The sequence below is a fragment of the Algibacter sp. TI.3.09 genome, from assembly GCF_038154905.1.
Lineage (GTDB): Bacteria > Bacteroidota > Bacteroidia > Flavobacteriales > Flavobacteriaceae > Algibacter.
In genome coordinates, this window is record NZ_JBAKAN010000007.1 from 1 (window position 1) to 57,671 (window position 57,671).

Annotated in this window: 58 protein-coding genes and 1 pseudogene (1 of these 59 running past the window's edge); 27 read left to right on the forward strand and 32 right to left on the reverse strand. The window is 33.4% G+C overall.

What is annotated here, in order from left to right:
* Positions 1 to 102: pseudogene (locus tag V6246_RS18475) on the reverse strand (IS110 family transposase); the annotation flags it as partial.
* Between the two features lie 703 nt (positions 103 to 805).
* On the opposite strand from V6246_RS18475, the gene V6246_RS16565 reads away from it, so the two are divergent.
* The 5 genes from V6246_RS16565 to V6246_RS16585 all read left to right on the forward strand — a co-directional run bounded on the left by V6246_RS16565 (position 806) and on the right by V6246_RS16585 (position 5,601).
* A complete protein-coding gene (locus V6246_RS16565; RefSeq protein WP_341561601.1) occupies positions 806 to 1,591 on the forward strand; it encodes a tetratricopeptide repeat protein in 786 nt (261 codons plus the stop codon).
* 164 nt (positions 1,592 to 1,755) lie between these two features.
* Entirely contained in the window at positions 1,756 to 3,246 is a 1,491-nt protein-coding gene (locus tag V6246_RS16570; protein ID WP_341561602.1) for an SMI1/KNR4 family protein, read from the forward strand.
* A gap of 224 nt (positions 3,247 to 3,470) precedes the next feature.
* On the forward strand, positions 3,471 to 3,971 hold the full coding sequence (locus V6246_RS16575) for a hypothetical protein (RefSeq protein ID WP_341561603.1): 501 nt from the start codon (positions 3,471 to 3,473) through the stop codon (positions 3,969 to 3,971).
* A gap of 664 nt (positions 3,972 to 4,635) precedes the next feature.
* Entirely contained in the window at positions 4,636 to 4,860 is a 225-nt protein-coding gene (locus V6246_RS16580; RefSeq protein WP_133965327.1) for a hypothetical protein, read from the forward strand.
* A 177-nt stretch (positions 4,861 to 5,037) separates the two neighbouring features.
* Complete coding sequence (locus V6246_RS16585; RefSeq protein WP_341561604.1) at positions 5,038 to 5,601, forward strand: porin family protein; 564 nt, start codon at positions 5,038 to 5,040, stop codon at positions 5,599 to 5,601.
* Positions 5,602 to 5,660: 59 nt separating this feature from the next.
* Here V6246_RS16585 and V6246_RS16590 read toward each other — a convergent pair whose 3' ends face one another.
* From V6246_RS16590 to V6246_RS16600, 3 genes are read right to left on the reverse strand one after another with little or no spacing between them, the layout of a single operon-like run.
* Entirely contained in the window at positions 5,661 to 6,326 is a 666-nt protein-coding gene (locus tag V6246_RS16590; protein WP_341561605.1) for a 3'-5' exonuclease, read from the reverse strand.
* A 1-nt stretch (position 6,327) separates the two neighbouring features.
* The gene (locus tag V6246_RS16595; protein WP_341561606.1) at positions 6,328 to 8,241 is read right to left on the reverse strand and encodes a DUF294 nucleotidyltransferase-like domain-containing protein; all 1,914 of its coding nucleotides are present in this window, start codon (positions 8,239 to 8,241) and stop codon (positions 6,328 to 6,330) included.
* A 22-nt stretch (positions 8,242 to 8,263) separates the two neighbouring features.
* Positions 8,264 to 8,878, reverse strand: coding sequence for a fumarylacetoacetate hydrolase family protein (locus V6246_RS16600; protein WP_341561607.1), 615 nt, complete (start codon positions 8,876 to 8,878; stop codon positions 8,264 to 8,266).
* A 338-nt stretch (positions 8,879 to 9,216) separates the two neighbouring features.
* Between V6246_RS16600 and V6246_RS16605 the strand changes: the two genes are divergently transcribed.
* The 3 genes from V6246_RS16605 (at position 9,217) to gyrB (ending at position 13,804) form a co-directional block, all read left to right on the forward strand.
* Positions 9,217 to 10,989 carry an ABC transporter ATP-binding protein gene (locus tag V6246_RS16605; protein WP_341561608.1) on the forward strand — a complete coding sequence of 591 codons (1,773 nt, stop codon included), beginning with the start codon at positions 9,217 to 9,219 and terminating at the stop codon, positions 10,987 to 10,989.
* Between the two features lie 3 nt (positions 10,990 to 10,992).
* Positions 10,993 to 11,511 carry a DinB family protein gene (locus V6246_RS16610; protein ID WP_341561609.1) on the forward strand — a complete coding sequence of 173 codons (519 nt, stop codon included), beginning with the start codon at positions 10,993 to 10,995 and terminating at the stop codon, positions 11,509 to 11,511.
* A 343-nt stretch (positions 11,512 to 11,854) separates the two neighbouring features.
* On the forward strand, positions 11,855 to 13,804 hold the full coding sequence (gyrB, locus tag V6246_RS16615) for a DNA topoisomerase (ATP-hydrolyzing) subunit B (protein WP_341561610.1): 1,950 nt from the start codon (positions 11,855 to 11,857) through the stop codon (positions 13,802 to 13,804).
* 109 nt (positions 13,805 to 13,913) lie between these two features.
* Here gyrB and V6246_RS16620 read toward each other — a convergent pair whose 3' ends face one another.
* The 4 genes from V6246_RS16620 to V6246_RS16635 form a co-directional block, all read right to left on the reverse strand.
* A complete protein-coding gene (locus tag V6246_RS16620; protein WP_341561611.1) occupies positions 13,914 to 14,378 on the reverse strand; it encodes a hypothetical protein in 465 nt (154 codons plus the stop codon).
* 171 nt (positions 14,379 to 14,549) lie between these two features.
* Complete coding sequence (locus V6246_RS16625) at positions 14,550 to 15,587, reverse strand: hypothetical protein (RefSeq protein WP_341561612.1); 1,038 nt, start codon at positions 15,585 to 15,587, stop codon at positions 14,550 to 14,552.
* Positions 15,588 to 15,740: 153 nt separating this feature from the next.
* The gene (locus V6246_RS16630) at positions 15,741 to 16,526 is read right to left on the reverse strand and encodes a membrane metalloprotease (RefSeq protein WP_341561613.1); all 786 of its coding nucleotides are present in this window, start codon (positions 16,524 to 16,526) and stop codon (positions 15,741 to 15,743) included.
* Positions 16,527 to 16,614: 88 nt separating this feature from the next.
* Positions 16,615 to 17,673, reverse strand: a complete 1,059-nt coding sequence (locus V6246_RS16635) for a hypothetical protein (RefSeq protein ID WP_341561614.1) — start codon at positions 17,671 to 17,673, stop codon at positions 16,615 to 16,617.
* Between the two features lie 201 nt (positions 17,674 to 17,874).
* On the opposite strand from V6246_RS16635, the gene V6246_RS16640 reads away from it, so the two are divergent.
* From V6246_RS16640 to V6246_RS16675, 8 genes are all read left to right on the forward strand, one after another.
* Complete coding sequence (locus tag V6246_RS16640; protein WP_341561615.1) at positions 17,875 to 18,396, forward strand: RNA polymerase sigma factor; 522 nt, start codon at positions 17,875 to 17,877, stop codon at positions 18,394 to 18,396.
* A gap of 55 nt (positions 18,397 to 18,451) precedes the next feature.
* Positions 18,452 to 19,366 carry a FecR family protein gene (locus V6246_RS16645; RefSeq protein ID WP_341561616.1) on the forward strand — a complete coding sequence of 305 codons (915 nt, stop codon included), beginning with the start codon at positions 18,452 to 18,454 and terminating at the stop codon, positions 19,364 to 19,366.
* Positions 19,353 to 21,899, forward strand: a complete 2,547-nt coding sequence (locus V6246_RS16650; protein ID WP_341561617.1) for a TonB-dependent receptor plug domain-containing protein — start codon at positions 19,353 to 19,355, stop codon at positions 21,897 to 21,899. Before V6246_RS16645 ends, V6246_RS16650 begins: the two co-directional genes overlap by 14 nt.
* A 528-nt stretch (positions 21,900 to 22,427) precedes the next feature.
* Positions 22,428 to 23,354, forward strand: coding sequence for a malate dehydrogenase (mdh, locus tag V6246_RS16655; RefSeq protein ID WP_341561618.1), 927 nt, complete (start codon positions 22,428 to 22,430; stop codon positions 23,352 to 23,354).
* A 73-nt stretch (positions 23,355 to 23,427) separates the two neighbouring features.
* Positions 23,428 to 24,036 carry a hypothetical protein gene (locus V6246_RS16660; RefSeq protein WP_341561619.1) on the forward strand — a complete coding sequence of 203 codons (609 nt, stop codon included), beginning with the start codon at positions 23,428 to 23,430 and terminating at the stop codon, positions 24,034 to 24,036.
* Positions 24,037 to 24,204: 168 nt separating this feature from the next.
* The gene (secDF, locus tag V6246_RS16665; protein ID WP_341561620.1) at positions 24,205 to 27,198 is read left to right on the forward strand and encodes a protein translocase subunit SecDF; all 2,994 of its coding nucleotides are present in this window, start codon (positions 24,205 to 24,207) and stop codon (positions 27,196 to 27,198) included.
* A 380-nt stretch (positions 27,199 to 27,578) separates the two neighbouring features.
* Positions 27,579 to 28,883, forward strand: a complete 1,305-nt coding sequence (locus V6246_RS16670) for a voltage-gated chloride channel family protein (protein WP_341561621.1) — start codon at positions 27,579 to 27,581, stop codon at positions 28,881 to 28,883.
* Positions 28,880 to 29,221, forward strand: coding sequence for a DUF190 domain-containing protein (locus V6246_RS16675; RefSeq protein WP_341561622.1), 342 nt, complete (start codon positions 28,880 to 28,882; stop codon positions 29,219 to 29,221). Before V6246_RS16670 ends, V6246_RS16675 begins: the two co-directional genes overlap by 4 nt.
* Positions 29,222 to 29,263: 42 nt before the next feature.
* On the opposite strand, the gene V6246_RS16680 is transcribed toward V6246_RS16675, so the two are convergent.
* The 7 genes from V6246_RS16680 to V6246_RS16710 form a co-directional block, all read right to left on the reverse strand.
* Positions 29,264 to 30,223: a tRNA dihydrouridine synthase gene (locus V6246_RS16680; RefSeq protein WP_341561623.1), complete on the reverse strand. Its 960-nt coding sequence runs from the start codon at positions 30,221 to 30,223 to the stop codon at positions 29,264 to 29,266.
* 178 nt (positions 30,224 to 30,401) lie between these two features.
* Complete coding sequence (locus V6246_RS16685) at positions 30,402 to 31,067, reverse strand: DsbA family oxidoreductase (protein ID WP_341561624.1); 666 nt, start codon at positions 31,065 to 31,067, stop codon at positions 30,402 to 30,404.
* 56 nt (positions 31,068 to 31,123) lie between these two features.
* Positions 31,124 to 31,813, reverse strand: a complete 690-nt coding sequence (locus tag V6246_RS16690; RefSeq protein ID WP_341561625.1) for a haloacid dehalogenase type II — start codon at positions 31,811 to 31,813, stop codon at positions 31,124 to 31,126.
* A gap of 49 nt (positions 31,814 to 31,862) precedes the next feature.
* Entirely contained in the window at positions 31,863 to 32,528 is a 666-nt protein-coding gene (locus V6246_RS16695) for a peroxiredoxin-like family protein (protein WP_341561626.1), read from the reverse strand.
* 50 nt (positions 32,529 to 32,578) lie between these two features.
* Positions 32,579 to 32,887, reverse strand: coding sequence for an EthD family reductase (locus tag V6246_RS16700; protein WP_341561627.1), 309 nt, complete (start codon positions 32,885 to 32,887; stop codon positions 32,579 to 32,581).
* A gap of 84 nt (positions 32,888 to 32,971) precedes the next feature.
* The gene (locus V6246_RS16705) at positions 32,972 to 33,520 is read right to left on the reverse strand and encodes a carboxymuconolactone decarboxylase family protein (protein ID WP_042499949.1); all 549 of its coding nucleotides are present in this window, start codon (positions 33,518 to 33,520) and stop codon (positions 32,972 to 32,974) included.
* Between the two features lie 77 nt (positions 33,521 to 33,597).
* Positions 33,598 to 34,161, reverse strand: coding sequence for a TetR/AcrR family transcriptional regulator (locus V6246_RS16710; protein WP_341561628.1), 564 nt, complete (start codon positions 34,159 to 34,161; stop codon positions 33,598 to 33,600).
* Between the two features lie 235 nt (positions 34,162 to 34,396).
* Here V6246_RS16710 and V6246_RS16715 point away from each other — a divergent pair, with 235 nt between their 5' ends.
* Positions 34,397 to 34,762, forward strand: coding sequence for a hypothetical protein (locus V6246_RS16715; protein ID WP_341561629.1), 366 nt, complete (start codon positions 34,397 to 34,399; stop codon positions 34,760 to 34,762).
* A gap of 106 nt (positions 34,763 to 34,868) precedes the next feature.
* Entirely contained in the window at positions 34,869 to 36,764 is a 1,896-nt protein-coding gene (locus V6246_RS16720; RefSeq protein ID WP_341561630.1) for a SulP family inorganic anion transporter, read from the forward strand.
* A gap of 112 nt (positions 36,765 to 36,876) precedes the next feature.
* Here V6246_RS16720 and V6246_RS16725 read toward each other — a convergent pair whose 3' ends face one another.
* The 3 genes from V6246_RS16725 to V6246_RS16735 form a co-directional block, all read right to left on the reverse strand.
* Positions 36,877 to 38,403, reverse strand: coding sequence for a phospholipase D family protein (locus tag V6246_RS16725; RefSeq protein WP_341561631.1), 1,527 nt, complete (start codon positions 38,401 to 38,403; stop codon positions 36,877 to 36,879).
* Positions 38,404 to 38,425: 22 nt separating this feature from the next.
* Positions 38,426 to 38,881, reverse strand: a complete 456-nt coding sequence (coaD, locus tag V6246_RS16730; RefSeq protein WP_042499954.1) for a pantetheine-phosphate adenylyltransferase — start codon at positions 38,879 to 38,881, stop codon at positions 38,426 to 38,428.
* Positions 38,882 to 39,013: 132 nt separating this feature from the next.
* Entirely contained in the window at positions 39,014 to 39,988 is a 975-nt protein-coding gene (locus V6246_RS16735) for a D-alanine--D-alanine ligase (protein ID WP_341561632.1), read from the reverse strand.
* A gap of 170 nt (positions 39,989 to 40,158) precedes the next feature.
* Between V6246_RS16735 and V6246_RS16740 the strand changes: the two genes are divergently transcribed.
* Entirely contained in the window at positions 40,159 to 40,713 is a 555-nt protein-coding gene (locus V6246_RS16740) for a PASTA domain-containing protein (RefSeq protein WP_042499956.1), read from the forward strand.
* Positions 40,714 to 40,715: 2 nt separating this feature from the next.
* On the forward strand, positions 40,716 to 41,750 hold the full coding sequence (locus V6246_RS16745; RefSeq protein ID WP_341561633.1) for an RluA family pseudouridine synthase: 1,035 nt from the start codon (positions 40,716 to 40,718) through the stop codon (positions 41,748 to 41,750).
* A gap of 196 nt (positions 41,751 to 41,946) precedes the next feature.
* Here the strand turns inward: V6246_RS16745 and V6246_RS16750 are convergent, their stop codons facing one another.
* The 9 genes from V6246_RS16750 to V6246_RS16790 all read right to left on the reverse strand — a co-directional run bounded on the left by V6246_RS16750 (position 41,947) and on the right by V6246_RS16790 (position 48,628).
* On the reverse strand, positions 41,947 to 42,789 hold the full coding sequence (locus tag V6246_RS16750) for a zinc metalloprotease (RefSeq protein WP_341561634.1): 843 nt from the start codon (positions 42,787 to 42,789) through the stop codon (positions 41,947 to 41,949).
* A 127-nt stretch (positions 42,790 to 42,916) separates the two neighbouring features.
* Positions 42,917 to 43,195: a putative quinol monooxygenase gene (locus V6246_RS16755; protein WP_341561635.1), complete on the reverse strand. Its 279-nt coding sequence runs from the start codon at positions 43,193 to 43,195 to the stop codon at positions 42,917 to 42,919.
* Positions 43,196 to 43,273: 78 nt separating this feature from the next.
* On the reverse strand, positions 43,274 to 43,984 hold the full coding sequence (locus V6246_RS16760; RefSeq protein WP_341561636.1) for a 3-ketoacyl-ACP reductase: 711 nt from the start codon (positions 43,982 to 43,984) through the stop codon (positions 43,274 to 43,276).
* Between the two features lie 175 nt (positions 43,985 to 44,159).
* Positions 44,160 to 45,209, reverse strand: coding sequence for an ACR3 family arsenite efflux transporter (gene arsB, locus V6246_RS16765; RefSeq protein ID WP_341561637.1), 1,050 nt, complete (start codon positions 45,207 to 45,209; stop codon positions 44,160 to 44,162).
* 3 nt (positions 45,210 to 45,212) lie between these two features.
* A complete protein-coding gene (locus V6246_RS16770) occupies positions 45,213 to 45,830 on the reverse strand; it encodes an arsenate-mycothiol transferase ArsC (RefSeq protein ID WP_042506310.1) in 618 nt (205 codons plus the stop codon).
* Between the two features lie 21 nt (positions 45,831 to 45,851).
* Positions 45,852 to 46,319: a DUF6428 family protein gene (locus tag V6246_RS16775; protein ID WP_341561638.1), complete on the reverse strand. Its 468-nt coding sequence runs from the start codon at positions 46,317 to 46,319 to the stop codon at positions 45,852 to 45,854.
* Positions 46,320 to 46,350: 31 nt separating this feature from the next.
* Complete coding sequence (locus tag V6246_RS16780) at positions 46,351 to 46,680, reverse strand: ArsR/SmtB family transcription factor (RefSeq protein WP_341561697.1); 330 nt, start codon at positions 46,678 to 46,680, stop codon at positions 46,351 to 46,353.
* 120 nt (positions 46,681 to 46,800) lie between these two features.
* A complete protein-coding gene (locus V6246_RS16785; RefSeq protein ID WP_074940092.1) occupies positions 46,801 to 47,415 on the reverse strand; it encodes a hypothetical protein in 615 nt (204 codons plus the stop codon).
* A 79-nt stretch (positions 47,416 to 47,494) separates the two neighbouring features.
* Entirely contained in the window at positions 47,495 to 48,628 is a 1,134-nt protein-coding gene (locus tag V6246_RS16790) for a histidine decarboxylase (protein ID WP_341561639.1), read from the reverse strand.
* Positions 48,629 to 48,804: 176 nt separating this feature from the next.
* On the opposite strand from V6246_RS16790, the gene V6246_RS16795 reads away from it, so the two are divergent.
* From V6246_RS16795 to V6246_RS16810, 4 genes are all read left to right on the forward strand, one after another.
* On the forward strand, positions 48,805 to 49,257 hold the full coding sequence (locus tag V6246_RS16795) for an Lrp/AsnC family transcriptional regulator (protein ID WP_159019443.1): 453 nt from the start codon (positions 48,805 to 48,807) through the stop codon (positions 49,255 to 49,257).
* Between the two features lie 114 nt (positions 49,258 to 49,371).
* A complete protein-coding gene (locus tag V6246_RS16800; RefSeq protein WP_341561640.1) occupies positions 49,372 to 50,022 on the forward strand; it encodes a VOC family protein in 651 nt (216 codons plus the stop codon).
* 81 nt (positions 50,023 to 50,103) lie between these two features.
* Entirely contained in the window at positions 50,104 to 50,862 is a 759-nt protein-coding gene (gene yaaA / locus V6246_RS16805; RefSeq protein WP_341561641.1) for a peroxide stress protein YaaA, read from the forward strand.
* A 122-nt stretch (positions 50,863 to 50,984) separates the two neighbouring features.
* On the forward strand, positions 50,985 to 51,662 hold the full coding sequence (locus V6246_RS16810; protein ID WP_341561642.1) for a hypothetical protein: 678 nt from the start codon (positions 50,985 to 50,987) through the stop codon (positions 51,660 to 51,662).
* A gap of 2 nt (positions 51,663 to 51,664) precedes the next feature.
* On the opposite strand, the gene V6246_RS16815 is transcribed toward V6246_RS16810, so the two are convergent.
* Positions 51,665 to 51,799: a 30S ribosomal protein THX gene (locus tag V6246_RS16815; protein WP_074940106.1), complete on the reverse strand. Its 135-nt coding sequence runs from the start codon at positions 51,797 to 51,799 to the stop codon at positions 51,665 to 51,667.
* A gap of 64 nt (positions 51,800 to 51,863) precedes the next feature.
* Between V6246_RS16815 and V6246_RS16820 the strand changes: the two genes are divergently transcribed.
* Together V6246_RS16820 and V6246_RS16825 are read left to right on the forward strand one after the other, a co-directional pair.
* Entirely contained in the window at positions 51,864 to 52,535 is a 672-nt protein-coding gene (locus V6246_RS16820) for a uracil-DNA glycosylase family protein (protein WP_341561643.1), read from the forward strand.
* Positions 52,536 to 52,571: 36 nt separating this feature from the next.
* Complete coding sequence (locus tag V6246_RS16825) at positions 52,572 to 53,165, forward strand: pseudouridine synthase (protein WP_159019449.1); 594 nt, start codon at positions 52,572 to 52,574, stop codon at positions 53,163 to 53,165.
* Between the two features lie 154 nt (positions 53,166 to 53,319).
* On the opposite strand, the gene V6246_RS16830 is transcribed toward V6246_RS16825, so the two are convergent.
* The 4 genes from V6246_RS16830 to htpG all read right to left on the reverse strand — a co-directional run bounded on the left by V6246_RS16830 (position 53,320) and on the right by htpG (position 57,218).
* Positions 53,320 to 53,955: a hypothetical protein gene (locus tag V6246_RS16830; protein ID WP_341561644.1), complete on the reverse strand. Its 636-nt coding sequence runs from the start codon at positions 53,953 to 53,955 to the stop codon at positions 53,320 to 53,322.
* A gap of 4 nt (positions 53,956 to 53,959) precedes the next feature.
* Positions 53,960 to 54,454 carry an RNA polymerase sigma factor gene (locus V6246_RS16835; protein WP_042506320.1) on the reverse strand — a complete coding sequence of 165 codons (495 nt, stop codon included), beginning with the start codon at positions 54,452 to 54,454 and terminating at the stop codon, positions 53,960 to 53,962.
* Between the two features lie 216 nt (positions 54,455 to 54,670).
* Positions 54,671 to 55,138: an FKBP-type peptidyl-prolyl cis-trans isomerase gene (locus V6246_RS16840; protein WP_341561645.1), complete on the reverse strand. Its 468-nt coding sequence runs from the start codon at positions 55,136 to 55,138 to the stop codon at positions 54,671 to 54,673.
* 166 nt (positions 55,139 to 55,304) lie between these two features.
* Positions 55,305 to 57,218, reverse strand: coding sequence for a molecular chaperone HtpG (gene htpG, locus V6246_RS16845; RefSeq protein ID WP_341561646.1), 1,914 nt, complete (start codon positions 57,216 to 57,218; stop codon positions 55,305 to 55,307).
* Between the two features lie 251 nt (positions 57,219 to 57,469).
* Between htpG and V6246_RS16850 the strand changes: the two genes are divergently transcribed.
* Positions 57,470 to 57,671, forward strand: the 5' portion of a protein-coding gene (locus tag V6246_RS16850) for a 3-oxoacyl-ACP synthase III family protein (protein WP_042506324.1). The gene runs 803 nt beyond the window's last position; the window shows 202 of its 1,005 coding nt (coding positions 1–202); its start codon is at positions 57,470 to 57,472; the stop codon falls past the right edge of the window.

Consider the following 57,671-nt stretch of genomic DNA (forward strand, 5'->3'; position numbering starts at 1 on the left):
TGAAACCTTGTTTTTAAACTGATAATAATTACCATCTGAATCTGTGACATCAAAAACTAAATAACTAATGTCAATACCAAAATATTTAATATCTTTATTCATAACAAATTATTTTTTTGAAAGGACAACTACGCGAGTTTCAACGACTTAAAATCGAGGTCTTAAAGCCTCACAGAACTGTTCGAAATCTGTGTAGAAAAGAGAGGGGATTTACAATGTTGACGAGATCTGTAGTCTCTCCGTATAAATTAACCTTATTCCTCTCTTTTGTGCTTTCTGTTTTATATGTTTAAATTAGTCTTTTTTATTTAAATGCTAACTTAAGCCGTATAAAAATAATTGCGGTTTAGTGCTTAAACAAAGGTCGTTGCGTGTTTGTAACGTCTGATTTTCCTTCGGAAAATCCTCGCATACAAACCCGCAACTATTCTTATACATAAACGTTGCCATTCATGGTTCACTCAGCTCTAAAAAAATATAAAAACGAGACTCAAAGTGGTTTAAAAACATATTCCTAAAAACCTTACTCAACCGACTTTTGACAATTCAAAACGCAACTGTTGCGTGCGACTGACTTTACTCGTGCTCGAAAAACTCTCAGTTTTCTAAATTTAATCGCATATTTTCCGTAAAATAAGTCCGACAAAAAAAAACACGCATGGCAACATTGTATAAAAATAATGCTTAGTTTAGTACCTAATCAAGAGTAAATGCAAGTTTGCTTGCTTATGATTTTCCTTCGGAAAATCCACGCACACAAACATCGCACTATTCTTACACGTAAGCGTTAGGCAACATTAGAAAAATGAAACAAACATTAATGCTTCTTATTGGAATTTTAGTTTCCACAACAGCTTTTTCACAGAATAAAGCGACTGAATTATATACTTCTGGAAACTCGAATTTCAAATCGGGAAATTTTCAAGAAGCCATTTCAAATTATACTGAATTGATGGAAATAGTCGACGAAAAAAGTGTCCGAAAAACTTGTTTCATAAATCGTGGACTTTCGTACGATCGCATTAAAAAATATGATTTAGCAATTTCTGACTTTACAGAAGCAATTAAACTAGACAGTACTGATATGGCTTCATTCATTGACAGAGGACTTTCTTTAATGCACGCTGGAAAATTAGAAAGAGCAAAAGAGGATTATAATTATGTTGTTCTAAAGAACAATAACAATGGAATGATGGAAGCATCTCTTTATTGGCTCTCGCGAATTAATTACTCTCAAGGAAAATTTGAAGATGTAATTAAGAATTGTGATAAATATTTTACCATAAATCCAAAAGACCCAGAATTGTATTTCATTCGCGGAACTGCAAATGATATGTTGCGGAATTTTGAGCAATCAATAATTGATTATTCAAAAGCAATTGAATTGAAACCAAATTATGTGGAATCTATCGCGAATCGTGGAACTGCCAAAGTAAATCTTCTGACTGAAAACGGAAATTTGCAACCGAGTAAAAAAGAAACAAAAAGTGCGTGTAAAGATTTAAAGAAAGCGAAAGAATTAGGAGATAATGCTGTCGAGGATTTGATTTACATTTATTGTGGTAGAAAAGAAAAAAAGAAACAGAATTAATAACGTAGCCTAACACCGCGTATAATTAATTGCTTGTTTTAAGACTACTTACGAACATTCCTGCGGAATATTCTATCTGTGATTTATTTGCTAACTTAGTTCCTTAAATCACGCAACTAACCATACAAAATCACGTTGTATGTCATTAACAAAAAAAAGATATAATGGATAGAAAAGAAATGTTGACTTTCCATTCTGGAATACCTTCAAATGATGGCAACATTACAACACCTGAGAGCGAAAAATTTACTAGAAAATTCGTTAGTGATTTGGGCTTAAAAGTCTTTAGTGGATGTTGGAGTACAATTGATTTATCTTCTCCCAAAGTTGAAGAGTTTATTGATAAAGTAAAACTCCATCAAAAAAACGGTGAAGCTGATTTTGTTACAACTTGTTTTTTGAACCAAAGTATTACTGAACCTTCTGAATGGTATCAATTAGCATCAAGAAATAGTGATTTTGATTCAATATCATATACAAGATATAATAATATTCAAGGATTTTCTATAAAGGCTTATAAAATCCCTTCAAACCTAAATGTATTTAATTTCGGACATCATCAATTTGTATCTGAAAAGTTTGTAAACCTTGTTTATAAAAATAATTTAAAAGGTATAGATTTTATTTGGGTAAAAGATACCGGAAAATATAAAGCAAAACAATGGTATATACCAGTGCCAAGTGCCACTTTAGGTAGAGGTATTGATCACTCTTGGTTTGATTCTTCTAAATTAAAAGGTTCTGATGCTTGGCAATCTAAAGATAAAAATTGGAGAACAGGAGTATTTAATTTTTATGATAAACAGATTCATAAAAATATTGATTTAGGCACTACTCATAATAAGATATTAAATATATTTAGTACTTCTGAATTAATTATTCATGCTAATCATCAATATCTTAGAGAGTTTCTTCCAAATACAGACTTTGCATTTAATTGGAAGTCTGAAGATGTTATCACTAAAGAAGGTCATATATATAAAAGTAGAGGTCTTTGTCTAAACGATAAAACAGTATCTTTTTTAATTGAAAATGACATTATTACTAAAGATGATATTACCCCAATTCAAATAGTCGACTCTATTACAGATAAAAGAGCAATACTTGATGTAAATAAAAATTATCCATCAGCATTTTATACAAAGGATGATCTTACTGCTTTAAAAGGTCCTATTGGAAAAGAGTTTGAGGAGTTTAAAAAACAAGAAAGACCAAAAAAAATTATTAAATTTAGAGAATCCATTTCATTATTAAGAAAAGTAAAAAAAGACAGACCTGAAGATTTTGAAAAAGGCACAAAGGGTTTAGAAGAAATTCTAAAAGAAAAATTTATACCTAATGAATACCGTGAAGTTTTAAAAATAACTAATGGTTGTCATCTTGATGCAGAATGTTCGCTTATAACAAAAGAAGAATATTATTCATTTAATGAAGAGAAAGCATTAATTATGGAAGACTTAAACCCTTCTTTCGAGAAAAAACTATCTTATATTGGGTATAGTATTAATGGAGACTGGTATGCAATTAATAATAATCAAAATTCAGAAGAATGGGGTAGTGTGTATAGAATAAGTCACGAAGACCTTAGTATTGAATATAAATGGTCTAACCTAGGTGAATTAATATATGACATCATAGATGGGTTTTATGATTAGAAAATAACGCCATACAGCAAAACCTATAATTAATGCGGGGTTTGGTGCTTGATATAAAGGTTAGTGTGTTTTTACTAAGTCCGCCAAAGCTTTTGATTTAGCTTTAGATTGAAAAAGGTAAAACAAAATAAAAAGTTTTGGCTAAGTGCGTAACTATAAAGGTTAGTATTTTTAATTCCCGCACTAACCATAGCTCAAACGTTGTACCTAATTTGATAAAAATCTTGAAAAGAACAATTTACATACTGATTTTTGGAGTTTTATTTGGTTGTTCTGACAAACCGAAAAAACTACAAATCGACCGAATGAAAATGGACATAGAAATCTATTTGGAGTTTGAACCTGGTGGATATTTCATTTCTTGGAATGACACTTTAGGCTCTGAATTTAACTCTGAGTGGAATTATTTACAAAAAAGACCTTACGAACTTTACTGTCATGTTTTTAATAAGGAAAAAGACACTCTAGGGTACTATAGAGGATTAAGTAGTCCTAGACAATTCACTTATTTTCAAACTAAAGAAAATACAGATTCAATAATTGACTTGGAATTTTCAGTCGGAATTAATCACTTTTCGGAATTTCTCGCAGAACAATCTGAAGATTATATAAATAATTTTAATAAAAAAAATGAGGAAAGAATCGAATTTAAACCAATTCGTGTTGATTTAAAAACTGACTTGAAAAAGAAACTGGAAATCGAATTAGTAAATGAAAAAAACTAGGCACAACATTGTATATAAAAAAATGCTATTTTGTGCTTAACCAATGTTAGTTGCTAGCATCTGATTTTCCTTCGGAAAATCCAAGCACACAAACATCGCACTATTCTTATGTGTAACCGTTGGTATCCATGGCTCATTCGGCTCCCTGCATTGTAACATATTAATGTTTTGCTCTACTAATACCTTGAACAATTACTTATAAGAAATGAAAAAGAATAATGGAACGACCTTTATGGTAATAGGATTGATGTTTACAACTCTTGGATTAACAATTTTGAACGAATGTAAAACTTTACAATATAGTGCTGTAATTCTTGGAGTTACATTAACAATATATAGTGTATTCATATCAGATAAATGGAAGAAAAACCAAAAAAACATGAAAAATAAAAATTGTTCAAAATAATAAAATAAATACATCAAAACGATTAATAATAACTGAAATGAATTTCCTCTAACTGTGAGGAAAACCCCAGAGTCACCGCATTCCGTTAAGAATGTAAACGAAACGAAAAGCCTTTGCCTGATTAGTGTAGAAATGAGACAATAATTTTAAAAAAGCGTTCTAATTATGTACTCAATCATAAAATAAAAGTAGGAGTAACCCAAATTATCCAACCCAACCAAGCTCAACTTTAGTATCTTGCCTTAATAAAATATTATTATGAAAATAAACTTATTGTCTTGTGATGCTCAAAGACCAGATAGAAGAGCGATAGCTAAATGCATTGTAGAGATTTCAACAGGGATAGATAATGGTTTGGCAAATGAACTTACGGACATCCTTTTGGAAGGTGATCCTGTAGATATTGAGCTGGACGATAAAAACACAGGTTCTGCTTTACGTGCTTTGCGAAAGCTTGATATTGACTACGAAATTGTAGAATAATTTTAATAGGTTTTCTAGAGCTAGAAATCTAATGTTTTTTGTTTAATTTTGGTGTTAATTATTTGTTAATCAGGGTTTTGTTAAATTTGGTTAAAAAGGTTAAAACCATTTTAAATAGCATTTCAATCATGAAAAAAAAAGTTTGCTTTGTTTTAAATAACAAATAAATTTTTAATTATGAAAAAAGTATTACTCGTTGCTGCGATGGCAGTTTTTGGGTTAACACAAGTTACCGCTCAAGATGTTCAATTTGGTGCTAAATTAGGATTGAATTTTGCTTCAATCACCGGAGATAATACCGATGGGTTTGACACGGTAACGTCTTTTAATTACGGACTTGTGGCTGAGGTGCCACTTTCGGAAAAATTCTCCTTTCAACCTGAGGTTTTATATTCTGGTCAGGGTTTTTCTTTGGGATCTGATGAATCTGATACGGTTCAGTTAGATTATCTAACCGTGCCGTTAATGGGGAAGTATTACTTAACTAAAGGCTTAAGTTTAGAAGCCGGACCGCAAGTAGGTTTTTTAGTTTCTGCTAAGCAAGACGATACTAATCTAAAAGATAGTTACAAAGGTTTAGATTTAGGTGTCAACTTTGGATTGGGCTATAAATTAGACAACGGACTTAATTTTTCAGCACGCTATAATTTAGGCTTATCAGATGTTAATGATATCGATAGCTTTAATGACAAATATAAAAACGGAGTTATGCAAGTGTCTATTGGTTACTTCTTTTTCTAAAACAACAGCATAAATTAAGATATTTAAAACCGAGGCCTAGTGTTTCGGTTTTTTTAGTTTTAGCCGTGTAGTAAATAGCCCCATTTTAAATGCTTGCGCTTGTCTAATCGGGAAAGGGTTTTTAAAAATATCATAGCCGTTATTAAGGCATCGCCACTAGCAGTATGTCTATCCACTTTAGGTACGTTAAGTTCCTTACATAAATCGTCTAACGAATAATGTTTTTGCAAGGTATCTTGATATATTTTATGTTTAGATTTTTTGAAGAGCACGCCGGTATCAATAAACTTATTTTTTAGTTTTCCTAAACCGTTACGTAGCATCATTTCATTCATCATGTTTTTATCAAAACCAGCATGGTGAGCCACAAGTACACTATTTTGAATGTATTCTAAAAATGCTTTAATAGCTTCTAGCTCGGTTACTTTTTCATAATCTCCGTTTTTCATGAGACCATGAATTTTTACAGTTTCAGATTTAAAAATATCCTGATGTATATAAAGCTCAAAACTATTACTTACAGGTATAGTTTTGTGAACAATAGATACCGCACCAATAGATAGTACGCGATCTTCCTTTTTATCAAAACCTGTAGTTTCTGTATCAAAAGCCACAAAGCGCGTATCCTCAATTAGACCTTTAGCTTTCTTTTTAAAACGCTCTAAATAGGCCAAATAAAATTCGGGATAATTGTCTTGTTTCTTATTAAACCAATTAAATTCCATTTTAGATAAAGTTTTTTAAATCGAAACGTAATTTTAAAGTCTCTTGTATATCGTGTATGGGTTTAAAACAGCGCTTTAATTTTAGTTTTTCTTCCTTAGTTAAAGTTTCTAGTTTTATAAACTTCCCGGAGTTGTTGTGCAGTAAACCTTGTTTGGTTTTAAATTTAGATAAAGCCTTAAAAGCATAAGCGCAAGACTCGTAAAGTTCTTTGTTGTTCGGGTCTATTTCTGCCATTTTTTCGTAGCGCTCGTAAGTGTTGTTTACGTTTTTAATTTGATTGCTTAGCACCAGTAAACGTGCAGCATCAATTAAAGGCATTAAACCGCGACTTTTAATGTTAAACAAATCTTTTTGATCACCATTTTGTTCAACCAAAAATTGTTTAAAAATACCAAGAGGCGTAGGGCTTTTAATAGCTTCGCTACCCAAGAATTTATAGAAAAGACTCGATCCGCCTAAGGCTTCAAAAATACTTTCCGATAAGGTGTCTACTAATTTTTCATTACCATAAACACGAGAGTAATCAAAGAAAATAGAGGATAATAAAATGGCTTTATCATCTGGACTTAAAATCCAATTCTGAAATTGTGTTTTCCATTTAGAAATCGATTTACACCATTCCGGGTTAACCGCCATCATATCTGCTTCGCAATATTCAAAACCAATTTTATTAAGCGATTTGGTTACGTATTTAGCCAGTTGTAAAAAGTAAGCCTGAGTTTCTTCATACTTATCTTCAGGAACATCTTCAAACACCAAAGCATTGTCTTGATCTGTAAACAGTAGCTGTTCTCTTCTGCCTTGGCTACCTAAGGCTAGCCAAGAAAAAGCAACTGGAGGCTCGGTTGGCATTTTCTTTAAAGCAATTTCAATAGCACGAATGGTTACGGCATCATTAATTTCCGAAATAACATTGATAATATGTGTTAACGGAATATTTTGTTCTAAATAACTTTTAAGTAAAGTGTTTGCTTTTAAGCGCGCTATGCGTAGTTTTTTGGTACGGTTGGCGCGTTTTATTTCTTTTAAAATTACCGAAGGTGTGTTTCCTAAAGTCACTAAAACATCATGGTGGGTAAGTACACCAATTAGGCGCGAGTTTACCGTACCATCTTTGGTGATACATAAATGCCCAATGCTGTTTTTAATCATTTTTAGTTGGCCATCGGCAACCGTTAAATCTTTTTTAGCTGTAATTACCGGCGAACTCATAATATTAGTAACCGCTGTGGTAATCGGGAATTTACCCGTTGCAATTTTATTTTTTATATCGCTATTGGTAATAATACCAACAGGTTTTTTATTGTCTACAACAATAATACAGCCAATTTTATGGGTACACATTAGGCTAGCAGCCTCCTGCAACGTAGATGTTTTTGGGCAGGTAATTGGTGTTTTTGTATAGTTTGCGGTTTGGAAATTTACAATGTCTTGCGAGGTGTTTGGCAAGTAATCTTTGAAAATAGCATTGTTTTCCTCGGTAGTGTAAGAATCGTACGCATTTGTTGCAAAAGCCGTAATAAGGTATTTGTAAACCTTAGCATTATTTTCTGTGGCACTTTTGAAATTTTTAATAGGCAAGGCGTAAATAATAGTTTCCTCGTTTGCCGTAGCCGTTAATTTGTAATTTTCGCGCGCAATAAGTGGGCGCACGCCAAAAATATCGCCAGTATCATTAATAGTAACCAACTCTTGCGTGTCGTTTTCTGTATGAAACAAGCTAATAGCACCCGCACGCACAATATAGAAATACTCGTTTGCTGGTTGGTCTGCCTTAAACAAAGTGTCACCTTTTTCCAGATACACAATAACAACCTCCTCTGCAATTTCTAAAAGCTTTTTAAACTTTATTAAATCGAAGGGCGGATAAATTTTTAAGAAATCGCAAACACGTTCAGCAATCGAGTTTTTCATAAGTTTGTTTTCGGTGTAAAAATTATATTAATTTAAAATCTAAAAGTAATTCACCTTCAATCGATGCTTGTAAATGGTCACCTTTTACATTAAGTCCAACACCAGCTGCAGGTGTGCCAGTAAAAATAATATCACCTTCTTTTAAGGTCATAAAACTCGATACGTACGCTATAATTTCAGCAAAATTATAAATCATAAAATCGGTGTTTCCAACCTGTTTTTGTTCACCATTAATAACTAAATCGAAATTAATATCGTTTAAATCCGGGAAGTTAGCAACAGGCTTAAAACCCGAAATAGGTGATGCGCCATCAAAACCTTTAGCTAAAGCCCAAGGCCCTTTATTTTCGCGGCTTGCAGCAAGTACATCTTTGGCTGTGTAATCAATACCAACAGCAATTTCCGAAATGTAACCGTTAGCATCTTCCAAGCTAATATCTTTACCCGTTTTTCCAATTTTTATTACCAACTCTAGCTCGTAAGCCAATTGGTTTGTAATTGCCGGGAAAACAACATCCGCATTACCCGTTACAACGCTACTATCTGGCTTTGTGAAAATAACCTGTTTACCCGTTTTAATGGCGCTAATTTCAGACTTATCGTTCACATAATTTTTTCCAATTCCAATAACTTTCATCTACTTAGTTTTATAGTTTATAATCAAATTTTAAGAGAAAATAAAAGTAGTAAATAAGCTATTTAAAAAAGTGCTTTTCCTCGAAAATAATTTGGGCGTTACCACAAGGGTCGGGCTTTCAGCAGTCGCTTTTTTGTGTTGCATAGGTACAACCACACAAAAAGAGCTCCAACAAATGCTTCAATCCCTAACGCGGGCTAGTCTGTTAAAGTAAAACTTAGAACCCGATGTAAAGTAAATATGTTAGGTTGTTGTTAAAAAAAGCAAATGAAAATATGTCATAATCTCTACATGTGGTATCTTTATTGACTTGTATTCTCAATATACTAAAAATTCTCATGCAACACCTTAAAGAATCCGCATCACCCAAAGATAAAACAAAACAAAAAGTCACGATGGCTCAAGCCTTTAAAACCATTATTTGGCCACGTCGGAAATTGGTTTTATTAGGGTTATTATTAATAGTAATTCGCAGTTTGGCGGGTTTAGTATTGCCATGGCAAAGTAAAGTATTGCTAGACGATGTTGTACCAAGCAAAGATATCTCGATGTTGTACAATTTAATAGGTATTGTTATTGCGGCCATTACAGTACAGGCGGTAACCTCGTTTTTACTAACACAAATTTTAAGCGTACAAGCCCAATATTTAATAAGCGAATTACGAGCTCAAGTACAGAAAAAAGTACTTTCTCTACCTATTAGCTTTTTCGATAACACCAAATCTGGTGCTTTAGTATCTCGAATAATGAGCGATGTAGAAGGTGTGCGTAATTTAATCGGGACTGGTTTAGTGCAGCTTGTTGGCGGATCGTTTACGGCTATTGTTTCTTTAGTGATATTAATAGATTTAAACCCATGGATGACGCTTTTTGTGTTTGTTCCTTTATCCATTTTTGGATATATCGCGCTTAGAGCCTTTAAATATATTCGTCCTATTTTTAGAAAACGCGGAAAAATTAACGCTGAGGTAAAAGGTAGACTTACCGAAACACTTGCTGGTGTGCGCGTAATAAAAGCCTTTAATGCCGAAGAGCAAGAAAATATTGTTTTTGAAGAAGGCGTTGATAAATTATTTCAGAATGTAAAAAAGAGTTTAACCGCAACCGCTTTAATGACGAGTTCTTCTACTTTTTTAATAGGTGTAGCCACTACAGGTATTATGGGGATTGGTGGTTATTATATGATTTTAGGAGAAATGACTACTGGGGAGTTTCTTTTCTTCACCTTAGTCCTTGGTTTTATGATTGCCCCAATTGTGCAAATGAGTAATATTGGTAGCCAACTTACCGAAGCTCTGGCTGGTTTAGATCGAACAGAAGAGCTTATGAATATGACGGCCGAAGAAGATAACGAAGCCCGAACCATAGAGCTTAACACATTAAAAGGTGATATAGAATTTAAAGATGTAACATTCTCTTACGAGGAAGGAAAAGATGTCTTGCATAATATTAATTTTAAAGCGCCGGCAGGTTCGGTAACGGCTTTAGTAGGGAGTTCTGGTTCGGGTAAATCGACTATAGCAGGACTTTCAGCAACGTTTTTAACGCCTCAAAAAGGTAAAGTTACTATTGATAATCAAGATTTATCTAAAGTAAGGTTAAGTAGTTATCGCCAGCATTTAGGTGTGGTTCTGCAAGATGAATTTTTGTTTGAAGGTAGCATAAGGCAAAACATTATGTTCCCGAGACCAAACGCTACAGAAGCCGAATTACAAAATGCTGTAAAAGCAGCTTATGTTAATGAGTTTACGGATAGATTTGACGACGGATTAGAAACATTAATAGGGGAGCGTGGTGTAAAACTTTCTGGCGGACAACGTCAACGTTTGGCTATTGCGCGTGCTATCCTTGCAAACCCGAAGGTTATTATTTTGGACGAAGCGACCTCGAGTTTAGATACTGAAAGTGAAGCTTTAATTCAGAAGAGTTTATCAGAATTAATAAAAGATAGAACCACTATAGTTATTGCACACCGTTTAAGTACAATTCGTAAAGCCGATCAAATTTTGGTTATCGAAGCTGGCCATGTTGTAGAACGCGGCACGCACGATGAACTGATTGCTTTAGGTGCACGTTATTATGATTTATACACATATCAAGCAAAAATTTAATACATGAAAGTAACCGATTTAAGAACAACCGAGTATAACGAGTTTTACGCAGGCTACATAGGTAAGGTGCCAAAAACCTGGACTTTAAAAAAAGGTTTTGATTTAGGGAAAACCGAAGTCGTTGAGTTTTTTAAGACTGTCCCAAGTGATAAGTTAGAGTATCGTTATGCCGAAAATAAATGGACTGTAAAAGAAGTGTTTCAGCATATTATAGATACCGAGCGTGTTATGGGGTATCGTTGTTTTAGAATGGCTCGTCACGATGCTACGGCTATGGCAGGTTTTGAGCAGGACGATTATATTAAGCCTTCTAAAGCTAATCAAAAATCTATGGATATCTTGGTTGATGAGTATTTAAGCGTTCGCCAAAGTACAAATGCTTTAATACAGAGTTTAAGCGACGAAGATCTAGAATTTGTAGGGAATGCTAACGGAGCGGCGATGTCGTCAAGAGCAGTCGCCTTTATGATCTTAGGACACGAAATCTGGCATATTGATATCATAAAAGCGTTGTATTTGTAATTCAAAATATCAATTTTAAGACACTTTCTTCTTTTTAGTGTTTTGGAGTGTGCATTGTGGAGGTTTAAGTTTAATTTAAAGCCTTTTTTAAGCGATTTAAGACACTTTTTGGAAATTAACAAATGTTAATAATTATTACGTGAAGTCGATAAACTGCATTTAAAATGCCATTTTAATTTGTATATTTGTTTGTATTCAAAAGGATGCTCTATAGCATCTTTTTTTATGCTAATGAAATACTGATTCTTTTTACATGGCGTAAACTAGAATATTAGATTTTCATTAATCCTGTATAAAAAGCAGGGTCTCATATTAATAATAAAATAATATCAATTCATAATTTATGAGCGAAGAAAAAGAAGAGTTTAACAAGCACAATTATTCTGCCGATAGCATTCAAGCTTTAGAAGGTATGGAGCACGTGCGTATGCGTCCGTCGATGTATATTGGCGACGTTGGTGTACGTGGTTTACACCATTTAGTTTACGAGGTTGTCGATAACTCGATTGATGAGGCTTTAGCCGGACATTGTAACAATATTACAGTAATTATCAACGAAGATAACTCGATTACTACTGAAGATGATGGTCGTGGTATTCCTGTAGATTTACACAAAAAAGAAGGCGTTTCGGCTCTAGAAGTTGTAATGACTAAAATTGGTGCTGGTGGTAAATTCGATAAAGATTCTTATAAGGTTTCTGGTGGATTGCACGGTGTTGGTGTAAGTTGTGTAAATGCTCTATCTGCACACTTAAAAGCTACAGTTTATAGAAATGGAGAAGTTTGGGAGCAAGAGTATGAGCGCGGTAAAGCCTTATATCCTGTTAAGAAAATAGGAGAAACTGATAAACGTGGTACTATTGTTACGTTTAGACCAGATGAAACTATTTTTCAACAAACTTTAGAGTATAGTTATGATACTTTAGCAAGTCGTTTACGTGAGTTAGCTTACCTTAATAAAGGTATTACAATTCATTTAGTTGATAGAAGAACTAAAAAAGAAGACGGTGAGTTTGAGGGTGAAACGTTTCATTCTGAAGAAGGTTTAAAAGAGTTTATCAAGTATTTAGATGCCACTCGTGAGCCTTTAATGAAAGATGTTATCGCTTTTGAAGGTGAGAAAAATGGTGTGCCTGTTGAGGTTGCTATGATTTATAATACATCGTACGCAGAGAATTTACATTCTTACGTAAATAATATTAATACACATGAAGGTGGAACACACCTTTCTGGTTTCCGTCGTGGTTTAACTCATACCCTTAAAAAGTATGCAGATGAATCTGGATTATTAAAAAACTTGAAGTTTGATATTGCTGGTGATGATTTCCGTGAAGGACTTACCGCTATTATTTCTGTAAAAGTACAGGAACCTCAGTTTGAAGGGCAAACCAAAACAAAATTAGGTAACCGTGAAGTTTCTGCATCTGTAAGTCAAGCAGTGTCAGAAATGCTTACTGATTACTTAGAAGAACATCCAGATGATGCTAAAATCATTGTTCAAAAAGTAATTTTAGCTGCACAAGCACGTCACGCCGCTCAAAAGGCTCGTGATATGGTACAACGTAAAACGGTAATGAGTATTGGTGGTTTACCTGGTAAACTATCCGATTGTTCTGAGCAAGATCCTACAAAATGCGAAGTATTCCTTGTAGAGGGAGATTCGGCAGGTGGTACGGCTAAGCAAGGTCGTGATAGAGCGTTTCAAGCTATTCTTCCACTTCGTGGTAAAATATTAAACGTTGAAAAAGCCATGGTTCACAAGGTTTTTGAAAACGAAGAGATAAAAAATATCTTTACAGCACTTGGTGTAACTATTGGTACTGAAGAAGATAGTAAAGCTTTAAATCTTTCAAAATTACGTTACCATAAAGTAGTGATTATGTGTGATGCCGATATCGATGGTAGTCACATTGCTACTTTAATTTTAACGTTCTTCTTTAGATACATGAAGGAGCTTATTGAAAACGGACATATCTACATTGCAACACCGCCATTATACTTAGTAAAACGTGGTGCTAAAAAACAATATGCATGGTCTGATGCTGAGCGTGATACTATTGTTTCAGAATTTGGAGATGGATCTAAAATACAACGTTATAAAGGTCTTGGAGAGATGAACGCAGAACAACTTTGGGATACAACTATGAATCCTGAATTTAGAACGATGCGTTTAGTTCAAATTGAAAACGGAACAGAAGCCGATAGAGTTTTCTCTATGTTAATGGGTGATGAAGTACCGCCTCGTAGAGAGTTTATTGAGAAAAATGCTATTTACGCAAATATTGACGCGTAAAACATATTCATTTTATATACAAAAGCGCCTGTCTAAATTGAGACAGGCGCTTTTTCTTTGGCTATTAATGTAGGACTAATTTGGGGCAAAGTTTTATAATATACTTATTCTAGAATAACCCCAAGCCAGCTCTTACGCTTGGTGTGCTTACTCTAACTCTTGTATTAACTGTACTTCTGTTATTATATCTATTATTGTAATAGTTGTTGCTATAACCATAGTAGTAAAAAGAAGCATGATGATAATAATGATCGCTATGGTGACAATGGCTGTCGCAATATTCGTAATGGCTTGCGTAAGCATCTTTTTTGCCCTTCATGTAAGCGCGGTACGCTTTTTTGTCGTTTCGTTTTAGGTTCTTTTCATAGGTTTTTTGATCTTCCCAAAAAATTTCATCATCAGCTTTTGAATCAGCTGTAAATTGTTGTTCGTATTTGGCATCTTCTAATGCACGTTTTTGGTAATACGATTTTTTATCTATTCTTTCGTCTTGAGAAACTTCTGCTTCTTGACTATATGTTGCAAAAGAACTTCCTATAATTATTGCGAATACTAATGTTTTAAATAATGTCATCTCTTTAAAATTTAAATTACTAATTAAGCTTTTAATAAGCCTTCATTAATAAGACACTTAGTATATAGTTTACCCTATAGTTTTTTAATTTTTTTTTAATAATAATATATAGAACAAAAAAAGAACACCCTTAGGTGCTCTTTTATCGTTATAAAAACTAATTCAAAATTTTTAATTTTTATATATAAATACTGAAGAAGCAGAAGCTAAACTATTGTTAACAGTAGGTGTTATGTTTCCTCCAGAACCAATGTTGTTAAACGCTAAAATTCTACCACCACCGTTACCAGCCTCGGCAATAAATACGGTTTGGGTAGTAGCATCGTAAGCCACGTCTACGGGATTGCCTAAAAGTGTAGCGGTTCCAGATACTCGTGTTTGTTGAGATGCAGATAAGGTTGCGCCATTGGCAGTATCGTTAAATTTACTTGTAAAGTCTTCTATGATGTGAAATGCACCATCGTCTTGACCGTTAGTGGCATCTGCAATATCCGTCATTACCATAACATCAGAAGCGCTATCGTATGTTAAACCATGTGTTCTAACAATGCCTTCTATTGCTATTCTTTTAGAAGCACTTAAGGTTTCGTCACTTGTGTTAGCTGTAAAATTCGTAAAAACAGCAAGTTCATTTGTTGCATCAACTACAGCATACAAATCGTTGTTTTTAAAAGTAATACCCCAAAGTTTAAAATCGGTAGTAATAGTATTTCTTAGGGTGAAAGAATTTCCGTTGCGTGTATAGATAAATAATTTACCATCTGGTGTAGTTGCGTCTCCATCTACGTCAGCATTATCTGCAACAACATAAGTGTTTCCGTTAACGGCAAGTTCTCTTGGACTCGTCATATCCATAGTTCCGTTAATGTCTGCGTTAATTGTAGCGTTATCTAAAAGGTTAGAAATGTTTAAAAAACCTTCAAGACCTAAACCAGAACGGGAAGCTTGAATTACGGCATCGGAATCGCTATCAAAATAGATGCCATCGGCAGCTGTAGATGTTGTAATTAGTGTTTTTGTTGTAATGTTTGCTGAATTGGTAACATCATATCTAGTAATGTTACCATCGGAATTGTTCGATGCGTAAACTGTTGTAGAACTAGCAGATTCCATTTCCGTATTGTTATCGTCATCATTACTACATGAGAATGCCAATATTGAGGTTAAAACTAGAGTTGCTAAAAATCTGTTTGAATGTAATTTTTTCATAATATTTGTGTTTTTTCGTTGTTAGCAATACCTACGAAATTATAACCAAGTCGGTTTTATTTTTTTTCAAAATTAATTTCAGGTGTTAAAATACTACATCATATTATGATTCTATTGAGGGTTTAAGAGTTAATCAGTTTTTTTTGTTAGGTTTTATTTGCCACCATTTGCTTGTAAATCGGCAATACACTGTGCATCTAGTTGAGGTGCAGTGCTCATACCTGCCATATCGCTTAGGTTTGCTGCAGATTCTGATGCCCAATACATTAAGCAGTTTTCTATATCACAATGTTTTGGGTGTTCTTCATCTTCATGCTGGCTTTGCAGCGGTGTGCCTAAATTTGTGAGTCCTAATATATGTCCGAATTCATGGTTAATTACTGTCGTTTCTAGTAGCGTTCTGTCCGGTTCAAATGGACTGTTACTAAAGCTTTCTACTGTTTCTTGGTAAATAACAAAAGAGGTATTCCAGTAAGCTGTTCCTAACACAACGGTGTTGTTTTTTTCGGAATCATTATCAGATTTTCCATCAGAAAAATAAGCCCAAACCGCAATTTGGTTACTTGTGTTGTAGTGTGTTCTGTGTTCAGTTTCTATGTTGGCAATGTCTTCTAAGCTATAAGTGGTTTTTCCAGGTGAAGGAATTGCTCTTTTTTCAACAGTAATACCATTTGGTTTATAGGTTCGGTTTTCTAGAAAAGTAGTGAAATTGTTTAAAGCACTTTCCGTAGGTTCAAAACCTTCTACGTAAACGACTTCAATAATCATACTTGTAAAAGTGTCGTCTGATAGTAAATCGTGAGCAGAACTACCTGTGGTTTGTCGGTTTAATACTTTTGATACAGTATTATCTGTATCATTGTCTGCTTCAGATTCATCTTTAGAACATGAACTTATTATCAAGAGGAATAGAAAGGGTATTAATATTTTAAACTTCATTATATTTTGTTTTTATTTTATAAAACAGCTGCCTATAAATAGACAGCTGCTTTTACCATAACTTACGGAACAAATGCTAAACTAGTTTTTAAATTTGAGTTAAAACTAATGTAATAGCTGAATTTGTTGAGCTTTGCAGAGAGATAGAACTTTGAGAATAACTTGTAACTTCCCAAGTATTATTTAATAATTCGAAAGATGTGTTTCCTGTAAAAGTTAAATTTAAAAATACTTCAAGCTCAGATGCTACGGTATAAGTGCCTTCAATGTCGTTAATGGTTGTGTTCACTGTGTTTTCTGCTGTACAACTTAAGTCGTTTGCGAAATCGATAGTGTAATCGGCATAGTCATTTGCGGTGTTAACACTAGCAGAGATAAAAGATTCTACTTTAAAAACGCCATCAACTAAAATGCTTTCTAAGGTGTCTGCATTTTCTTCTGCTTCTTCCATAGCTTCATCATTTTCTAAACAATTTGTAATTGCAGTTTGTAAATCTGCATCGCTACTAAGTTCAATTACGGTATTACTTTCTCCAGTTAATGTTGCGGTAATAGGGTAGTTTATTGAAAATAAAGCATCGTCGTCAAAATTATTCATGTAAGTGTATAATTGTTGTTCAGACTCTACAACAACGCTTCCGGTTTGTTCTGCGCTTAAATCGTAAGTTAAAATTGTAATAGGGAAATCTATGTTTATACAGTTTATAGCGTCTTCAGCTTCGTTTTCGGCTGTTTCACAAGCATCAATAAGTGCATCGTATTCGGTTTGATTTGCTACTTGTACTTCAGTATAGTTGCTCAGCTTAACTGTTAAAGGGAATTGAAATTCAATGCTGTCATCATCATTTGTAAACTGTCCTAAAATATTTAAAACAAGTTGGTAATCTGCTTGACTAATTAAAGTAATTTCTGTGTTATTAATTGTTGCAGTTAAAGGAAATAAAATAGAAGAACAAGATACACCATCTAAAAAATCATCAAAACTACCATCGTACATAGACGAGCGTTCTAAGTTATTTGCTGTAGGTGATGTTGCAGAATTTGTATTTGGGTTTTGTCCGTTTTCGTTATCAATTTCATCTTGACAAGATGTGAAACTCATAATTGATGTTAGTAGGATTGCTGTTAATAATTTTAAATTTTTCATGTTTTTAATTTTTAGGGTTTTTATAATTTTCTTTTTCACAGCCGTTTTTTTCGCCGTTCTGTAATTAAGACCCTTAGATTTAAGTTTACCCTACGATTTTTTAAAAATATTTTAAATTAAATGTAAGTTGCTGTTTGCCAGCGTGTATTGTTGTTGGTTTTTTTGTTATATTTTTACCGCATATCAATTTGTATAAACTTTATGAATAGCCCCAAGCATAAACTTTGCGAAGAATCTCATTTCAACACCTTTTACACAAAACATATTCAGGCCGCAAGTAATTTTGCCTTTTATAAGTGTGGAGATGGTGATGCATCTTTAGATTATGTACAAGATGCATTTGCTAAAATTTGGGAAAATTGTTCTAAAATAGATTTTTCTAAAGCTAAAACGTATCTGTTTACCACGGTTAATAATTTATTTTTAAATACTATTCGACACCAAAAGGTGGTGCTAAATTATGCAAAAGAATCGCCATATTTAGATGAAACCAATTTGAACCCAGAATATTTAATGGAAGAAGATGAGTTTAAGCAAAAACTTATGTTGGTTATCGAGAACTTAAGCCCGGAACAACGCGAGGTTTTTTTATTGAATAGAATAGAAGATAAAAAATATAGAGAGATAGCCGAATTGCTAGATATATCTCAAAAAACAGTTGAAAAACGAATGTCGGCAGCTTTAAAAATATTAAGGAGTAAAATTGAAGACTTAAAAATTTGATTTTTTAATAGGGTAAATAAATAATAAGGTGTCTTATAGTTGTATAGCGTAAAAGATGAATAAAGAAAACGACATATTAAAATGGTTTGAAGGTGAAATGTCTTTGGAAGATATTAAGAACAAATATCCTTCGGAAGATTTTTCAACTCTAGAAAAAATGGGCTTCTATTCTAAGCAGATTGAAGTGCCAAAAATAGATGCAGAACAAGCTCTGGCAGATTTTAAGAAAAGATCATTTAAAAAAGAAGAGACCAAGGTTATTCCTTTAAACTTTAAAACGTTTATGAAGGTTGCTGCTGTATTGGTTGTGCTATTAACATCATCTTACTTTTTGTTTTTTAATAATACCGCATCTTATTCAACTGAAATTGCTCAAACCGAAACCCTGCAATTACCCGATAATTCTGAAGTGATACTGAATGCACAATCGGAGTTAGCCTTCAATAAAAAAGAATGGAAACAAAATAGAAGTTTAACCCTAAAAGGTGAAGCTTTTTTTAAAGTAACAAAAGGAGAGAAATTTACTGTAAATACCGATGCTGGAAGTATTCAGGTTTTAGGAACGCAATTTAATGTTAAGGAACGCGATAATTATTTTGAAGTACAATGCTACGAAGGTTCTGTAAGTGTTACACATAAAAATAATAAAACCATTTTAACTCCAGGAAAATCTGTTAGGGTTGTTAATGGAAAATTTATAGAGGTTAAGCCTTTTAATACTGAAAATCCAGCTTGGTTGGCTAAAGAATCTAGTTTTAGTGAGGTGCCGCTGTGGCAAGTGATAAACGAGCTGGAAGTTCAGTATGATATTGTTATCGATGCTAATAAAATCGATACAGAACAAATGTTTTCTGGAACTTTTACACACGCTGATAAAAACATTGCGCTTCAATCTGTAACTATTCCACTTAAATTGAGTTACGCTATAACGGGGAAAAACGTTGAGTTTTATAACTATGAATCTAACTAAAGTTTGTGTCGTTTTAATTTTATTCAGTGGTTTCTTTTCTTTCGGATTTCAATTTCAAGATAAGAAGCCGTTAATAGATGTTATTCCGGAAATTGAAACCAGATTTGATGTTAAGTTTTCGTATTCGGTAACAGATGTGGATCAGGTTTTTGTTGAAGCTATTATGGATTCAGAATCTCTTCAATTTATAATAAACAGGTTAAATGCGACTACCAGTTTAAATTTCAAATTACTTAGTGAGCGGTATATTACCATTTCTACCATCGAGAAAACTATTGCGATTTGTGGTATTTTAATGGATAACGTAGAGCAGTTGCCTTTGCTTGGAGCTTCCGTGGTAATTAATAATAGATCCAAAGGTGTTATTACGGATATAGAAGGTCGATTTCAGTTAAGTAATATTCCCATTAATGAAACTATAGAAATTCGTTTTTTAGGGTTTAAATCTTTAACCTTTAAAGCTAGTGAATTGAGATCTATAGATGGTTTTTGTAAAACCATAATTATGGAAGAAGAAAACCAAGCGCTTAATAAAATATTAATATCTAAGTTTTTAACAACAGGTTTGCAGAAACGTATTGATGGAAGTACGGTTTTAAATACGGCTAAATTTGGAGTTTTACCAGGATTAACAGATCCGGATGTGTTGCAGTCTATACAGGCATTACCTGGTGTAGAAAGCGTAAATGAAAGTATTGCCAATATTAATGTGCGTGGTGGTACAAACGACCAGAATTTAATACTTTGGGATGGTATTAAAATGTATCATTCAGGACACTTTTTTGGTTTAATATCTGCTTACAATCCATATTTAACAAATCAAGTCGTGGTTACTAAAAATGGAACGCCAAGTGAGTTTAGTGATGGTGTTTCTAGTACCATTAATATGTCTACTAAAAATGAAATAAACAATACATTTTCTGGAGGTTTTGGAGCTAATTTAATGCATGCCGATGTGTTTTTAGAAATACCTATTAGTGAAAAGTTGGCTTTGCATGTTTCTGGTAGACGCTCGTTTACCGATGTTTTTAATTCACCAACTTATGATAATTATTTTGAACGTAGTTTTCAGGATAGTGAGTTAACAACTAATAGTGATAACATAAGTGAAGGTAACCGAAGTTCAGATTTTTTCTTTTACGATTATACGGCAAAATTATTGTTCGATTTAAATGAAAATCATCAGTTTCGTGCAAACGTAATTGGTATTAATAATAATTTAGATTATACAGAGGTATATACAGATAATGATGATAATGTAAATTCTAAAACCAGTAATTTACAGCAAGATAATATTGGTTTTGGTGGAAGTTGGAATGCTACCTGGAATGATAGGTTCACGACAGAAACCTCTGTTTTTTATTCAAACTACAATGTAGACGCTACAGATAATAGAATTGAAACGAACCAACAGCTTACTCAAGCAAACGAAGTATTAGAAACCGGTTTTAAGCTGAATACAAAGTATAAAATCAATAAATATTTGCACTTTTTAAACGGTTATCAATTTAGTGAAATTGGTATTCTAAATGAAACCACGGTAAGTGCACCATCTTATGAGAAAACTAAAAAAGATGTTCTTCTAAATCATGCCTTGTTTAGTGAAATTGAATTTAATAAAAATAAGACGTATTTACGAATAGGTGTAAGAGGGAATTATTTTCAGAAATTTAATAAACTCATTATTGAGCCGCGATTAAATTTTAGGCAAAAACTATCACAACAAATAGCATTTAAACTTCAAGGCGAATTTAAAAATCAATCTGCAAATCAAATTATTGATTTTCAGGACGATTTTTTAGGTGTTGAAAATAGAAGATGGATTTTGGCTAACGAAAATGATATTCCAATATCTGAAAGTAAACAAGTGTCTTTAGGTTTCGAGTTTAATAAAAATAACTGGTTAATGGATATTGAAGGCTTCTATAAACAAGTTGATGGTATTACGGCTTCAAACCAAGGGTTTTATAATAATTTTCAGTTTGTTAACGCTACGGGAAACTATACGGCAAAAGGTGCTGAGTTTTTAATTAATAAAACAGCCAATAAGTATAGTACTTGGCTTAGTTATACTTACAGTCAAAATAATTATAAATTTAAAAGTTTTAGTCCTTCTGTATTTCCTAATAATGTAGATATACGGCATTCGGTATCACTAGCTGTAAATTATAGTGTTTTAAAGCAGTTAGAACTATCTGTTGGTGGTATGTGGCGTTCAGGCCAGCCGTACACCAAACCTGTTGAAGGAGATGAGACGGTTAGGGATGGAAATGATGTTTTGGTTAATTATAGTGATCCAAACAGTTCTAATCTTGATGATTTTATAAGATTAGATGCTTCCGTAAATTATACATTCCGAGTTACAGAAACTGTGCATGGCGCTTTAAGAGCAGGTGTATTTAATGTAATAGGCACGCAAAATGTTATAAATAGGTATTATGAAGTTAACCCAGAAGACTCTAATAGTGCTATTCAAATAGATAACAAATCCCTTGATTCAACTCCTAATTTAAGTCTTAGATTCAATTTTTAATCCGATAAAAAACATAATATATTCGATTAAATACATTTTTTACCGCTTAAATGTTGCGTAATGTAAAAATAAGTGTATCTTTGCTTCAGCTAAGACAGTGATTATAAAAACTTTAGCGTAAAAATGTGTTATTCTTGCAAAAAGGAATAAAATTTTGAGTTTAATTGAATTTTAATAGTCATAATTTAAAGAATATTTATGCTGTCAATTTTAGCCATAAAGAGTAAATTTCAATTAAGTCAGTTTTGGCTTAATTTTAAAAATAATATCACTCATTTATAGATCTTTTTAAAAGGTTTTGAATTGAGTTTAGTGAAAGAAAAGTTTAGTTTTATTTAGTTTAGTTTAGTTAGTTGTTAAAAAAGTGCAGAAATCATTCTGCACTTTTTTTATTTCAAAAAGTAAGGTATTTATATGCGTTCTTGTTAAAGAAATAGAAGATAAATTCGTAAATTTGCTTGACCGGAATTCTGTTTTTTAAGGGTTTTGTCGACTAAATATTATAATAATTTTATTAAAATTAAACTTATGAAAGTAACTGTAGTAGGAGCAGGAGCAGTAGGCGCAAGTTGCGCAGAATATATTGCAATTAAAAATTTCGCATCAGAAGTCGTTTTGTTAGACATCAAAGAAGGCTATGCTGAAGGAAAGGCCATGGATTTAATGCAAACCGCATCATTAAACGGTTTTGATACTAAAATCACTGGAGTAACTAACGATTATAGTAAAACAGCAGATAGTAATGTTTGTGTAATTACTTCTGGTATTCCTCGTAAGCCAGGAATGACTCGTGAAGAGTTAATTGGAATTAATGCAGGAATTGTAAAAACAGTATCTTCTAGTTTAATTGAGCACTCTCCAAATACAATTATTATTGTTGTGAGTAACCCAATGGATACTATGACATATTTAGTACACAAAACAACTAGCTTACCAAAGAATAGAATTATTGGTATGGGTGGTGCTTTGGATTCAGCTCGTTTTAAATACAGATTAGCAGAAGCTTTAGAAGCTCCTATTAGTGATGTAGACGGTATGGTAATTGGTGGTCATAGTGATACTGGTATGGTGCCATTAATATCTCACGCAACAAGAAATTCTATTAAAGTTTCAGAGTTTTTAAGTGCTGAGCGTTTGGAAAAAGTTGCTGCAGATACTAAAGTAGGTGGAGCAACCCTTACTGGTTTATTAGGAACTTCTGCTTGGTATGCGCCAGGTGCTGCTGTAAGCGGTATGGTTCAAGCTATTGCTTGCGATCAAAAGAAAATGTTCCCATGTTCAACTTATTTAGAAGGTGAATACGGATTAAACGATATTTGTATTGGTGTACCTGTAATTTTAGGTAAAGACGGTATTGAAAGTATTGTTAATATTCCTTTAAGTGATGCTGAAAAAGCACATGTACAAGCTAGTGCAGAAGGTGTAACAAAAACTAATGGTTTATTAGATTTATAGTCTTACAATCATTAATTTACATAAATATATAGAGGCTGTAGCAATACAGCCTTTATTTTTTTATATTTGCCGCATGCAATTAAAAAGGTACATAGGTGCTATAATTTTTATTTTGAGTTTCTTGGCTGTTATTTCTCAGCAGGAATTCAATGTACCTAATCAGGAAATTGTATTAGAGTTTAATCATGTTGAGGTTACTTCAAATGAAGCTCAAACAGCGGTAGCACACGTAAAGCAGCAACTACAAGCGCTTGGTGCAAATCAAATAAAAGTACAGCAAACGGCTCAAGGAAAATTAAAAATCACCTACTACAGTGATGCCGATGTTGCTAGTATTAAAAAAACTTTTGCTAAAGATTTAGACAATAAAACTTTCAGTAAAAACAATAGAAAAACAGAATTACCTACCCAAATACCAAATATTGCATATAATCTCGATGTTTTCGAAATTCAGAATGCAAATACATCTAGTTGGGATCTCGATGGTAAGTGTGTATTAACTACGGATACTAAAAGCGATCGTTTCTCAGATCCAAATGTTTTCTTCTTTATAGAAGTTGTAAATATTTCGTTAGAAAATAATACCATTAAAACAGCTTATAAAGTGCGTAGAAACATTTCAATTTCTACCGAAAATAATCTTCATAAAATACCCGAAGGCAGGGCAGGACCAACTTGCTAAATCAATGGGTTCGTTAGGTTTTATATGCTTTAGTGCATAGTAAAGACTTATCATATTTCATTAAAAATTTCAAACACAATCAATTTCAACCTAAAAAGTGTCAAATATTGGCCGTAAATAATATATTTGCGCGTCGAAAAAGTTTTGACACACACTAAAATTACAACAATGCAAAATAAAGGATTAGTAAAATTATTTGCGCTTTTGTTTGGTTTGGTAAGTATCTACCAATTATCATTCACGTTTAAAGCGAAACAAATTGAAAACGCAGCCGAAGAGATTGCGATCAGTAAAATTGACGATACCGAAGAAGGTTACCGTGCAAAACGTAGCGCCGAAGAGACTGCTTATTTAGAGGCTATCGCTACAGATACCGTATTTAATATGGGTATCGCAAAATTCACTTACAACGAAGTGAAACAAAAAGCCATGAATTTAGGTTTAGACTTAAAAGGTGGTATTAGTGCTACACTTCAAATATCTATTAGAGATATCTTGAAAGGATTGGCTAACCATACTAAAGATCCTGTATTCAACAAAGCTTTAGATGATGCTGCTGAAATTCAAAAAAACAGTCAGAACACATATTTAGAAGATTTCTTCATCGCTTTCGATAAAATTAAAGGCGATACTAAATTAGCTTCACCAGATATTTTTTACACAAAAGCATTAGATGGTGAAATTAGTGGTAACATGACGGATGATGAGGTTAAAGCCATTATTTCAACTAAAATTGATGAGTCTGTAGTTTCAGCATTCGAGGTTTTACGTAAACGTATCGATGAGTTTGGAGTAACACAACCAACTATCCAACGTATCGGAACTTCTGGTCGTATTTTAGTAGAGTTACCAGGTGTAAAAGATAAAGAGCGTGCTATTAAATTATTACAAAGTACAGCTCAATTAGAATTTTGGGATGCTTATAAAGGTGAGCAGTTTTTCCCGTTTTTAGCGCAAGCTAACGAAGTATTAAAAGATGTAGTTTCTCCAAAAACAGAAACTGCAGAGCAAGAGCCACAAGATACTGAAGATGCACAAGATTCTGCAATCGACGATCTTTTAGGTGAAGCAGAAACAGATTCTACTACAGTATCTACAGTTAACCCAATATTCGATTTAATTAGAGGTCAAGGTTACCAAGGTGGACCAATTATTGCTCAATTTGAAGCAAAAGATAAAGAAACTATCGAGAACTACTTAAGTATGTCTCAAGTACGTGCTTTACTTCCAGCAGAGCAACGTTACGCAAAATTTGTATTCGGTAAACCTAAAAAAGGAAGTGAGTTATTAGACTTATACGCTTTAAAAGGAAACAGAGAAAACGAACCAGAATTAAGTGGTGCTGTAGTAACAGATGCTAGAAATCAATTTGGAGCAACAGGGAAATCTGAGGTTTCAATGCAAATGAATGCTAAAGGAGCTAAAATCTGGGAAGAAATGACTGGTAATGCATATACACAAGGTAGCCAAATTGCTATCGTTTTAGATAACGTTGTATATTCTGCTCCAGGTGTAACAACCGGACCAATTGCAGGTGGTAGCTCTTCAATCTCTGGAGATTTTAGCTTAAACGAAGCAATCGATTTAGCAAACGTATTACGTGCTGGTAAATTACCTGCTTCTGCAGATATTATTCAAAGTGAAGTTGTTGGACCATCTTTAGGTCAAGAAGCTATCGATAGCGGTAAAATGTCGTTCATGATTGCTTTAGCATTAGTATTAGTATGGATGGTATTTTACTACGGTAAAGCTGGTGCATTTGCAGATGTTGCGATGGCATTAAACATTCTTTTAATCTTCGGTATCCTTTCAGGATTAGGCGCTGTATTAACATTACCTGGTATTGCCGGTATTGTATTAACAATTGGTATGTCGGTAGATGCAAACGTACTGGTCTTTGAGCGTATTCGAGAAGAACTTGCCAAAGGTAAAGGTCAAAAAGAAGCGATTCAAGATGGATTTAGCAATGCTTTATCTTCAATCTTAGATGCCAACATTACTACAGGTTTAACAGCATTAATCTTATTTATATTTGGTACAGGACCAATTAAAGGTTTCGCAACTACTTTAATCATTGGTATTGGTACATCATTATTTACTGCAATTTTCATCACACGTTTACTAATAGACTGGTATTCTAACCGTGGCGGAAACTTAGCATTCTCTACACCAATCACTAAAAACTTATTCCGTGATATCCGTATCGATTTCTTATCGAAACGTAAAATTGCTTATATCATTTCAGGAGCTTTTATCGTAGTAAGTTTAGGATCTTTATTTACAAACAGTTTAGATCAAGGTGTTGATTTTGTTGGAGGTAGAACGTACCAAGTTCGTTTTAATCACGATGTTAGTGCTTCAGAAATTACAGGTGTACTTTCTAGCCCAGATGTATTTGGTAGTGCAAACGCTAAAATATTTGGAGATGCTAACCAAGTTAAAATTACTACAAAATATTTAGTAGAAGAAACAGGATCTGAAGTAGATGAGCAAATTCGTAAAACCCTTTATACAGCGTTACAACCGTATTTCGAAGGTCTTACTTACGAGGAGTTTATTAGCGATGCTGATACAAAAACAGTAGGTTTATTAAAAACCGATAAAGTAAGTCCAACTATTGCCGATGATATCAAACAAGAATCATTCTGGGCAGTTTTAGGATCATTAATCGTAGTATTCCTTTATATCTTAATCAGATTTAAAAAATGGCAATACTCACTTGGTGCAGTAGCAGCAGTATTCCACGATGTATTAATCGTATTAGGTGTATTCTCTTTAACGTACAAATTCATGCCATTCTCAATGGAAATCGATCAAGCGTTTATAGCAGCAATATTAACCGTAATTGGATATTCATTAAATGATACCGTGGTAGTATTCGATAGAGTTCGTGAGTTCTTCAACGAGCACACAGGATGGAAATTCGATCGCGTTGTAAATGCATCATTAAGCAGTACATTAAGCCGTACATTAAATACCTCTTTAACAACATTAGTAGTGTTATTAGCAATCTTTATCTTCGGTGGAGATTCTATTAGAGGTTTCATGTTCGCCTTAATAGTAGGTGTAATAGTAGGTACATACTCGTCACTTTTTATAGCAACACCAGTAATGTATGATACTGTAAATAAATTAGAAGGAAAAAAGAAAGAAGAAGACTAACTCAAACTCTTTTTTTTAATAAAAGCCCGTCAGCGTAAGTTGGCGGGCTTTTTATATTTTAAAGGGTTTGGGCGTTACCCGAAAAGGGTCGAGCTTTCACTACTCGCTTTTTTGTGTTGCATAGGTGCAACCACACAAAAAGAGCTCAAATAGGCCGTTCAATCCCTAACGCACGTGTTTGCTAGGGTTATTGGCTTTTATAAACAATATTAACATCTGCTAATTAGCAATACTAGATATGGCACAACGTAAAACGTTTTTTTATTTATATTTGCATTTCAAATTTGGCAATGAGGTTTGCTTGTAACGGTTCTGCTTAGAGCTAATGATATCTACATTAAAAGGCTTATGTCTCTGTAGAATCATACATTTAAAGCACTATGAAAAAAAACGAAATTAAAGATTTTTTATTCTCATTTGAACAAATTCCCTCTTTGCTATATCTCCTAAAATGGGTTTTAATCTGTTTAGCACTTGGTGTTTTAGCAGGTAGTGTTTCTGCTTTTTTTCTATTAAGTTTAGAGTGGGCCACAAATTGGCGAGAATCTCATTTATGGGTTATATCCTTATTACCTGTTGGTGGCTTGGTCATTGGTTTATCTTATCATTATTACGGAAGTAGTGTGGTGAAGGGAAATAATTTACTGTTAGAAGAATTTCATTCACCTAAAAAAGTAATTCCATTTAGAATGGTACCTCTCGTATTATTTGGTACTATTATTACACACTTTTTTGGTGGTTCTGCCGGACGAGAAGGTACAGCGGTACAAATAGGTGGTGCCATTGCCGATAGATTTACAAAAGTTTTAAAACTATCTAAACGCGATCGGAAAATTGTTTTAATTGCCGGTATTAGTGCAGGTTTTGCTTCTGTTTTTGGAACACCATTGGCAGGTGGTATTTTTGCATTGGAAGTTTTGGTATTGGGAAGATTGCGATTAGATGCTATTATACCAAGTTTTATGGCAGCGGTTTTTGCAAATTATTTCTGTGAAATTTGGAATGTATCCCACACCCATTATCATATTAATACCGTGGCAGAAATGACGCCTGTAAATTTATTATGGTGCTTATTGGCTGGTATTATTTTCGGACTTGTAGCAATGCTGTTTTCTAAATCGACTCATTTTTGGAGCAATCTTTTTGGTAAGTACATAAAGTATCCTCCACTAAGGCCGGTAATAGGTGGTGCTATATTGGCTATTGCTATTTATTTTATGGGCACAACAAAATATATAGGTCTTGGTATTCCTACTATTGTAGAGGCTTTTGATGTTAACCTGAATTCTTACGATTTTCTGTTAAAGCTTTTATTTACGTCTTTCACACTTGGAGCAGGTTTTAAAGGAGGCGAAGTCACCCCTTTGTTTTTTATAGGTGCAGCCTTAGGAAATGTGCTTATTTGGTTTATTCCGTTACCTATGGCTTTACTTGCCGGTATGGGATTTGTCGCTGTTTTTGCAGGCGCAACCAACACACCAATTGCCTGTACTATTATGGGGATTGAACTTTTTGGAATAGAATCTGGTGTTTTTATAGCCTTGGCTTGTTCTACCGCATATTTGTTTTCGGGGCATTCAGGAGTGTATGCTTCTCAAATTATTGGTAGCCCGAAACACAAATTGTTTAAAGGTGAAAAAGGACTTTCTTTATCTGAAATAAATAAAAAACGAACTAAGAAATGAGAGATATAATTACGATACGTATTTATTTTGAGTATGGTCAGAAAATAAAAAATCAGTCGTTTTGGAAAAAAATGTATGCCTCCGATTTTTCAACCGAACTTATAAAACGAGCAAAAGCCTTCGGACTGGAACAAGTATTACACCTTAATGTAAGCAAGGGGTATTTAAATAACCAAAAAGTAAATTGGGGAATAAGTGAAATTCGCCATAGTAAACATCCACACCTTATTGAAATAGTAGATTCTGAAATTAAAATAAACCAATTTCTAGATGAGCAAAAAGCATTTCTTCAAGACACTAAAGTTGTTATGGTTAAGGATGAAGTGTTAATTAAATAATTCCTTTCATAGTAAAACTTCAAAGTATGCTTTAAATATTATTTAGCCTTTTAACTTACGTTCATTAGCTAAAATCATACTAACAGCTTGTTTGTATTTAAAAGGATTGGTTGCCTTTTTTATAGCTTTATATGTTTTCTGTTGATTTGAAAAAGACTGTGAAAAGAATTCCCAGAAGCCTAACATTTTCATTTTTATAGGTGTTGGTCCAGAAAGATATTCGTCGTATTGATTATAAATGGTATTATGGAATTCTTCAAAAATATCCCAACGGTCTTTAGGATATTCCGTAGTATCGTCTTTTATCATTTGTGGTAAAAACGGATCGGCAATTAAGCCACGACCAATCATAAAATGATCTAAACTAGGGAAACGGGTTTGTATACTTTTAAAGGCTTCAACACTAGTAATATCACCATTGTAATAGAGTTTATGTTTGGTGCTTGTAATACAGCGTTCAAAGGCCTCTAAATCTACAGGACCTTTATAGAGCTGCTTTCCAATACGTGCATGAATAGCTATGTTTTTAAGCGGATATTGATCTAAAATAGGAAATACGTCTAAAATTTCTTCAGCATGATCGTAACCCATACGCATTTTCATAGATACTAAAATATCAGTTTCTTTATGTGCACGTTCTAAAATATTATCAATTTTCTCAGGATTGCAAATTAAACCAGAACCCATTCCAGATTTAGCAACCATAGGGTATGGGCAACCTAAATTCCAATTCAATTCTTTGTAACCTAAGCTTTGTACATATTTGGCAACAAATAAAAACTCTTCGGCATCGTTGGTTATAATTTGCGGAATTACTTCTAAGGTGTTATTGTTCTCTAGAAGCAAATCGTTTTGATAAGAGCTTTTAATTTTAAACTTACCATTTAACCTAATGTATGGTGAATAAAAGGTATCGATACCTCCAAAATAATGATGGAAAGCATTACGAAATCTAAAGTCTGTAAACCCCTGTAATGGAGAGGAAAGTAAAGTAAAAGCCATTTGTGTTTTATGAAGCGCAAAGATAGTTATATCTTTTATGGCTTGGTAGAAAGATTTTTAATGATTTTGACTCAAATATCACAAATAAAAAACGCGTTAGTAATCCATGATTTATTTAAAACCATGGCTTATAAACGCGTTAGAATTTAATGTTTTATTTTGAAAGCTAAAAAAGAACCTATTCGGAAACAGGTGCATTCTGAGCTTGTAATAATTCGGTTAATACTTGTTTAAAAGTATCTACAGGTTGTGCTCCAGTTACGGCACTTTTTCTGTTGAAAACAACAGTAGGAACAGAGCTTACACCCAATTGTTGCCAATAACTTTCTTTGGTTTTTACTTCAGAACGAATATCTTCATTATCTAATTTTGATAAACCTTCTTCAGCATCTAAACCAACATCTAATAAAGCTTGTTTTAAAACATCACGTTTAGAAACATCTTTATGGTCTGTAAAAAAGGCTTTAGTAAGCGTCATTTTTAATTCGGTTTGTTTACCAAAATATTTTGCATATTCTAATAAAATATGAGCTTCAAAGGTATTAGACATACGCATACCATCGAAATAATCGAAAGTAAAACCAAGTTCTTCACCAGCTTCTACCATACGTTGTTTCGATTCGTTTTGTTGCTCATCTGTAGAACCATATTTTTCAGCAATATGCTCGTGTAAATCCTGGCCTTCAGCTGGCATGTTCGGGTTTAATTCAAAAGGTTGCCACTCAATCTCTACTTGATCTTCAACCCCTAATTCTTTTATCGCTTTTTCTAAACGTTTGTATCCAACGGTGCACCATGGGCATACAACATCTGATACGATATCTATTTTAAGTTTTTCTTTCATTTTACTATCTAATTTTGTGGTTTATTATTACCAATGTTTAGTTGGGGTTTTTAAACCTATTTATAAGTAACAAGAATATCTGCTACTTGTTTTAAATCGGGTAATTCAATTTCAGATTTTGGAGCAAGCGGAAACGTTTGTTGTCCTGGTCTGCTCACAAAAGCAGCGCGCCATCCGGCCCAAAGTGCACCAGCAACATCCCAACCATGTGCTGCAATTAGCATGCAGTCTTCAGGTTTTACGTTCAGTTGGTTTGCTGCCCAAGTATAAGTATCTGTAAAGGGTTTAAATTTACCAGCACCTTCAATACTTAATTGTGCATCGAAATAACTTGTTAATCCGGCGCTTTCAAATTGCTTAGCCAGACCTTCTTCCGAAGAGTTTGTTAAAGCAACTAAAGTATAGCCGGCTTGTTTTAATGCTAATAAAGCATCTTTTACTTCTGGATGAGCAGGTAGATCTCGTAAACCAGATATAATGGTTTTACGAGCTTCATCTTCAGAAATTTTAATATCATGATTGGCTGCTACCATCTGTAAAGCGGCAGCACCAATGTGTCCAAAAGGTTTGTATTGACCGCTAGCCGAAACAACTAACGAATATTGTAACATGGTGGTAAACCATAAAGGTAACAAGTCTTCGTTTCCGCCTAAGGCATCTCCAACTAACCGTTTCATTTTAGTAAGATCTAAAAGTGTTTCGTTAACGTCAAAAAATAGTACTTTAGGTTTTTGCTTAGTTTCCATTATGATATGTTTTTGTTGAAAAATAAAACTAATAGTTTTTAGCGAGGTTTTACTTTAACTTGTTTAATGCAGATACTATTTCTTTCGATTCAGCTCTTTCTTTATAATCGGCATCTAAAAAGGCATATTGAATTACGCCCTTTTTATCAATAACATAAGTCGCAGCTAGAGGTAATTCATTACTATTATCTCCGTTTTTTTGGTTTAAACCAAATCCTTCTTGGTAGATAGAAGCAACTTCTTTAGTAAGTTCGAATACAACCCCATATGTTTTTCCAACGGTATTACCAATATCACTTAAAACGGTAAATTCTAAATTGTTTTTTTCTGAAGTGTTTAACGAGTTATCAGGCAATTCGGGAGTTAAAGCTAAAAGCGTTGCGCCGGCTTTTTTAAACTCGGGAAAGTGTTCTTGTAAATGATGTAAAGTGATATTGCAGTAAGGACACCAACCACCGCGGTACCAAGTTAAAACTACAGGACCATTTTCTAATGTGTTGTATAGGGAAACAGGTTGGTTTAAAGCGTTGTTTAATGTGAAATTTGGTGCTTTATCTCCAACATTTAATGCTTTGTCTAGTATGCCAGAGTTTACTACGTTAGTAATACCATCGGCATAAATTTGATTTTTTTCTTTAGTGAATTTTGCGATACCTGCTTTACGTTGCACGTCTAATAAGGCATCTAATTCTCCTTTATTTTTATTTGTTTCCATTTCTATACGTATTAACTCTGTTAGTGTAACTTCTTATTTATTAAGAACAATTAAACCACTTCACTAATTTGAACTTGTGGTTTTACATTTGTAAAATTAGGAAGATCTGCCAAAATCGCTTCTGCATTAGCGCCGAAAGATTGTTGGAACGTTTCCATAGATTTAAATACTAAATTAGCAATAACCACATAAGGAGCGGGTTGGTCTGGAGTTGCTCCGGCTAGTCCGAAATTAACATCGGAAGCTATAATGGCATCGCCTAATAAATCGATTAATAATTGACCGTGTTGTTTAATGTAATATGGTTTGTCGAATTTTAAATCGGCAGTATTCGGGTACATTACTGTTATTTTAATCATGTCTTATTTTTTTATTAATAAACCTTCCTCTTTATAGGAGGAAGGCTTACAGCTATTAAATTGTAGTTTTAGGGGACTACATTTTTATTTTTTCCAAGCAAAACTTTTAAAAGCATCATCAACAGGTGTGTTTGCGATGTGATTTGTATAGTTGCTAATTACTTTTTGAGACAGTCCTAAAATGATGTCTAAAACTTGTTGCTCACCATATCCAGCAGCGTAAAAAGCTTCTAGATCTGCTTGAGATACATTACCACGGTTACGAACTATAGATAATGTCATAGTACGAAGTGCTTCTAATTTAGAATCTGCAAGAGGTGTTTCGTTACGTAACGCTTCAGTAATAGAATCGTCAACTTTCATCATTTTTGCAATTCCTGTGTGTGCAGGTACACAGTAGTGACATGCATGCTCTACGTTAATGGTTTGCCATACTACAGTTAATTCATTCTCGTTGAAAGACGAGCTAACAAATAACTCATGTAATTGTTGGTATGCTTTAAGAATTTGTGGAGATGCAGCTAATACACCGTGTAAACCAGGAATCATTCCATAAGCTTTTTGAGAGTTTTCTAATAATGGTTTGCTTTCTGCAGGTGCACTTTCGATGTTGTGAATTTTTAATGTTGTCATAATGTTTGTTTTCTTTTTAATTTAATAATTGTTTAAGATAACTAAACATTCGTTTAGTTATAGTGTAAAAAAAATGATTAGAGGTTTTTAAACGTCAATTCTATATAATCTTCAATTTCTTTCTTGCTGTTTACCCTTGCCGCGGCTGCTAAACCATGCTTAGCGAGTACTAAATAATTAGCTTGTTTTAATACGGTGTCTTCATCTTTAGAGGCATCCATTTTAAGCTTTTCTATAAATAATGCTTTTAAATTATCCATAAAAGAAGTCATTTCTTCTTTTATAATTAAATCTTCGGTTTCCGAAAATTCATTGTACGTGTTGGTTACCAAACAACCTTTTTGTTGGTCGCTTTTAAAACTAGAACTAACAGAATCGTAGAAAAATTGTTTAATATCTTCAATACCATTAGAGGCATTCTTGAAGTTTTCAAACATCTCACGGATTTTACTTTTATAGCATTTGATGCTTTCAATAAAAAGACCATGTTTATTTCCAAAACTAGAATATATCGAGAACTTGTTAATGCCCATTTCTTTCTCAAGCATTTGCATAGATGTAGACTCGTAGCCATTTTGCCAAAATAGACGCATAGCTTTCTCAACTACTTCCTCTTCGTTATATTCTTTTTTTCTTGCCATTATTTCTAAGTACGATACAAAACTAAACAATCGGTTAGTAATAAAAAAATATTTAACAAATTTTTATTAATTCATTAAAAACACGTGTTTTATCTCAATATGATAAAAGCCTTTAGGTTGTCTCTATGAAAAAATAAAAATTAATAAAAAAGTATTATCTTACAAAGGCAAATAAACCCTAACAGTTAAGCTTGCTTTTGTAAAAGTTTGTTTAACACTTGCATTGCAATAAGAAATGAAAGTTTACAAACTATCTTTTGGGAGTGTAACTATACTCTCCCCAAACTTGGCGGAAGTCGTTATTAGCGAAGGTGTGATAATGGATGAGTTAAATATTGATGAGTATCACGATTTTTTACTTACAAATCTCGATGCACCGTTCTCTTTACTAGTAAATAAAAAACACGCTTACACTTACACCTTCGAAGCTCAAAAAATTATAGGAAAGTTAAAGGGAATAAAAACTACGGCAGTTGTAACTTCGACAACAGGAGCTTTAATGTCTACCGAAATGCTTATGCATATTAATAGCGATGTTCGAGACACCGTTAAAATTTTTAATAGCCGCGAAGAAGCTTTGGCTTATTTGAAAAAGGAGTAGTTTTTTTATTTCCTCAAACGTTTTAGTTGTGAGTGGCTTAAATTATAAGCCTTCTACTTGTCTGTCCGTATATAAAACGTAAATTTGCACCTCCAAAAAATAAACCATGACAGAATTTATAAGGAAGATCATCCCTAATGCTAAAGATGATGTTTTAGCAGGTATAACAACATCACTTGCAATGATCCCCGAAGTTGTAGCCTTTGCTTTTGTGGCGCAAATTAGCCCAATAGTAGCACTCTTTGGAGCGTTTGTAATAGGTATTATTTCTGCTATATTCGGTGGTAGACCAGGTCTTATTTCTGGTGCAGCCGGAGCCGTAGCTGTCATTTTTGTACACATGATTCAAGAAGGGCATGCTAAAGGCCTTTTATTCGATCAGCCCGTAGAAAACATGGGGTATTTTTACTTACTAGCTGCCGTTGTTTTAATGGGCGTTATTCAAATTTTAGCAGGTGTTTTTAAGCTTGGTAAGTTTGTGAGGTTAATTCCACACCCTGTAATGCTGGGGTTTGTTAACGGTTTGGCTATTGTTATTTTTATGGCGCAATTGGGTATGTTTACTGAAAATACAAAAGATATTTTTGGGCAAAACATGCGTAAAACCGAATCTAAAGAATTGGTGTATAATATAAAAGATGGCGCTGTTACAGATTTAGTTTCTAACATCGAGTTGTTTTCTATAAAAGATAAATCGGTTGTAAATGTTAACACAGGCGAAGAGGTTTATATCATGACCGATAATCAGGTTTTCGATGCTAAAACCAAAAAAGTGGTCTTTAATATAACCGATAATGGTTTTTATTCTGTAAAAGATAGTGGTGTTGTAAAATCGAGATTACAAGGTAGTACACTTTATATAATGATTGGTCTTGTGTTGTTAACCATGCTAATTGTTTGGGGTTTACCAAAATTAACCACTAAAATTCCTGCAGCTTTAACAGCTATTTTAATAGTGACTTTAATTGCTGTTTTTGGGGGTATTGAATCCATAAATGTCGGTGAGTTTATTAGAGATGGTGGTGGAGCCGGATTAAATGGTTTCGATGAATTATCTAAAAACCTAAATCTAGTTGAGCTATGGAGTAACTTACCTTTTAATTTAGATACCTTAAAGTTTATTGCGCCTTATGCCTTTTTAGCGGCTTCTGTAGGATTGATTGAAACTCTAATGACTATGAATTTAGTTGATGAATTAACAGAAACTAGAGGTGATGGAAATAGAGAATGTGTAGCACAAGGAACAGGAAACATCCTTAGTGGATTGTTTGGAGGAACTGGTGGTTGCGGTATGATTGGTCAAACCGTTATAAATGTCAATGCAGGTGGTAGAGGACGCTTGTCTGGTATCATGATGGCGTTAACCTTATTAACTTTTATTCTATTTGCAGATAAATATATAGAGCAAGTGCCAATTGCAGCCTTAGTTGGTGTAATGTTCATGATGGTTATTGAAACCTTTGCATGGTCTAGTTTTAGAATCATGAAAAAAATACCAAAGTCCGATGCTTTTGTATTAATCATTGTTTCGGCAGTAACGGTATTCTTCGATTTGGCAATTGCTGTTTTTGTTGGAGTTATTATTTCTGCTTTAGTTTTTGCTTGGGAAAATGCTAAGAAAATTAGAGCTAGAAAGCGTGTTTCTGAAGATGGAAAGGTAAAAACCTACGAAATTTGGGGGCCATTATTTTTTGGTTCTATACAAGCGTTTAATGATAAGTTTGATGTTAAAACAGACCCAGAACAAGTTGAGATTGACTTTATCGAATCTCGTGTTAGTGATCATTCGGCAATAGAAGCTATTTTTAATTTAGTTGAAAAATATAAAGCTGAAGGAAAATCTATTAAACTGAAACATTTAAGTGACGATTGTAAACTTCTATTATATAAATCGAATCCTAAGTTTAGAGAAGTTATAGTAGAAGATATAGACGATCCGCGTTATCATTTAGCGGCAAATCCTGAAGCTTTTCCAAAAGCATTAGGGGAATATAAATTTTAGATTAAGTATTATAAATTAAGCAGCTTTTAGTTTTTTATATTCTAACCGTTTCGGTCTGTCTCTAGAAAATTAAAAGTTGTTTTTTTTATGCCAAATTTTCTGAGATTAGTATTTATAAAATAGCCTTCGGAAGAATTTTACGAGTCCAAGTTTTTAAGCGTTTGTAGTTGCTAACTTCAGAATCTGGATTGAAATCTAAAGTTGTTTCCCAAGAGTTTTCGGGTTTAAATTCGATTTCCATACCTTTTAAAACACCTTTAGATATTTTTTCAGAATCAACAATTACGATGCATTCTGTATTTAAATTAGCACTTCTTGGGTCTAGGTTAAACGTACCAATAACAGTAGTTTTATTATCAATAACCATCGATTTGGCATGCAGACCAAAGGTTGGTTTGTAGTCTAGTTTTTCTTGTAATTCCCCAGTCATTATGTTCGATCGTTCTTCTGCATCTGGACGAAACTCAAAAACACGAACACCTGTTTCAAGTAGTTTTTTTCGATCGGTTTGGTAACTACTAAATGCTTCAACATTATCTGTAGAAGCGAGGCTGTTAGTTAAAATACGAACGCTAACACCACGGTCTACGGCTTTTTTAAACAAACTTCGACTAAGATCGGAAGTGATTAAATACGGCGTTTGTATATCTATAGAGGTTTCTGCTTTTTTAACTAAATCTATTAAAGCATCGGTAGAAAGTCCACCTGCAGATAAGTTATAAGCTTCATCGTTTTTTCCGGGTAAATCGGAAATAAAATGAACATCGTCTAGCCAAACAAAGTCTTTGGAGTTTTTGATGTTGTTAAATGTTTCCGGAAGGTTTTCAATACGTTCGCGCACTTGCGGCCAGAAGTTTTCTGGGTTGCAAGCATATTCGTGTAGTTTATCAAAAGTGGTTTCCGAATATAGTTTTTCAGTATCGCTTTTAATTATTGTAGTTACATCTTGGCTTAGTTCACTATTCCAAAACATTTCAAAAGATGATTTTACATTTTTCGCTTCTTTCCCTAATAAAAGAATATCACGATCTCTAAAATTGTATTCGTGGTCGTAATCAAAATATTCATTGGCTATGTTTCTACCGCCAGTAATAACCACTTTATTATCTACAATAAAGGTTTTATTGTGCATACGCTGGTTGGCACCTTTAAAATCGGTTGATAGTTTTCCTATCTTCTGAAAAATGTTTTTACCTAAATTAATACCTGGATTATAGATTTTAACCGAAATATTCTCATGTGAGTTAAAGGTTAAAATATCTTCAATTTCAGCATCAACCATAATGTCATCTACTAAAATTCGGACTTTAACACCACGATCTGCAGCGCGTACCAAGTAATCGCAGGCAATTAGACCGATGTTATCGGTAGAGAATATAAAGTATTGTATATCTATTGTTTTTTCGGCATACTCGGTTAACCATGCTCGAGCTACCATAGAACCACTACCATCTTCTAAAACATAAACACCTGTTTTATCCTCCATTAAAGGTGCTACATCTTCGAGAGCAGTAGATAGTGTAAAACTATCGTCACGATGTATATTTGAACAAAAATCTGTGATAATAGTTGCGGTGTTATGGTCTTTACAAGACGCTAAAGTGAAACATATTAAGATATAATAAATTCGGAATTTCAAAGAAAATAGATTTTGTAAAGCGTTATTTAATACGCACTGTGTCGGGAACTAATTTGGTGTAATCACCATTATTTCTAATAACATCTCGAACAATAGATGAGGCAATGTATGATGTTTTTGCAGCGGTTAAAAGGAAAACAGTTTCAATAGGCGCAAGGTCTCTATTGGTATGCGCAATGGCTTTTTCGAATTCGAAATCTGCTGGATTTCTCAGCCCACGTAAAATAAATTCGACACCAATTTCTTGGCAAAAATGTACCGTTAAACCTTCGTAAGTCACCACTTTTACTTTAGGTTCGTCTGCAAAGGTATTTTCAATAAATGCTTTTCTTTCTTCTAGAGTAAACATATATTTTTTGTCGGCATTAACGCCGATGGCCACAATAATTTCATCAAAAAGTGTAACGCCACGTTTTATAATATCGTAGTGTCCTAAAGTTATCGGGTCGAATGATCCTGGAAAAATAGCTCGTTTCATTAAGTTGGTTTTCTTCCTAAGAAATTATAGGAAATGTTTAATTGATTAGTAAAGATACAAATCTAAAATTCAAGTTTTAATTGGGCTTTTATTTCATAGATTTATAAAAGCCCAAATATGTTATGGAGTTTGTTATTTTAGAGCTTCTTCAATAGCGCTATCAAACAAATCACTTAAACTAATTCCGGCTGCAGCTGCTTGTTGCGGTAAAATGCTTTCTCGTGTTAAGCCCGGAATGGTATTCATTTCTAATAAATGGGGTTCACCATCTTTAAAAATATACTCGCTACGGCTAAAACCTTTCATTTTTAAAACTTGATAAACCTTTTTTGCAAGCGCATTTACTTGGTCTTCTTGTTCTTTTGTTAGTCGGGCAGGGGTAATTTCTTGAGATTTACCTAAATATTTTGCTTCGTAATCAAAAAAATCATTTTCGCTTACAATTTCAGTAATAGGCAATACTTTTACTTCACCTCTATAGGTAATTACACCAACCGATACTTCTGTGCCATCTAAAAAAGACTCTATAATAATTTCATCATCTTCCTTAAAAGCAACATCTATAGATGGTTGTAAATCTGCTTTGGTATGCGCTTTAGAAACTCCAAAACTACTACCTGCCTTATTTGCTTTTACAAAGCAAGGTAAGCCTACTTTAGCAATAATATCATCTTCATTTATAACATCGCCTTTGTTTACAAAATAAGATTCTGCAGTCTTAATTCCGTAAGGTTTCAGTACGCTTAAGCAATCACGTTTATTAAATGTAACACCTGCTTGATACATGTTACAACTGGTCTGCGGCATGTTTAGTAACTCAAAATAACCTTGCATTAAACCATCTTCTCCGGGAGTACCATGTATGGCATTAAATACACAATCGAAAGTAGTTTTACTTCCGTTTACGGTAACCGAAAAATCGTTTTTATCTACAGGGAATTCTTCATTATTAGTATCTACATAAACCCATTTATCTTTAAATATATGAATTCTAAAAGCGTTGTATTTTGTTTTATCAAGCGATTCAAAAACCACATTTCCGCTGGTTAAAGAAATTTTGTATTCGCTAGAATAGCCTCCCATTATTATGGCAATATTTTTTTTCATTTGTATGTGTTTATGCTTTCCGCGAAAGCGAAAAAATCTTTATTCCGTCTAAAAACAATAATAAAACGTAATTATTGATAGTTATTATTAGTAAAGCTAAAATATCATATAAAATGCAAAAGAAAAAACAGTTCTGTTTTTATATCTTTGCCTAATCATAAAAATTATACATGAGCATTATTAAATTTCTTGTTAGCAAAACATTTTTCAAGCAATTAGCATTGGCTATCGTTGCAATTGTAGTACTTTGTTTCATTATGTTGAAATGGTTAAACGTATCTACAAACCATGGTGAATTTGAAACCGTGCCAGATTTAAAAGGAAAGTCTATTAATGTGGCCGAAATTGAGTTGGGAGAGAATAACTTAGTGATGCAAATTCAAGATTCGGCAAACTTTAACCCGAATTATCCAAAGTTTTCGGTAATAGAGCAAGAGCCACAATCGGGAACACAAGTAAAAGAAAATAGAAAAATATATTTAACATTAAACCCATCGGGATACCGTAAAATAGAGGTTCCAGATTTAAAAGAGCGCACGTACCGCCAAGCCAAACCAACTTTAGAAGCCTTAGGTTTTAAAGTGGGTAAACTAACTTACGAAAACAATATTGCAGAAGATATGGTTTTACGTATGACGTATAAAGGCAAAACCATCGAACCTAGCGATAAGTTAGAGAAAACTTCGGTTATCGATTTGGTTTTAGGTAACGGCAACAGACCTTAATTATGGACGCATACACACCCCAATTACCCGACGAAGATAATCTTTACGAGCACCATGCATTTACTGTAGATAAAGGGCAAACACCGCTTAGAATCGATAAGTATTTAATGAACTTTGTTGAGAATGCCACCCGAAATAAAATTCAGGCAGCAGCAAAAAACGGTAGCATTTTTGTTAACGATGTACCTGTTAAATCGAATTATAAAGTAAAACCTTTTGATGCCATTCGTGTGCTTTTCACGCACCCACCATTCGAGAATTTATTGGTAGGTGAAGACATTGATATTGATGTAGTTTACGAAGACGACGATTTACTTGTAGTAAACAAACAACCCGGTATGGTTGTGCACCCAGGTCACGGCAATTATTCTGGCACTTTAATAAATGCCTTAATACACCGTTTCGATAATTTACCCAACAACTCTAGTGAGCGCCCAGGTTTAGTACACCGTATTGATAAGGATACAAGCGGACTTTTAGTGGTTGCAAAAACTGAAGAAGCGATGGCACATTTATCACTTCAGTTTGCTAATAAAACCAGCGAGCGCGAGTACGTTGCTATTGTTTGGGGTAATGTAAAAGAAGACAGCGGAACCGTAGAAGGTAATATTGGCAGACATCCTAAAAACCGTTTACAAAACACGGTGTTCTTTGGTGACGATGAAGATAAAGGTAAACCAGCCGTAACTCATTACAGCGTTTTAGAGCGACTTGGTTACGTTACGTTACTGTCTTGTAAACTAGAAACTGGACGTACGCACCAAATTCGTGTACACATGAAACATATTGGGCACACCTTGTTTAACGATGAGCGTTATGGCGGTGAAAAAGTATTAAAAGGAACCACTTTTACAAAATATAAGCAATTTGTAGACAACTGTTTTAAAGTATTACCAAGACAAGCACTACACGCTAAAACACTAGGTTTTGTACACCCAACAACTGGTGAATTTATGAGATTTGATTCTGAAATTCCAGAAGATATGCAACAATGTATCGAAAAATGGAAAGTATATTCTAAACACCAAGAATTATAAAAATTTTTGCGTTACCACAAGGGTCGGGTTTTCCGCTATATCTTTTTACAAAGTATAGATAAACTTTTGGAGTAACCACATAATATAAAAAAAGCCTAGCCTAACCATAGTCTGGGCTTTTTTTGTTTTTGTAAAAAGGATGCCGCATCAATCCCTAACGCATTATCCGCTAGGTTTTAGTTTTAACTCTAAATGTTTACACATTTGCAGAGTTAAGCAATCCTGTTCTATACATCATTATTTGTTCTTTAATTCTAGTTTCTTGAGCGGTGGTTAACTCGTTCATCCAATCATCATCTACATAATTCATGTAATTATGGATAGGAGCAAAGTCATCAAGATCACAAACATTATGCGGTTTACCTTCTTCTGGTTTTCCGTAGTTAGCACTGCTGTGTGCAGGTGTGTCTTTTACATGGTCGCCAACACCATCGCATCCACCTTGGAAAGTATGGTATAAACCTAGCCAATGGCCAACTTCATGCACAGCCGTCATTCCTAAATTGTATGGTTCGGCCGATCCACCGGGTAACGATTCGTCTAACATAACCACACCATCAATATCAGGGTCTCCAGCTAAATCGTAAGGAAATGTAGCCCAACCCAATAAACCGGCAACTAAGCCACCAGTATAAAAATTAAGGTATTTGTGAGAATCTGCACCTAGAGTCGTTTTCGCTTGGCGTTCACTTGCCGATCCGTGGCCCATGTTGTACCAATTCACGTTGTCTATAAATTTTACCTCCTGTTCAGAGTAAGTAAATGTTAAACCCACATTGGAGTATGCTGTGTTTAAAAGTTCAACTTGTTTTTCTCTTTGCGTTTTTGTTATTAACCCGCGAGCACCATAAGTAATATGATGAAAACGTATTTCTATAGTTAAATCTAAAAATAACTGACGCCTAGTTTGGTTGGCTTTAATTTCCTCATCAACACGCAGAATATCGATTGGTGTCGGAATTTTTGTAGCACAGCCTCTGCCGTATCTTATAAATTCTTCTTGATCTTTAAATTCTTTATTATTAATAAAAAAAGCCATAGTAATTGCGTGTTATATGTTTGTTATTTTCTAAAAGAAAAGAGCCTAAAAAAGGCTCTAATATGCTGACACTAAGTTAGCCGAAATTTATTACAAAGTCAAGCTTTTATTTTACCATATTTTCAGTTTAAAAAACTTCAATAATGGGTTCTTTCGCTAAAAGTGGCGTTATATTCTTTACGAAATCTAAAAAATGCTGAGATGCGTTATGGATTTCAATAGCTTCTGCATTCACATATTTTTCATGAAATAGGAATTCTGTTTCCTTATCCACTTCATTTAGTAAGCGGTATTGTAAACAGCCAACTTCAGCATTACTTTGGGCTACCATAGTTTTTGCTAATTTTAAAAAGGCTTCTGTTTTTGATGCTTGAACACTTATTTGTGCTATAATTACTTTTTCCATAGTATAAGTTTTTAAGATTTGATGTAAAAAAAAGCGAAACTTTCAATTGAAAATTCCGCTATAGATTTGTTTTTTGTTCTATGGGTTTGTAGACCATAAAGCTGCGCCTTTGAGCATAGCTCGTCTTGGTAATTTTAAACCAGCAACAATTAATTCTGCAAAATCTTCAGGTTGTAGAACGCTGTCTTCCGAGTCTTTAGTAGCGATGCCTAAATCTATAGACATATCAGAAGCTATGGTGCTTGGTGTTAATGTGCAAACACGAATATTATTTTTACGAACTTCTTTCATTAAAGATTCCGACATACCAATTACAGCAAATTTTGATGCTGAATATGCCGATGTACTTGCATTTCCGCTTAAACCAGCAGTAGACGATACATTAATAATATCACCTTCATTCTTATCGATTAAATATGGTAAAACCTCTTTAGTTACATAATACATACCCATTACGTTGGTTTGGATTATTTGGCTCCATTGGCTTACTTCCATATCATTGAATGTTCCAAAAGCTGCGATGCCAGCATTGTTTACTAAAATATCAACAGTACCAAGAGTGTCAATAATACTTTTTATACCTGTTTTTACTTCTTCGTAATTTCCAACATCAAAAACAGCATAAGTTGCTTTTACTCCAATAGCTTCTAATTCTGAAACTGTTTCTTTTAAAGCTTTTTCATTTCTACCTGTTATAGCAACGTCTATACCTTCTTTAGCAAATGCAATTGCTGTTGCTTTTCCTAATCCACGACTACCGCCTGTTATTATTGCTTTTTTATTTTTCATGTTTTTTTTGAATATTTTATGACTCTATTTTTACTTGATATTTGGTACACTAAAACTAAATGATTTTTTTTTAAAAGCTGTGAAACTTATATTAAAATATGATCATTTTTTTTGAGCTTATAACAAACCAAAGCATATCATTAAATCAAGAGCTTTCAGTTTTAAAATGAATCTTTTATTGTGTTACATTTCCGTAGTATTTCTTCTTCAACCAAAAAGAAACTTTTACTAATAAAATTAATGCAGGAACTTCTACCAAAGGACCAATAACGCCCGCAAATGCTTGTCCCGAATTTAAACCGAAAACTGCAATAGCAACGGCAATGGCTAGTTCAAAATTATTACCAGCGGCTGTAAATGCTACCGAGGCCGTTTTATCGTAAGTAGCGCCTGTTGCCTTCGTCACTAAAAAACCAATAATAAACATAATAGTAAAGTAAATAAGTAATGGTACTGCAATAATTAAAACATCCATCGGTATTTCTACAATAAGCTCGCCTTTTAGAGAAAACATAACCACTATAGTAAATAACAGTGCGATTAAAGTTAACGGAGAAATAGTTGGTATAAAGGTTTCTGTATACCAAGTTTCACCTTTTAATTTTACTAAAAAGTAACGACTTAAAATTCCAAAAAGAAAAGGTACCCCTAAGTAAATAGCAACACTCTCGGCAATAGTTGCTATAGAAATATCTACAATAGCACCTTCAAATCCAAAATAGGGAGGTAGTACCGTTATAAATAACCAAGCATAAAAACTATAAGCAAATACCTGAAAAATACTGTTTAGTGCTACTAAACCAGCTCCGTATTCACTGCTGCCATCGGCTAAATCGTTCCATACTAAAACCATAGCAATACAACGCGCCAAGCCAATTAAAATAAGGCCTACCATGTATTCTGGGTAGTCGTGTAAAAAAGTTATAGCCAAAACAAACATTAAAACAGGGCCGATAATCCAATTTAAAAGCAGAGAAATAGACAATAGTTTTGTATTCTTAAAAACCATTGGTAATAATTTGTAATCCACTTTGGCGAGTGGAGGATACATCATTAAAATTAAACCAATAGCAATGGGAATGTTTGTTGAGCCACTACTCATATTTTCAATTAAGCTCGGGAAGGTTGGTATAAAGTAACCTATACTTACGCCTATAGCCATGGCGACAAAAATCCAAAGTGTTAGATTTTTATCTAGAAAACTTAATTTTTTAGTAGACTTCATCGTTTATTTCGCTATTTGTGAAAACACATAAAATAATTCGGTTGCAATTTGTAAACTGCGTTCCTCGTATTTTTCTATTTGTTGTGGTGTGTTATCGAAAGCTTTTGGATCTTCGAATGTTACAGGAATTCGCTTTTCGGCTCCTGCTATAAATGGACAACCATTATCGGCTTGCGAGCACGTCATTACTGCTGCAAACAAAGCTTTGGGATTAAAATCGCTATCTAGTTTTTTAGAAAATCCAATAACCGGATGTGAGTTATCAGAATATTTTATACTATAAATCGGGTTATCCGTTTCAGCTATTTTATTAATTTTAAACCCAGAATTTTCTAAAGTTTGTGCTACTACTGGAAAAAGTGCTGTGGCCTCTGTGCCTCCAGAATAACAAAACACATTTTTAATATTGAAATAATGAGCCATAGTTTGCGCCCATATTTGCGATAAATGGCTGCGCCTTGAGTTATGCGTACAAATAAAATTAATACGGATATCTTGTTTTGTATTTACTTTTAGTTGAATAAAATCGACTAATGGCTTTAATATTTCTTTTCTGGCATCTGATATATTTTCAACGCTTAAGGTTGAAATAATTCTATCAATATCGTTATATACTGTCATAATATGTTTTGAATTTTAAGTTTAGCAACATCCACTTCCTGGTGTACAAGAATTACCTGTTTGGATGTCCGAAAATTGTAATTTTGGTTTTTCAGCTGGCACTCCACATTGATCTGGTGCTAAGCAATCGGTTTGTTTTGTGGTTAATAAAAAATTGGTGCCATCAAATTCTAACCCGAATTTACCAATGGTTTCTGCCTGGTATTCTACTTCTATTTCTAAATCTTCAATACCTAAAGTTTTTTCAGAAAGTTCAATAATATTTAATAGTTTTTCTGGATGTAACCGATGGTCGTAGTCGTTTGCATTCCAAAGCTGGAAGTTTACAACGGTTTCATTTCTAACCGTGCCACCGCAATCTATAAAATGTTTTGTTATTTTTCCAACTTCGGTAACATGAAAATGGTTTGGTACTAATTCCCCGCTTGGCAATTTAAATGCGATTTGATTTAATCGTCTTAACTCGTTTTTTATTTCTGATAGTTTCATAATTCAAATGTTTTATTGTGATATTAATATATTAACAACAGTCTGTTTTGGGTAGATCTTGATTCAAGAACGTATTCATTACAGCTTTCATTTTTGTCCAATTCTCTGGGTGTATGCAGTAGCAAACGCTTGTGCCTTCAACATTACCTTTAATTAAACCTAAAAGTTTTAGTTCTTTCAAATGTTGAGAAATTGTAGGCTGCGCAAGGCCTATTTCATTTACTAAATCTCCGCAAACACAGGAATTTGTTTTAAATAAATGTTCTAAAATAGCCACACGTGCAGGATGCCCAAATACTTTTGCAAATAAGGCTATCTCGTTTTGTGAGTCGGTAAATATTTCTGTTTTAGCTAATCCCATTCTTGTTAATTGTTTCATTGCAATATTACGATTAATAAGCGAAACAACCTATTAGTAAGCGTTGATTTTTTAGCTATGACGCTTCTAGATAATAAAAAGAGTAGTAATGAGGTGTATCAACTAGCCTAAATTTACAGGCCTTGTTTCTGCTGTAAACAGTGTTCCATCATCAAGTGTAATAGTGAACTTAAGCGTCATGCCTTCAACTTCAATTCTTTCGTTTTTATCAGCAAATTCAATGTAAGACTTGCTAAAAGGTTTAAGGTGCCTTTTGTCTTCACTACCTGTGTTTAGTAGATTTATCCAATTTTTAATGGAGTATCTAGTATTCATCATATCATCTCTTTCTGTATAATTTTCAGAGAGTAATAAGTTACATTGATATATATTGAAGTTTTTTACGTCTATAGGTTCACCTGGAGCTGTGTTAAATAATTTTACATTTGAAGTTATTGAAAAATCGGAAACAGGAGTGTGTAGTTTATCAAAAGATAAAACACATGCATTTAGTTTTCCATTTGGATTTGGTTTCGTGTCAGGTTCTGGAAACTCTAGTATAGCTCTGTATTCAAAACTCTCCACCGTGGCTTGGGGGGTGTCTAGAGGTTCCAAATAAGCTGCATTTGTTAATTTTAAACTTGTAATGCCTAAGAGGCAGATACCCGAATCGTCTTTACATCCAACAAATGATAATTGTAGTAAGGTTATAGTTAAAAGGATAGCGTATTTTTTCATCGATTTCGTTTCAGTTAATTAACAGAAATAGGTTTTCTATATGTTTAGAAAACCTATTAAACGAAGTTATCAATTTTTTTTAAAACACAGCGACTTCTTCTTTTGTGCTTTTTTCTAAAACAATATCCTTAACAAACTCATCAATTTGGCTTTTGGTAACATTAGGCATACAGATAATATGTGTAATATCATCATCTGTGGCCAATTGCCATTTTCCTTTAATAGCATCTGATACTTTAGGAAATACCACAGTAATCGAACCCGGATTGGTCCAGGCTTTTATGCCTTGTTTTATAAGTTCATTTTTGCAATATTCAGCAGTTTCTAAACTATGTTGAAAGCGTTTTGCTAAACCTTCTATCCCCATTTTTTTTATGGCGTACCATAAAAATAATGGACTATGGCCGTTTCGTGAGCCGGTGATTGTGGTGTCTAGCGAACCAATGTACGATATGCCTCGAGCAATTCTATCGCGTAACGAACGCTTAGTAATAATTACTCCCGAAGGAAATGGTGAACCTATAAATTTGTGCCCGCTTATAGAAATACTGTCGGCACCATCTTTAAAATCGAAAGGGATTCGTGGTTCTATAAAAGCGCCATAAGATCCAGATAATGCTGCATCGCAATGTATGTAGTGATCTTGAATGGCTAATTTTTTTAAAATTTTTTTCACTTTAGAAACATCATCTTTAGCCTCCATCATGGTTGTGCCAAAGGTGGTTAGTATAATGGCTGGTTTATGGCGATTAAACTGCAGGGTGTTTTCAAGATCTTCATAATCTATTTCTCCATTTTCTTGAGATCTAATCGTGATGCTTGGTATGTTTAGTAAGTGAATGTTTTTCTTTACGCTGTAATGTGTAGATTCCGAAAAGTATACCATTGCTTTTGGGTACAACTCTCTGGCAAGGTATAATCCGTAAAGATTACTTTCCGATCCGCCATTGGTAACATAGCCCCAATGATTTTTTGGGTCGGCCCGAAACAGCTCAGCAAAAAACTCAACCACTTCACATTCCATTTCGTGAGTTTGTACTTTATATGTGTTTTCTTCAAACGGATCTCCAACGTTATTAATTGGGTATTTTAGAAATTCGTTTAAACGCGAATAATCAAAATCTTGAGCAACAGGATAGCCTAAAACTTTTTCTTTGTCTTTTACTAGTTGAGTTAAAAGTGAATCGATTATAACGTCTGGATTTGTATTCATTTTTATAAATAATTATCTGAAATGTTGGTTTTGTTTGTTCTGTAAAATTATAGTTTATAATTCGTTTTTATTATTAATATTAAAATATTAGATAATTAAACTTAAATATTTGAAATAATAGTTTAAAATAACTATTTTGAGCTTTGATGTTTTAATAGGAAGAAAAAAAATCTAGTATGGACGATATTGATAGACGAATTTTGATGCAACTTCAAGAAAATTCGAAGCAAAATACTAAAGAAATAGCGAGTAAAGTAGGGTTGAGTGTAACACCAACTTACGAGCGAATTAAAAAGTTAGAACAACAAGAGGTTGTGAAATCTTATGTGGCTTTGTTGGATAGAACTAAAATAGGGAAAACGCTTATTGCATTCTGCCAAGTGACCTTATTGAAGCATCAAAAAGCTTTGGCCGATAATTTTAATAATTCAATGCTTTTACTGCCTGAAATTATGGAATGCCATCGGGTTTCTGGAAATTACGATTACTTGTTAAAAGTTGTAGTAGGCGATATTACCGAGTTTCATGAGTTTATTAATGAAAAATTATCTACAGTAGAAGGGATTTCTACAATACATAGTTCGTTTTTACTGAATTCAGTAAAAGATAATACGGCTTATAACTTATAGTTATAGTTTTTGATTATGATTGTTTGTGATGTTGATAATATTTGTTTATTTTAAGATAAGTTTTATCATTCTAAACCGGTAGTAAATATTAGTTTACTCAATTATCTTTGAGGTATGAAAATTGAGGAAATTACTTTATTCACTAACCAAATTGAAAAACAAAAGCTGTTTTATCAAGAGGTTATGGACTTCGATTTAGTTTTTAATTCCGAAGAAAAAGTAACCTTTAAAACTGGTAAAAGTCTTTTGAGTTTTGAATATAAAGAGACGGTGAATTCGGCACATTTTGCCTTCAATATTCCATCGAACAAAATTGATGAGGCTTTATTATGGTTGCAAAAACGTGTTGCTATTTTACCAGATGGTGAAAACCTGATTTCTAATTTTGAAAGTTGGAATGCAAAAGCTATTTATTTCTATGATGCCGATAATAATATTGTAGAGTTTATAGCAAGAAAGGATTTAAATCAAAATTCTGTAGAGCAATTTTCAGCAAAAGAAATTATTTCAATAAGTGAAATTGCTATGGTTACTACAAATATTTCTCCCTTGTATGAAGCGATTTCTAGAATAAAGCCTATTTCTATTTTCGATGGAAATATTAATCGGTTTTGTGCTTTAGGTAATCATGATGGTTTGTTTATTTTAATAGATAAAACTGTTAAAACTTGGCATCCAACAGGTGAACCTGTGCATACGGCAGATTTTATGATTAATGGCGATTACAACTTTAAGTATATAGCCGGAGAAGTCTTATCAACTTAAAGAAATATTGTAAATTAGAGGTTTAAAAAAATATAATAATTAATAAGAATATCCTCGTGTATTGAGGTTAAATATAAAGACATGAAATTAGTAATATCACCAGCAAAATCGTTGGATCTGGAAACGGAATTACCAACAAAAACATATACAGAAGGGGCGTTTTTAAAACAAGCAGACCACTTAAATAAAGTGCTTAAAAAGAAATCTGCAAAAAACTTATCTGAGCTTATGAGTATCTCTGCAACGCTTGGGCAGTTAAACTACGAGCGTAACCAAGATTGGGAATTACCTTTTACCGCAGAAAATGCACGACCAGCCGTATACGCTTTTAATGGCGATGTCTATCGTGGTTTAGATGCTTATAATTTACCAGAAGAAAAAGTAACAACTATGCAAAACACGGTGCGTATACTTTCTGGATTATATGGTGTTTTAAAACCGCTAGACTTAATACAACCTTATCGTTTAGAAATGGGAACTAAATTGCCTGTTGCAAGTCATAAAAATCTTTACGAATTTTGGAAAAAAGATATTGTAAAAGCTTTAAATGAAGAGCTGGAAGATGATGAATTATTTTTGAATTTAGCGAGTAATGAGTATTTTAAGGCTATCGATAAAAAGGCTTTAAAAGTACCTGTGGTTACGGCTAATTTTAAAGAATTTAAAAATGGAGCTTATAAAATTATTTCTTTTTACGCTAAGGAAGCTCGTGGTCTTATGGCGCGTTATGTTATAGATACCAACGCACAAACCGTAGACGATTTAAAAGGGTTTAATTATGGTGGTTACGGTTTTAGTGAAGAGCTATCCAAAGACAACGATTTAATTTTTACTAGGTAAAAGGTCGGTTCGTTAAGCTTTACAAAATTTAGAAACACTAAATTTGAAGACTAAACCTTATGATAAAAATATAAATGTATTACTATCTTATTGTCGCATTTCAGGTGTATTGTATATATCACATGTACAAAAAAGGAAACTCGTTTTATTGGGTGTTTCTTATCTTTTTTGTGCCTTTAATTGGCTGTGTTATCTATTTAATTACACAAGTTTATAATAAGCGTGATGCCGAGAAAATAACAAGTGAAATAACACATATTATAAACCCAACTAAGAAAATTAAAGATTTAGAAAAGCAGTTGGCATTTTTAGAATCTTATCAAAATCGAGTAAATCTGGCCGATGCTTATTTGGCTAATAAAGATTTTAACAATGCGATGCCTCATTATTTAAAGGCTTTGCAAGATGGTTTTGAAAATGATTTTTATGTGAATAGTAAATTGGTTGAAACTTATTTTTTAGCTGAAGATTATAACAAAGCTATTTTTTATGCAGATAAAATTAAAGATAAGTTAGAGTACAAGAAATCTAAAACACGGTTTATTTGTGGTTTAGCACATGAAAAACTAGGCGACTTTGAAGTTGCTGAGCATAATTTACGAGAAATAGATATTCGTTATTCTTTTTATAATGAACGCTTAATTCTAGCCGAATTTTTAATAGGTAGAAATAAAAAGGAAGACGCTAAAAGTATTTTAGAAGATATTAAAAACGAATCGCAACACATGACGCGAACCAACCAAAAGTTGTATCGCGGTACAGTTGCTCAAGTTGATAAAATACTAGCACAACTCGATTAAAGTTATTTAACTTTTGCTTTTTTTGAGATGTCTATTTGAGTTTCAATAGATGGTTTCTTTTTTATGCGCGGTCTGCGTGCTCCAAAAGTTCCTCTGTTTATTTTACCTCGTTTTGTTTTTTTATCTCCTCTACCCATGTAATTTTATATTTTTTGTTATTGAAATAATATACTGAATTTTAGTTGAAAAATCAAGTAAAACGTGTTTAAACATCGGCATCCATACCAACCTTTTATTAATGAAGATACTACAAAGCTGATAGTGGGCACATTACCGCCACCGCGATTCTCAACAGGAGATCTTTTGGAGAAAGATGTAGACTTCTGTTATGGTAGTTATTACAATTCGCTTTGGTTGTACATTAATAAAATACATAATTTAGGTTTGCGTTTCGATAACTCGGAAGCGGCTATTGAAGAACGAAAGCAATTTTTGATTGCTCATAAAATAGGCGTTTGTGATATTGTAGATTGTTGCGAACGCGACAAGATTGATGCATCGGATTTGGGTATGAAAAACATAGTTTTGCGCGATGTTGTTGGTTATTTAAAAAAGTTCCCGAATATTGATACACTTTTGTTTACTGGCGGAAATAGTAAAAACGGACCCGAATATTTTTTCAGGAAACACATAAGAGATTATGGTTTGAAATTAGAATTAATTTCTAATGAAGTTCCTAGAATTCATAAATTTGAAATGTCTAGTGATCATATTAAAGGTAAGCGTATAGTTAAAACAGTATCCTTAACGTCGTCTTCTGGTTCTGCTAATCGTGCTATTGGGAGTATGGCTTTATACAAACAGTTAAAGCAGAGTGATTCGAATTTTAATACTTTTGATTTTCGAGTGATGCAGTATCGCGAGTTTTTTTAATTTGAATGAAATTTTTAAAAGAAGTTTATTTTATAAATGACTGAAAATAGTACAGAACATAAACATTTTGCCATTTACAAACCTTACGGTTTTTTGAGTCAGTTTTACAGTAATTCTACTCAACAGAAACGTAAACGGTTTTTAGGAGAGTTGGATGATTTTCCTGAAGGCATTATGGCTATTGGTCGTTTGGATGAAAAATCGGAAGGTTTATTGTTGTTAACTACCGATGGTAAAATGAGCGATTTTGTGAATAGTCAAAAAGTTGAAAAGGAATATTATGCGCAAGTTGATGGCGATATTACAGAGGAAGCTGTTGCGAAATTACGTGCTGGTGTAGAAATTGGTTTTGATGGTAAAAAGTACCAAACCAAACCTTGTAAGGCTTTTAAATTAGATACTATTCCAGATGTGCCGGTTGCGCAACAGAAGATAAGGGATGATAGACATGGCCCAACCACTTGGGTATCTATTACATTAAACGAGGGAAAGTTTAGACAGGTTAGAAAAATGACTTCGGCTGTTGGATTTCCTACGTTACGATTGGTACGTGTTCGCGTAGGAAACCTTGGTATAAATGCTATGCAAGCTGGCGATGTTATAGAACATAGCACATTTGCCCTGCGTTAGGGATTGATGCGGCATCCTTTTTTGTGCTAGCCTTAAGCTACATTGAATAAACAATTGTTCTGTTTTGCCAATATATTGTTTAGAAGTTCTACACTTTTTAGCACAAATAAAGATATAGCGGAAAGCCCGACCCTTGGGTAACGCCCAAAAATAATTACAGTTCTAACTTTTTTAATTCGGTGTAGTTTCTATTTAGACGTTTTAATAATAGACCGTAAATGAGCTTGTAAAACAACCATATTCCGAAAATAAATAGACTTGTAAATAATATTAAAAGGGCTATTATTGGTAGCATTTTTGAGCTTCCGGATGCAGCGAGTTTATTGGATATATCTGGGTCGTTATGTATGGCGTAATAGAAGCCAACTATGATGGATGTGCCAGCCATAATGAGGTTGTATAGCACGTAGTACTTTATTACTTTTCGCGTTCTGATAATGCTTTCCATTAGTTTTTTTGCACTATCGGTTACCGAAATGGATTTATACGATTTGTAGAGCAAATAGATAAACAGACCAATAATGGCATAACCAAAAATGGTTATTGCAACTATTACGGCATCGTTTTGATAAATGGCTTCTAACTTGGCGTTGTATTCGGCAGAGCAAAAATAGGGAATGGTGTTTATGATAATCCAAAATACGAGTTCGGCTATGCTTATGTAAAAAAGAGTCTTTACAATAGAAGACGATTTTTTATGTAACATCGGGTAAATATCATTTACCGTTAGTTTTTTTTGGTCAGGTTTGGTGGCGTTCCAATCCTTTTTTAAGATATCTAATTCATCCATAGGGTTACGGATTTAGTATAGTTTTAAGTTTTGTTTTTATTCTGTTCATTTTCACTCTGGCATTCACTTCACTTATTCCTAATGTGGTACTTATTTCTCTATAGTCTTTGTCTTCTAAATACAAGAAAACTAACGCTTTTTCAATGTCGTTAAGCTGGTGTACAGCTTTGTAAAGCACTTTTAATTGTTGTTCTTCGGTATCGTCGTAATCTTCGGCTTTTATTTTAAATGCTACACCTTCAAAATCTTGCGTGTTAATGGTGCGTTTAGATTTTCGGTATAAGGTGATAGCCGTGTTTAAAGCCACGCGGTACATCCATGTACTAAATTTTGCATCGCCTCGAAATTTGGGGTACGCCCGCCATAACTGGATGGTTATTTCCTGAAATAAATCGTTATGGGCATCATAATTATTGGTGTACAAACGACAAATTTTGTGCGCAATATTCTGATGCTTTTCTAGCAATTCTACAAAACTATGTTCTAGTTCTTTGTTCAAAGTTGTGGGTTAGTTATTTTATAAGTAGTTTGAAATTTAAATTTGTTACAGAAAATTTAAAATATTTTTTATCAATTAATATTTTGTGACTGTAATGTGTTGGTGGTTATAGTTTTGTTGCGATTTTTTATTAGCCGAAATATAATGTTTTAAAATAAAAACGGCTGTCTAAAATATGTTTTAGACAGCCGTTAAGGTTTGTTTTATGTGTTTTGTTTAATTTACCGAAATAAGGGTAACATCAAAAATTAATACAGAACCTGCAGGGATACCGTTATAATTAAAACTTCCGTAACCTAGGTGAGAAGGTATTAATAGTATGCCGCTGCCGCCTTCGTTAAAATAAGTGATGCCTTCTGTCCAACCAGGAATTACTTGGTTTAGGTTGAAAGAAATCCCGTCTTCATCGCTAGAATCGAAAACAGTTCCGTTTGTAAAATAGCCTTTGTAAGCTACGGTTACATTGTCTGATGATGTTGGTTGCACCCCTGTACCTTGATTGTCTATAACGTAGTAAAGACCAGAATCGGTTTTTTGTGCTGATAGTTCGTTTGCTTCAATGTAAGCTAAAATTTCAGCATCATTTTCTTCAGTGTAATCTTTGAAGGTGTTATTGCTAGTGTCATCGTTTCCACAAGATGTAAAAAGAATTAAAGCAAATGCAATTAAGAATGTGTTTTTCATTTTTCTGATTTTTTTTTAGTAGCAAATATAACGAGAATTATATTGTGTTTTAAAACGAAATTATAAGCGGTTTTAGTGCTGTATGTTAAAAATAAAAAGCCACTTTGTTTTCACAAAGTGGCTTTTAGTATTGTTATGTTTCCGCGAAAGCGAAAAATAATATAGCTTACTTAATCATTTCGTAGCTACGTTTAATAAAGTTTGTTAATTCTTCACCTTTTAATAAACCTTGAGAAAGGCGCGCTAAATCTAAACTTTGCGTAATTAAACGCTCTTGAGTTTCTTTAACTTCGGTTGCTAAAATATCGCTAACTAAATCTGAGTTTGTGTTAACAATAAGGTTGTACATTTCTGGCATGTTACCAAACATTTGCATACCTCCGCCACCTGTAGCTTGCATTTCTTTCATTCTACGCATAAATTCTGGTTGCGTAATAGTGAATGGAGATTCGCTACTATCCATAGATTCTAATTGAACTGTGAATTTTTCTGCAGGGATAACTTCTTTTAATAAAGTATCTAAAACTTTAGTTTGTTCTTCATCTAATTTAGAAATTGTTGTTTCATCTTTCTTAATTAAATTGCTAACATGGTCACCATCAACACGAGCAAAAGTGATGTTTTCTTTGCTGCTTTCTAGTTTTTGAATTAAGTGAGATACAATTGGAGAATCTAACAATAAAACCTCGTAACCTTTAGCTTTTGCAGATTCGATATAGCTGTGTTGTGCATCCTTATTAGAAGCATAAAGTATAACTAATTTACCGTCTTTATCAGTTTGGTTTGCTTTAATTTTATTGAATAACTCCTCGTAAGTATAGTGTGCACCATCTACGGTTGGGTATAATGCAAAGGCATCTGCTTTTTCGAAGAACTTATCTTCAGAAAGCATTCCGTATTCAATAACAAGTTTAATATCGCTCCATTTAGCTTCAAAATCTTCACGGTTTGAATTGAATAAAGATTTTAATTTATCGGCTACTTTTCTAGTAATGTAAGACGAAATCTTTTTTACAGCACCATCGGCTTGTAAGTAAGAACGTGATACGTTTAAAGGAATATCTGGAGAATCGATAACACCGCGTAACATAGTCAAAAATTCTGGTACAATACCTTCTACGTTATCTGTAACGTAAACTTGGTTTTGATACAATTGAATTTTATCCTTTTGTATTTGCATATCGTTCGACATTTTCGGGAAGTATAAAATTCCTGTTAAGTTGAACGGATAATCTACATTTAGGTGAATGTTGAATAAAGGATCTTCAAATTGAGATGGATATAATTCACTGTAGAAACTCTTGTAATCTTCTTCTTCTAAATCAGCTGGTTGTTTTGTCCAGGCAGGAGTAGGGTTGTTTATAATGTTATCAACCGTAATTTTTTTGTGAGGCTCGGTAGTTTCTTTACCGTCTTCATCTTTAGTGGTTGCAGGAGTAAACTCTGGATCGTTTATTTCATTAGTTCCAAATTTAATTGGCACAGGCATAAACTTGTTATACTTAGAAAGTAATTCAGAAATTCTGTTTTCTTCTAAAAATTCTGTAGAATCTTCTGCAATATGAAGAATAATTTCTGTTCCACGATCTGTTTTATCAGCAGCTTCTAGAGTAAATTCTGGAGAACCATCGCAAGTCCAATGTGCAGCAGGATCTTCCTCTCTGTGAGATTTTGTGATAATTTCAACTTTTTCGGCTACCATAAAAGCAGAGTAAAACCCTAAACCAAAATGACCAATAATTCCAGAATCTTTAGCAGAATCTTTATATTTATCTAAAAACTCTTCAGCTCCAGAAAAAGCAACTTGGTTAATATATTTTTCAACCTCGTCTGCACTCATACCTAAACCTTGATCGATAATATGAAGTTTTTTTCCTTCTTTATCAATTTTCACTTCAATTTTAGGGTTACCGTATTCAGCCTTAGATTCGCCAATACTCGTTAAGTGTTTTAATTTTAAAGTGGCGTCGGTACCGTTACTAATAAGCTCACGTAGAAAAATTTCGTGATCGCTATATAAGAATTTTTTAATAAGCGGAAAGATATTCTCTACCGATACATTAATACTTCCTTTTGTCATGATATATAATTTATTTTTTCCCTTGAAGAAGAGAAACAGATTAATTTAAATTTTTAACTTCTGTTCTCTAATAGTCAACAAAAATGCCAATTGAAAAAATATGACAAAGTGACACGCTTTCGAGGGAATTTCATAATTCGTAATTTCTAAGTGTCAAAAAAGACTCCTTTTAAATTATTACAAAAAAATAAATTTGAAATTTGAGGAATTAACAGACTTATTGTATTTTGCCTTTCTAATCTGCCAATAACATGTACAACTCAAAAATAATAGGTTTAGGAAAATACCTTCCTGAAAACGTGGTGACAAACGACGATTTGTCAAAAATAATGGAGACCAATGATGCTTGGATTCAGGAACGAACCGGTATAAAAGAACGCCGTTGGATAAAAGATGGCACCGAAGATACCTCGGCTGTTATGGGAGCAAAAGCTGCAAAAATTGCCATAGAAC

Excerpts from the sequence above, each read along its gene's own strand:
- V6246_RS16565 (WP_341561601.1), top strand. The coding sequence starts at position 806 with ATGAAACAAACATTAATGCTTCTTATTGGAATTTTAGTTTCCACAACA.
- V6246_RS16570 (WP_341561602.1), top strand. The coding sequence starts at position 1,756 with ATGGATAGAAAAGAAATGTTGACTTTCCATTCTGGAATACCTTCAAAT.
- V6246_RS16580 (WP_133965327.1), top strand. The coding sequence starts at position 4,636 with ATGAAAATAAACTTATTGTCTTGTGATGCTCAAAGACCAGATAGAAGA.
- V6246_RS16585 (WP_341561604.1), top strand. The coding sequence starts at position 5,038 with ATGAAAAAAGTATTACTCGTTGCTGCGATGGCAGTTTTTGGGTTAACA.
- V6246_RS16590 (WP_341561605.1), bottom strand. The coding sequence starts at position 6,326 with ATGGAATTTAATTGGTTTAATAAGAAACAAGACAATTATCCCGAATTT.
- V6246_RS16595 (WP_341561606.1), bottom strand. The coding sequence starts at position 8,241 with ATGAAAAACTCGATTGCTGAACGTGTTTGCGATTTCTTAAAAATTTAT.
- V6246_RS16600 (WP_341561607.1), bottom strand. The coding sequence starts at position 8,878 with ATGAAAGTTATTGGAATTGGAAAAAATTATGTGAACGATAAGTCTGAA.
- V6246_RS16605 (WP_341561608.1), top strand. The coding sequence starts at position 9,217 with ATGCAACACCTTAAAGAATCCGCATCACCCAAAGATAAAACAAAACAA.
- V6246_RS16610 (WP_341561609.1), top strand. The coding sequence starts at position 10,993 with ATGAAAGTAACCGATTTAAGAACAACCGAGTATAACGAGTTTTACGCA.
- gyrB (WP_341561610.1), top strand. The coding sequence starts at position 11,855 with ATGAGCGAAGAAAAAGAAGAGTTTAACAAGCACAATTATTCTGCCGAT.
- V6246_RS16620 (WP_341561611.1), bottom strand. The coding sequence starts at position 14,378 with ATGACATTATTTAAAACATTAGTATTCGCAATAATTATAGGAAGTTCT.
- V6246_RS16625 (WP_341561612.1), bottom strand. The coding sequence starts at position 15,587 with ATGAAAAAATTACATTCAAACAGATTTTTAGCAACTCTAGTTTTAACC.
- V6246_RS16630 (WP_341561613.1), bottom strand. The coding sequence starts at position 16,526 with ATGAAGTTTAAAATATTAATACCCTTTCTATTCCTCTTGATAATAAGT.
- V6246_RS16635 (WP_341561614.1), bottom strand. The coding sequence starts at position 17,673 with ATGAAAAATTTAAAATTATTAACAGCAATCCTACTAACATCAATTATG.
- V6246_RS16640 (WP_341561615.1), top strand. The coding sequence starts at position 17,875 with ATGAATAGCCCCAAGCATAAACTTTGCGAAGAATCTCATTTCAACACC.
- V6246_RS16645 (WP_341561616.1), top strand. The coding sequence starts at position 18,452 with ATGAATAAAGAAAACGACATATTAAAATGGTTTGAAGGTGAAATGTCT.
- V6246_RS16650 (WP_341561617.1), top strand. The coding sequence starts at position 19,353 with ATGAATCTAACTAAAGTTTGTGTCGTTTTAATTTTATTCAGTGGTTTC.
- mdh (WP_341561618.1), top strand. The coding sequence starts at position 22,428 with ATGAAAGTAACTGTAGTAGGAGCAGGAGCAGTAGGCGCAAGTTGCGCA.
- V6246_RS16660 (WP_341561619.1), top strand. The coding sequence starts at position 23,428 with ATGCAATTAAAAAGGTACATAGGTGCTATAATTTTTATTTTGAGTTTC.
- secDF (WP_341561620.1), top strand. The coding sequence starts at position 24,205 with ATGCAAAATAAAGGATTAGTAAAATTATTTGCGCTTTTGTTTGGTTTG.
- V6246_RS16670 (WP_341561621.1), top strand. The coding sequence starts at position 27,579 with ATGAAAAAAAACGAAATTAAAGATTTTTTATTCTCATTTGAACAAATT.
- V6246_RS16675 (WP_341561622.1), top strand. The coding sequence starts at position 28,880 with ATGAGAGATATAATTACGATACGTATTTATTTTGAGTATGGTCAGAAA.
- V6246_RS16680 (WP_341561623.1), bottom strand. The coding sequence starts at position 30,223 with ATGGCTTTTACTTTACTTTCCTCTCCATTACAGGGGTTTACAGACTTT.
- V6246_RS16685 (WP_341561624.1), bottom strand. The coding sequence starts at position 31,067 with ATGAAAGAAAAACTTAAAATAGATATCGTATCAGATGTTGTATGCCCA.
- V6246_RS16690 (WP_341561625.1), bottom strand. The coding sequence starts at position 31,813 with ATGGAAACTAAGCAAAAACCTAAAGTACTATTTTTTGACGTTAACGAA.
- V6246_RS16695 (WP_341561626.1), bottom strand. The coding sequence starts at position 32,528 with ATGGAAACAAATAAAAATAAAGGAGAATTAGATGCCTTATTAGACGTG.
- V6246_RS16700 (WP_341561627.1), bottom strand. The coding sequence starts at position 32,887 with ATGATTAAAATAACAGTAATGTACCCGAATACTGCCGATTTAAAATTC.
- V6246_RS16705 (WP_042499949.1), bottom strand. The coding sequence starts at position 33,520 with ATGACAACATTAAAAATTCACAACATCGAAAGTGCACCTGCAGAAAGC.
- V6246_RS16710 (WP_341561628.1), bottom strand. The coding sequence starts at position 34,161 with ATGGCAAGAAAAAAAGAATATAACGAAGAGGAAGTAGTTGAGAAAGCT.
- V6246_RS16715 (WP_341561629.1), top strand. The coding sequence starts at position 34,397 with ATGAAAGTTTACAAACTATCTTTTGGGAGTGTAACTATACTCTCCCCA.
- V6246_RS16720 (WP_341561630.1), top strand. The coding sequence starts at position 34,869 with ATGACAGAATTTATAAGGAAGATCATCCCTAATGCTAAAGATGATGTT.
- coaD (WP_042499954.1), bottom strand. The coding sequence starts at position 38,881 with ATGAAACGAGCTATTTTTCCAGGATCATTCGACCCGATAACTTTAGGA.
- V6246_RS16735 (WP_341561632.1), bottom strand. The coding sequence starts at position 39,988 with ATGAAAAAAAATATTGCCATAATAATGGGAGGCTATTCTAGCGAATAC.
- V6246_RS16740 (WP_042499956.1), top strand. The coding sequence starts at position 40,159 with ATGAGCATTATTAAATTTCTTGTTAGCAAAACATTTTTCAAGCAATTA.
- V6246_RS16745 (WP_341561633.1), top strand. The coding sequence starts at position 40,716 with ATGGACGCATACACACCCCAATTACCCGACGAAGATAATCTTTACGAG.
- V6246_RS16750 (WP_341561634.1), bottom strand. The coding sequence starts at position 42,789 with ATGGCTTTTTTTATTAATAATAAAGAATTTAAAGATCAAGAAGAATTT.
- V6246_RS16755 (WP_341561635.1), bottom strand. The coding sequence starts at position 43,195 with ATGGAAAAAGTAATTATAGCACAAATAAGTGTTCAAGCATCAAAAACA.
- V6246_RS16760 (WP_341561636.1), bottom strand. The coding sequence starts at position 43,984 with ATGAAAAATAAAAAAGCAATAATAACAGGCGGTAGTCGTGGATTAGGA.
- arsB (WP_341561637.1), bottom strand. The coding sequence starts at position 45,209 with ATGAAGTCTACTAAAAAATTAAGTTTTCTAGATAAAAATCTAACACTT.
- V6246_RS16770 (WP_042506310.1), bottom strand. The coding sequence starts at position 45,830 with ATGACAGTATATAACGATATTGATAGAATTATTTCAACCTTAAGCGTT.
- V6246_RS16775 (WP_341561638.1), bottom strand. The coding sequence starts at position 46,319 with ATGAAACTATCAGAAATAAAAAACGAGTTAAGACGATTAAATCAAATC.
- V6246_RS16780 (WP_341561697.1), bottom strand. The coding sequence starts at position 46,680 with ATGGGATTAGCTAAAACAGAAATATTTACCGACTCACAAAACGAGATA.
- V6246_RS16785 (WP_074940092.1), bottom strand. The coding sequence starts at position 47,415 with ATGAAAAAATACGCTATCCTTTTAACTATAACCTTACTACAATTATCA.
- V6246_RS16790 (WP_341561639.1), bottom strand. The coding sequence starts at position 48,628 with ATGAATACAAATCCAGACGTTATAATCGATTCACTTTTAACTCAACTA.
- V6246_RS16795 (WP_159019443.1), top strand. The coding sequence starts at position 48,805 with ATGGACGATATTGATAGACGAATTTTGATGCAACTTCAAGAAAATTCG.
- V6246_RS16800 (WP_341561640.1), top strand. The coding sequence starts at position 49,372 with ATGAAAATTGAGGAAATTACTTTATTCACTAACCAAATTGAAAAACAA.
- yaaA (WP_341561641.1), top strand. The coding sequence starts at position 50,104 with ATGAAATTAGTAATATCACCAGCAAAATCGTTGGATCTGGAAACGGAA.
- V6246_RS16810 (WP_341561642.1), top strand. The coding sequence starts at position 50,985 with ATGTACAAAAAAGGAAACTCGTTTTATTGGGTGTTTCTTATCTTTTTT.
- V6246_RS16815 (WP_074940106.1), bottom strand. The coding sequence starts at position 51,799 with ATGGGTAGAGGAGATAAAAAAACAAAACGAGGTAAAATAAACAGAGGA.
- V6246_RS16825 (WP_159019449.1), top strand. The coding sequence starts at position 52,572 with ATGACTGAAAATAGTACAGAACATAAACATTTTGCCATTTACAAACCT.
- V6246_RS16830 (WP_341561644.1), bottom strand. The coding sequence starts at position 53,955 with ATGGATGAATTAGATATCTTAAAAAAGGATTGGAACGCCACCAAACCT.
- V6246_RS16840 (WP_341561645.1), bottom strand. The coding sequence starts at position 55,138 with ATGAAAAACACATTCTTAATTGCATTTGCTTTAATTCTTTTTACATCT.
- htpG (WP_341561646.1), bottom strand. The coding sequence starts at position 57,218 with ATGACAAAAGGAAGTATTAATGTATCGGTAGAGAATATCTTTCCGCTT.